The 57,671-nt window shown below is 33.5% G+C and carries 54 protein-coding genes and 4 tRNA genes (2 of these 58 cut by a window edge); 39 read left to right on the forward strand and 19 right to left on the reverse strand.

Features of this window, described 5'->3' with window-relative positions; all coding sequences use genetic code 11:
* On the forward strand, positions 1-2,332 hold the 3' portion of the coding sequence (locus JC605_RS11450; protein ID WP_198856316.1) for a putative LPS assembly protein LptD. It extends 371 nt beyond the left edge of the window; the window shows 2,332 of its 2,703 coding nt (coding positions 372-2,703); the start codon falls outside the window, past its left edge; it ends in the stop codon at positions 2,330-2,332.
* Between the two features lie 29 nt (positions 2,333-2,361).
* Positions 2,362-2,742, forward strand: a complete 381-nt coding sequence (locus tag JC605_RS11455; RefSeq protein WP_198856317.1) for a RidA family protein — start codon at positions 2,362-2,364, stop codon at positions 2,740-2,742.
* Here the strand turns inward: JC605_RS11455 and JC605_RS11460 are convergent.
* From JC605_RS11460 to JC605_RS11480, 5 genes are all read right to left on the reverse strand, one after another.
* Positions 2,723-3,097 (reverse strand): methylglyoxal synthase, encoded by a 375-nt coding sequence (locus tag JC605_RS11460; protein ID WP_044048067.1) that lies wholly within the window; start codon positions 3,095-3,097, stop codon positions 2,723-2,725. The genes JC605_RS11455 and JC605_RS11460 overlap by 20 nt on opposite strands.
* A 10-nt stretch (positions 3,098-3,107) precedes the next feature.
* On the reverse strand, positions 3,108-3,959 hold the full coding sequence (locus JC605_RS11465) for an N-acetylglucosamine kinase (RefSeq protein ID WP_198856318.1): 852 nt from the start codon (positions 3,957-3,959) through the stop codon (positions 3,108-3,110).
* Positions 3,960-4,088: 129 nt separating this feature from the next.
* Positions 4,089-5,093 carry a type I glyceraldehyde-3-phosphate dehydrogenase gene (gene gap / locus JC605_RS11470; protein WP_012026555.1) on the reverse strand — a complete coding sequence of 335 codons (1,005 nt, stop codon included), beginning with the start codon at positions 5,091-5,093 and terminating at the stop codon, positions 4,089-4,091.
* Between the two features lie 93 nt (positions 5,094-5,186).
* Positions 5,187-6,173 (reverse strand): 6-phosphofructokinase, encoded by a 987-nt coding sequence (gene pfkA / locus JC605_RS11475; protein ID WP_198856319.1) that lies wholly within the window; start codon positions 6,171-6,173, stop codon positions 5,187-5,189.
* 309 nt (positions 6,174-6,482) lie between these two features.
* Positions 6,483-11,018, reverse strand: coding sequence for a translocation/assembly module TamB domain-containing protein (locus JC605_RS11480; protein WP_198856320.1), 4,536 nt, complete (start codon positions 11,016-11,018; stop codon positions 6,483-6,485).
* Between the two features lie 194 nt (positions 11,019-11,212).
* On the opposite strand from JC605_RS11480, the gene tsaD reads away from it, so the two are divergent.
* The 8 genes from tsaD to JC605_RS11520 all read left to right on the forward strand — a co-directional run bounded on the left by tsaD (position 11,213) and on the right by JC605_RS11520 (position 18,371).
* Positions 11,213-12,235, forward strand: coding sequence for a tRNA (adenosine(37)-N6)-threonylcarbamoyltransferase complex transferase subunit TsaD (gene tsaD / locus JC605_RS11485; RefSeq protein WP_198856321.1), 1,023 nt, complete (start codon positions 11,213-11,215; stop codon positions 12,233-12,235).
* A gap of 2 nt (positions 12,236-12,237) precedes the next feature.
* A complete protein-coding gene (locus JC605_RS11490) occupies positions 12,238-12,951 on the forward strand; it encodes a 16S rRNA (uracil(1498)-N(3))-methyltransferase (protein WP_198856322.1) in 714 nt (237 codons plus the stop codon).
* A gap of 65 nt (positions 12,952-13,016) precedes the next feature.
* A complete protein-coding gene (locus JC605_RS11495) occupies positions 13,017-13,655 on the forward strand; it encodes a DUF4159 domain-containing protein (RefSeq protein ID WP_198856323.1) in 639 nt (212 codons plus the stop codon).
* A 10-nt stretch (positions 13,656-13,665) separates the two neighbouring features.
* Complete coding sequence (locus tag JC605_RS11500; protein ID WP_198856324.1) at positions 13,666-14,163, forward strand: TrmH family RNA methyltransferase; 498 nt, start codon at positions 13,666-13,668, stop codon at positions 14,161-14,163.
* 294 nt (positions 14,164-14,457) lie between these two features.
* Positions 14,458-15,417, forward strand: a complete 960-nt coding sequence (locus JC605_RS11505; protein ID WP_198856325.1) for a zinc metalloprotease — start codon at positions 14,458-14,460, stop codon at positions 15,415-15,417.
* A gap of 107 nt (positions 15,418-15,524) precedes the next feature.
* Positions 15,525-16,616 carry an AI-2E family transporter gene (locus JC605_RS11510; protein WP_198856326.1) on the forward strand — a complete coding sequence of 364 codons (1,092 nt, stop codon included), beginning with the start codon at positions 15,525-15,527 and terminating at the stop codon, positions 16,614-16,616.
* A gap of 2 nt (positions 16,617-16,618) precedes the next feature.
* On the forward strand, positions 16,619-17,800 hold the full coding sequence (locus tag JC605_RS11515) for an RsmD family RNA methyltransferase (protein WP_198856327.1): 1,182 nt from the start codon (positions 16,619-16,621) through the stop codon (positions 17,798-17,800).
* Between the two features lie 4 nt (positions 17,801-17,804).
* A complete protein-coding gene (locus JC605_RS11520) occupies positions 17,805-18,371 on the forward strand; it encodes a hypothetical protein (RefSeq protein WP_198856328.1) in 567 nt (188 codons plus the stop codon).
* On the opposite strand, the gene JC605_RS11525 is transcribed toward JC605_RS11520, so the two are convergent.
* The gene (locus tag JC605_RS11525; protein WP_198856329.1) at positions 18,372-19,019 is read right to left on the reverse strand and encodes a M15 family metallopeptidase; all 648 of its coding nucleotides are present in this window, start codon (positions 19,017-19,019) and stop codon (positions 18,372-18,374) included.
* A gap of 207 nt (positions 19,020-19,226) precedes the next feature.
* Here JC605_RS11525 and JC605_RS11530 point away from each other — a divergent pair, with 207 nt between their 5' ends.
* Positions 19,227-19,748, forward strand: a complete 522-nt coding sequence (locus JC605_RS11530; RefSeq protein WP_198856330.1) for a hypothetical protein — start codon at positions 19,227-19,229, stop codon at positions 19,746-19,748.
* 58 nt (positions 19,749-19,806) lie between these two features.
* Here the strand turns inward: JC605_RS11530 and JC605_RS11535 are convergent, their stop codons facing one another.
* Positions 19,807-20,910, reverse strand: a complete 1,104-nt coding sequence (locus tag JC605_RS11535; protein ID WP_198856331.1) for a fatty acid desaturase — start codon at positions 20,908-20,910, stop codon at positions 19,807-19,809.
* A 172-nt stretch (positions 20,911-21,082) separates the two neighbouring features.
* Entirely contained in the window at positions 21,083-21,409 is a 327-nt protein-coding gene (locus JC605_RS11540; protein WP_198856332.1) for a helix-turn-helix domain-containing protein, read from the reverse strand.
* Positions 21,410-21,530: 121 nt separating this feature from the next.
* On the opposite strand from JC605_RS11540, the gene JC605_RS11545 reads away from it, so the two are divergent.
* The 4 genes from JC605_RS11545 to JC605_RS11560 all read left to right on the forward strand — a co-directional run bounded on the left by JC605_RS11545 (position 21,531) and on the right by JC605_RS11560 (position 23,513).
* Positions 21,531-21,800, forward strand: coding sequence for a hypothetical protein (locus JC605_RS11545; protein ID WP_198856333.1), 270 nt, complete (start codon positions 21,531-21,533; stop codon positions 21,798-21,800).
* A gap of 48 nt (positions 21,801-21,848) precedes the next feature.
* On the forward strand, positions 21,849-22,052 hold the full coding sequence (locus JC605_RS11550) for a hypothetical protein (protein WP_198856334.1): 204 nt from the start codon (positions 21,849-21,851) through the stop codon (positions 22,050-22,052).
* A gap of 180 nt (positions 22,053-22,232) precedes the next feature.
* Entirely contained in the window at positions 22,233-23,006 is a 774-nt protein-coding gene (locus JC605_RS11555) for a ThuA domain-containing protein (protein WP_198856335.1), read from the forward strand.
* A gap of 63 nt (positions 23,007-23,069) precedes the next feature.
* Positions 23,070-23,513, forward strand: a complete 444-nt coding sequence (locus tag JC605_RS11560; RefSeq protein WP_198856336.1) for a GNAT family N-acetyltransferase — start codon at positions 23,070-23,072, stop codon at positions 23,511-23,513.
* A 32-nt stretch (positions 23,514-23,545) separates the two neighbouring features.
* Here the strand turns inward: JC605_RS11560 and JC605_RS11565 are convergent, their stop codons facing one another.
* Positions 23,546-24,064 carry an STM3941 family protein gene (locus JC605_RS11565; protein ID WP_198856337.1) on the reverse strand — a complete coding sequence of 173 codons (519 nt, stop codon included), beginning with the start codon at positions 24,062-24,064 and terminating at the stop codon, positions 23,546-23,548.
* A gap of 287 nt (positions 24,065-24,351) precedes the next feature.
* Here JC605_RS11565 and JC605_RS11570 point away from each other — a divergent pair, with 287 nt between their 5' ends.
* Both JC605_RS11570 and JC605_RS11575 read left to right on the forward strand, forming a co-directional pair.
* On the forward strand, positions 24,352-24,522 hold the full coding sequence (locus tag JC605_RS11570) for a hypothetical protein (RefSeq protein ID WP_198856338.1): 171 nt from the start codon (positions 24,352-24,354) through the stop codon (positions 24,520-24,522).
* A gap of 6 nt (positions 24,523-24,528) precedes the next feature.
* Positions 24,529-25,041 (forward strand): PRC-barrel domain-containing protein, encoded by a 513-nt coding sequence (locus JC605_RS11575; RefSeq protein ID WP_198856339.1) that lies wholly within the window; start codon positions 24,529-24,531, stop codon positions 25,039-25,041.
* A 100-nt stretch (positions 25,042-25,141) separates the two neighbouring features.
* Here JC605_RS11575 and JC605_RS11580 read toward each other — a convergent pair whose 3' ends face one another.
* The 5 genes from JC605_RS11580 to JC605_RS11600 all read right to left on the reverse strand — a co-directional run bounded on the left by JC605_RS11580 (position 25,142) and on the right by JC605_RS11600 (position 26,151).
* Positions 25,142-25,642 carry an ATP-binding protein gene (locus tag JC605_RS11580; RefSeq protein WP_198856340.1) on the reverse strand — a complete coding sequence of 167 codons (501 nt, stop codon included), beginning with the start codon at positions 25,640-25,642 and terminating at the stop codon, positions 25,142-25,144.
* Positions 25,643-25,733: 91 nt separating this feature from the next.
* A tRNA-Arg gene (locus tag JC605_RS11585) sits at positions 25,734-25,807 on the reverse strand.
* A gap of 81 nt (positions 25,808-25,888) precedes the next feature.
* A tRNA-Arg gene (locus JC605_RS11590) sits at positions 25,889-25,962 on the reverse strand.
* 16 nt (positions 25,963-25,978) lie between these two features.
* Positions 25,979-26,053 (reverse strand) — tRNA-Pro (locus tag JC605_RS11595).
* 14 nt (positions 26,054-26,067) lie between these two features.
* A tRNA-Ser gene (locus JC605_RS11600) sits at positions 26,068-26,151 on the reverse strand.
* 239 nt (positions 26,152-26,390) lie between these two features.
* Between JC605_RS11600 and JC605_RS11605 the strand changes: the two genes are divergently transcribed.
* The 3 genes from JC605_RS11605 (at position 26,391) to JC605_RS11615 (ending at position 29,469) form a co-directional block, all read left to right on the forward strand.
* Positions 26,391-27,569, forward strand: coding sequence for an acetyl-CoA C-acyltransferase (locus JC605_RS11605; RefSeq protein WP_198856341.1), 1,179 nt, complete (start codon positions 26,391-26,393; stop codon positions 27,567-27,569).
* A gap of 69 nt (positions 27,570-27,638) precedes the next feature.
* Positions 27,639-28,400 carry a C40 family peptidase gene (locus tag JC605_RS11610; protein ID WP_198856342.1) on the forward strand — a complete coding sequence of 254 codons (762 nt, stop codon included), beginning with the start codon at positions 27,639-27,641 and terminating at the stop codon, positions 28,398-28,400.
* A 16-nt stretch (positions 28,401-28,416) separates the two neighbouring features.
* Positions 28,417-29,469, forward strand: a complete 1,053-nt coding sequence (locus JC605_RS11615; RefSeq protein WP_198856343.1) for an SMI1/KNR4 family protein — start codon at positions 28,417-28,419, stop codon at positions 29,467-29,469.
* A gap of 250 nt (positions 29,470-29,719) precedes the next feature.
* On the opposite strand, the gene JC605_RS11620 is transcribed toward JC605_RS11615, so the two are convergent.
* Complete coding sequence (locus JC605_RS11620) at positions 29,720-30,565, reverse strand: AraC family transcriptional regulator (RefSeq protein ID WP_111285332.1); 846 nt, start codon at positions 30,563-30,565, stop codon at positions 29,720-29,722.
* Between the two features lie 117 nt (positions 30,566-30,682).
* Here JC605_RS11620 and JC605_RS11625 point away from each other — a divergent pair, with 117 nt between their 5' ends.
* The 4 genes from JC605_RS11625 to JC605_RS11640 all read left to right on the forward strand — a co-directional run bounded on the left by JC605_RS11625 (position 30,683) and on the right by JC605_RS11640 (position 33,385).
* A complete protein-coding gene (locus JC605_RS11625; protein ID WP_198856344.1) occupies positions 30,683-31,669 on the forward strand; it encodes an aldo/keto reductase in 987 nt (328 codons plus the stop codon).
* Positions 31,670-31,892: 223 nt separating this feature from the next.
* Positions 31,893-32,498, forward strand: a complete 606-nt coding sequence (locus JC605_RS11630) for an NAD(P)H-dependent oxidoreductase (RefSeq protein WP_198856345.1) — start codon at positions 31,893-31,895, stop codon at positions 32,496-32,498.
* A gap of 2 nt (positions 32,499-32,500) precedes the next feature.
* Positions 32,501-32,779, forward strand: coding sequence for a putative quinol monooxygenase (locus tag JC605_RS11635; protein WP_198856346.1), 279 nt, complete (start codon positions 32,501-32,503; stop codon positions 32,777-32,779).
* A gap of 126 nt (positions 32,780-32,905) precedes the next feature.
* Entirely contained in the window at positions 32,906-33,385 is a 480-nt protein-coding gene (locus tag JC605_RS11640) for a DUF3291 domain-containing protein (RefSeq protein ID WP_198856347.1), read from the forward strand.
* 47 nt (positions 33,386-33,432) lie between these two features.
* Here the strand turns inward: JC605_RS11640 and JC605_RS11645 are convergent, their stop codons facing one another.
* Both JC605_RS11645 and JC605_RS11650 read right to left on the reverse strand, forming a co-directional pair.
* Positions 33,433-34,653: a dipeptidase gene (locus JC605_RS11645; protein WP_198856348.1), complete on the reverse strand. Its 1,221-nt coding sequence runs from the start codon at positions 34,651-34,653 to the stop codon at positions 33,433-33,435.
* Positions 34,654-34,788: 135 nt separating this feature from the next.
* Positions 34,789-35,496, reverse strand: coding sequence for a class I SAM-dependent methyltransferase (locus JC605_RS11650; protein WP_198856349.1), 708 nt, complete (start codon positions 35,494-35,496; stop codon positions 34,789-34,791).
* Positions 35,497-35,723: 227 nt separating this feature from the next.
* Here JC605_RS11650 and JC605_RS11655 point away from each other — a divergent pair, with 227 nt between their 5' ends.
* Positions 35,724-36,605: a LysR family transcriptional regulator gene (locus JC605_RS11655; RefSeq protein WP_198856350.1), complete on the forward strand. Its 882-nt coding sequence runs from the start codon at positions 35,724-35,726 to the stop codon at positions 36,603-36,605.
* A gap of 380 nt (positions 36,606-36,985) precedes the next feature.
* Complete coding sequence (locus JC605_RS11660) at positions 36,986-38,272, forward strand: DUF2130 domain-containing protein (protein ID WP_198856351.1); 1,287 nt, start codon at positions 36,986-36,988, stop codon at positions 38,270-38,272.
* A gap of 85 nt (positions 38,273-38,357) precedes the next feature.
* Here JC605_RS11660 and JC605_RS11665 read toward each other — a convergent pair whose 3' ends face one another.
* Positions 38,358-39,131 (reverse strand): META domain-containing protein, encoded by a 774-nt coding sequence (locus JC605_RS11665; RefSeq protein ID WP_198856352.1) that lies wholly within the window; start codon positions 39,129-39,131, stop codon positions 38,358-38,360.
* A gap of 267 nt (positions 39,132-39,398) precedes the next feature.
* Between JC605_RS11665 and nirB the strand changes: the two genes are divergently transcribed.
* The 10 genes from nirB to JC605_RS11715 all read left to right on the forward strand — a co-directional run bounded on the left by nirB (position 39,399) and on the right by JC605_RS11715 (position 51,237).
* Positions 39,399-41,912, forward strand: a complete 2,514-nt coding sequence (nirB, locus tag JC605_RS11670) for a nitrite reductase large subunit NirB (protein WP_198856353.1) — start codon at positions 39,399-39,401, stop codon at positions 41,910-41,912.
* Between the two features lie 230 nt (positions 41,913-42,142).
* Positions 42,143-42,520: a nitrite reductase small subunit NirD gene (gene nirD / locus JC605_RS11675; RefSeq protein ID WP_198856354.1), complete on the forward strand. Its 378-nt coding sequence runs from the start codon at positions 42,143-42,145 to the stop codon at positions 42,518-42,520.
* 244 nt (positions 42,521-42,764) lie between these two features.
* Positions 42,765-43,349, forward strand: coding sequence for a DUF4202 domain-containing protein (locus tag JC605_RS11680; RefSeq protein WP_198856355.1), 585 nt, complete (start codon positions 42,765-42,767; stop codon positions 43,347-43,349).
* Between the two features lie 5 nt (positions 43,350-43,354).
* Positions 43,355-45,163 carry an ATP-binding protein gene (locus JC605_RS11685; RefSeq protein ID WP_198856356.1) on the forward strand — a complete coding sequence of 603 codons (1,809 nt, stop codon included), beginning with the start codon at positions 43,355-43,357 and terminating at the stop codon, positions 45,161-45,163.
* Between the two features lie 497 nt (positions 45,164-45,660).
* Positions 45,661-46,320: a response regulator transcription factor gene (locus tag JC605_RS11690; protein ID WP_198856357.1), complete on the forward strand. Its 660-nt coding sequence runs from the start codon at positions 45,661-45,663 to the stop codon at positions 46,318-46,320.
* Between the two features lie 96 nt (positions 46,321-46,416).
* A complete protein-coding gene (locus tag JC605_RS11695) occupies positions 46,417-47,901 on the forward strand; it encodes a nitrate/nitrite transporter (RefSeq protein ID WP_198856358.1) in 1,485 nt (494 codons plus the stop codon).
* Between the two features lie 95 nt (positions 47,902-47,996).
* Positions 47,997-49,265: an alginate export family protein gene (locus JC605_RS11700; RefSeq protein WP_198856359.1), complete on the forward strand. Its 1,269-nt coding sequence runs from the start codon at positions 47,997-47,999 to the stop codon at positions 49,263-49,265.
* A 138-nt stretch (positions 49,266-49,403) separates the two neighbouring features.
* Positions 49,404-49,769: a hypothetical protein gene (locus JC605_RS11705; protein WP_198856360.1), complete on the forward strand. Its 366-nt coding sequence runs from the start codon at positions 49,404-49,406 to the stop codon at positions 49,767-49,769.
* A gap of 130 nt (positions 49,770-49,899) precedes the next feature.
* Positions 49,900-50,613, forward strand: a complete 714-nt coding sequence (locus tag JC605_RS11710) for an endonuclease/exonuclease/phosphatase family protein (protein WP_198856361.1) — start codon at positions 49,900-49,902, stop codon at positions 50,611-50,613.
* A 3-nt stretch (positions 50,614-50,616) separates the two neighbouring features.
* Positions 50,617-51,237, forward strand: a complete 621-nt coding sequence (locus tag JC605_RS11715; protein ID WP_198856362.1) for a bifunctional 2-polyprenyl-6-hydroxyphenol methylase/3-demethylubiquinol 3-O-methyltransferase UbiG — start codon at positions 50,617-50,619, stop codon at positions 51,235-51,237.
* 111 nt (positions 51,238-51,348) lie between these two features.
* Here JC605_RS11715 and JC605_RS11720 read toward each other — a convergent pair whose 3' ends face one another.
* Positions 51,349-52,053: a Crp/Fnr family transcriptional regulator gene (locus tag JC605_RS11720; protein ID WP_198856363.1), complete on the reverse strand. Its 705-nt coding sequence runs from the start codon at positions 52,051-52,053 to the stop codon at positions 51,349-51,351.
* A gap of 155 nt (positions 52,054-52,208) precedes the next feature.
* Between JC605_RS11720 and JC605_RS11725 the strand changes: the two genes are divergently transcribed.
* The 3 genes from JC605_RS11725 to JC605_RS11735 form a co-directional block, all read left to right on the forward strand.
* Positions 52,209-55,724, forward strand: a complete 3,516-nt coding sequence (locus JC605_RS11725; protein ID WP_198856364.1) for a nitrate reductase — start codon at positions 52,209-52,211, stop codon at positions 55,722-55,724.
* Between the two features lie 286 nt (positions 55,725-56,010).
* Positions 56,011-57,441 (forward strand): rubredoxin, encoded by a 1,431-nt coding sequence (locus JC605_RS11730; protein ID WP_198856365.1) that lies wholly within the window; start codon positions 56,011-56,013, stop codon positions 57,439-57,441.
* A gap of 140 nt (positions 57,442-57,581) precedes the next feature.
* Positions 57,582-57,671: the start of a hypothetical protein gene (locus JC605_RS11735; protein WP_198856366.1), read on the forward strand. The gene runs 537 nt beyond the window's last position; only the first 90 of its 627 coding nucleotides appear in the window; its start codon is at positions 57,582-57,584; its stop codon lies beyond the right edge, outside the window.

A 57,671-nucleotide genomic window follows, 5' to 3' on the forward strand; every position in this document is an offset into this window, starting at 1 on the left:
TTACGAAAAAGATGAAGTTTATGCAGGAAGAATTAAGGATTCTGCAGGAGTACTAACACAATTTCCGAACTTCAAACAAGGATCAAGTGAGGTACAGCCAGATTCGATCCGTTTTAATTTTAAAACTAAAAAAGCTTTAATTTATAACTCAAGAACAAAACAAGGAGAATTAAACATTAAAGCTTCTGTTACCAAAAAAGAGAATGACTCCGTATACTTCTTAAAAGGAGCAATTATTACAACTGCTCAAGATATCGATAATCCTGAGTATTATTTCAAAACTAGCAGAATTAAATTTGTACCAGGCAAAAAAATTGTTGCCGGTTTAACACAAATGGTAATTGCTGATGTTCCTACACCACTTGCATTACCTTATGGTTTTTTCCCTTTAAGCAAAGAAAAAAGCGTCTCTGGTATTATTATTCCGAGTTATAACGATTCTAACACACGTGGATTTTCATTGCAGAATGGAGGTTACTACTTTGCGTTAAGCGACAATTATGACTTAACTGTACTTGGAGATTATTACACCAACGGAAGTTACGCCATGCGTTTTGAATCTGCATATGCTACTCGATATAAGTACCGAGGAAATGTCAATATCCGTTTTGAGAATTTAATTAGCAGTGAGCGCGGGTATCCTGATTATTCAAAACAAAGTATTTACAATATACAGTGGTCGCATTCTAAAGACACAAAATCAAATCCGAATTCTACTTTTTCTGCTTCTGTCAACATGGGTAGTAGTAAGTATTTCAAACAGTCGATCAACCAAGCAAATATTGGATCAAACTTAAATAACACATTAAGTTCATCTATTTCATATAACAAAACTTTCAACACCATTCCTGGCTCACGTATTTCGTTATCTGCAACACATAGCCAGAATACGCAAACAGAAGACATTATTATGACTCTTCCATCCTTACAAGGAAGTATCGATCGTGTCTATCCTTTTGTTGGAAAAGATGGTGTAAAGAAAGGATTAATCAAAAACATCAACTTACAATATAATGTAAGCGGTAAAAACTACTTTAAAACAAAAGATTCTTTGTTTTTTAAACCGCAGATGTTTGACGATGCGCAATTAGGATTACAACAGACTATTCCGTTGAGCACTAACTTTAAGATTTTCAAATATTTTAGTGCTGGAGCGTCTACAACCTATCAAGAAACATGGGTTAACAAAACAATCCAAAAAGAGTACGATCCTACTGCAGGACAAACAGTTAATAAATCTATAAACGGTTTTGACTCTTATAGAACTTATAATTTCAGCACCAATTTAGGAACAACTATCTACGGAACTTTTAACTTCGGAGACGACAAAAGAATTCAGTCAATTAGACACGTAATGCGTCCAAGTATAACTTATGCTTATACGCCAAGTTTTGAAAGATACTACGACACTTATGGAGTCGATGCTTCTGGAAGAATTACTTCTGAATATACTAGATTTGAAAACGGATTATTTGGAGCACCTGGAAAAGACAACTCTAATATTGTTGGTTTTGCCTTAAGCAATACTTTTGAAGCCAAAGTAAGAGACCGAGACAGCACAAAAACAGAGCCTAAAAAAATAATGTTGTTAAACAACTTAAACTTTAGCACAAGTTACAATTTTAATGCTGACGGCAAATCTACTTTTGGCTGGCAACCTGTTTTGGTTAGTGGTGGAACACAGTTTTTTGACAATAAAATGAATATGAACTTTGGAGCCACATTAGACCCATATGCAATTGATAATGGAGGAAACAAAATTGACAAATTCAATATTGACAATGGAGGAAGTTTATTTAGAATGACTAGTGCAAACGTAACTGTAAACTACTCATTCTCCAATAAAGGAACTGGAAAAGAGAAAGAAAAGAACACCCAGAGTCAGCGGAATGGAGGACGAAGCGATGACTTGTTTGGTACAAATACCGACTTAAATGACAGCCGTAACAGCCAATTTGCTAACGAGCCTGAAAAAGATGATGTAATTACAGAATTCTTCAATTCTAAAGTCCCTTGGGACATGACACTTGCCTATTCGTTAACGTATTCAAACGTAAAGCGAGAAAGCACTATTTCTGGTAATTCGATTATGATTTCTGTCAATACCGATCTTACTCCTAAATGGAAAGCCGGTGTTTCTACAGGTTATGACTTTGTACAAAAAGGAGTTACCTTTACACAATTCCGTTTTGAAAGAGATTTATTAAGTTGGAGAATGGCCTTTAACTGGCAACCATTAGGAACGAATTCTAACTGGAACTTCTTCATCGGAATTAAATCTGGTATGCTTAGCGATATCAAATGGAACAAACGAAGCGTTTCTAACAGATAAACTACTTTCGAATCAAAATAAATTTCATTATGAAAAAAATCATCTTTACCGAGAAAGCTCCGGCTCCAATCGGACCGTATAATCAAGCCGTATTGTCTGGAAACACACTTTATGCCTCTGGACAAATTGCAATCAATCCTGAGTCGGGAGAATTGATTACAGACAATATTAACGACGAGACCGATCAAGTGATGAAAAACATTGCTGCTATTCTTGAAGCTGCAAATATGACTTTTGAGAACGTTGTAAAGTCAACAATCTTCATTATGGACATGAACAACTTTGGAGCAATAAATACCGTTTACGGATCTTATTTTAACGAAAAAACCGCTCCAGCTCGTGAAACGGTTCAAGTGGCATGTTTGCCAAAAAATGTTAATGTAGAAATTTCTATAATTGCTGTGCAATAGCATCTAATAATAATTGTGCCGTTGCTTCATTGGTTGCCAGCGGCACATTATGCACATCGCAAACGCGAATTAGCATGTTAATATCTGCTTCATGCGGATGACTTGACAAGGGATCTTTAAAAAAGAAAACCATCTGCGTAATTCCTTCCGCAACTCTTCCTGCAATTTGCGCATCGCCTCCAAGAGGTCCAGAAAGCATTCTCTGAGTTTTAAATCCAGCAGCTTCTGCTTTTCCTCCAGTAGTACCAGTACCAATAAGCCTTATTTTTTCATTGTGCAAAACAGCTTCATTTTTGATTAAGAAATCAATTAAATCTGCTTTTTTTCCATCATGAGCAATAATGGCAATTTCCATAAAACCAGAACTATTGATTAGCGACATGGTAAGCAATTAATCCATCAATAGGTCTTCTTAAAACATTCCCTAATTGAAGTTCATATTTATTAAATGTCTCTTGCAATTCATCTTTCAAATAAAATGCAATAGAACCAACAAAATGTACTGGAACTTCTTTGCAGTTATCGAATTGTTTGATGTAATTTTTAACAAAAGACTTCATTCCTTTGAAAATGATTTTTCTGCAGAACTCAGTATCTTTATGCTTAATTAAGAATTTAGCATAAGTAGCTAAATAAGCATTAGGATTTGGCTCTTTATATAATTTGTTTTTAATAAAATCTGGATCAACGTCGTACTCTTTTTCAAGTTCAACAGCCAATTCTTTAGGCATTTTATTAAAATAGTATTTTCTAATTAATTCTTTTCCAAAAACGTTACCGCTACAATCATCCATTACGATGTAACCTAATGATTGTACTTTTTGATGCAACACTTTTCCATCAAAGTAACTGCAATTAGAACCTGTTCCTAAGATCGAAACTATAGCTTCTTGTCCTTTTGGAGTTGTTGCATATACTGCCGCATAAGTATCTTCTTGAACGTCTACAATTGCGTTAGAAAAATACTCTTGGAAAATTCTTTTTAACCACTCTTTCATTCTATCAGTACCACATCCGGCACCATAAAAGAATAAATGTGTAGCATTTTTTTTGTTTTGTAAGATATCAAAACGGTCATTTAATCTTTCAATGATTTCTGGCTCGTCTAGAATTTCAGGATTTAATCCTAAAGTTTGTGTTGTGAATAATACTTTTCCATTATCATCTATCGCAATCCAATCGGCTTTAGTAGATCCACTATCAACTATTAATTTCATTTGTTTAGTTTTTGGAATTAGGTTTTCTATTTTTAATTTAAAAGTGTGTTTTTTACATTAATTATAGAGGTAACAAAATAAGAAAATCCCGTTATTATAAGTAACGGGATTTTGCAAAAATATATATTATTATTTTAAACCTGCAATATGTACAGATAAATCAATTAATTTGCTTGAGTATCCGTACTCATTGTCATACCAAGATACTAATTTGAAGAAAGTTGAGTTCAAACCAATTCCTGCACCAGCATCAACGATTGAAGTTCTTTTATCAGAAATAAAGTCTTGAGAAACAACTGCATCTTCAGTATATCCTAAAATACCTTTCATTTCGTTTTCTGAAGCTTTTTTCAATACAGCTAAGATTTCTTCGTAAGTTGTTTCTTTAGCAACTTTTACAGTTAAATCTACTACAGAAACGTCAGCAGTAGGAACACGGAAAGACATTCCAGTTAATTTTCCATTCAAAGATGGGATAACTTTTCCAACCGCTTTTGCAGCACCTGTTGAAGAAGGAATGATGTTGATTGCAGCAGCACGTCCACCTCTCCAGTCTTTTCTAGAAGGTCCGTCAGCTGTCATTTGAGTTGAAGTAGTTGCGTGAACAGTAGTCATTAAACCTTCAACGATTTCGAAATTATCGTGGATAACTTTAGCTAAAGGAGCTAAACAGTTTGTAGTACAAGAAGCGTTAGAAACAACTAAATCAGAAGCTTTTGCAGTTTCGTGGTTAACTCCCATTACAAACATTGGAGCATCAGCAGAAGGAGCAGAAATGATAACTTTCTTAGCACCACCTTTTAAGTGCTCACTTGCAGTTTCGATAGTTGTGAAGATACCAGTACATTCAGCTACTACATCTACATCAACTTCGTTCCATTTTAAATCAGCAGGATTTCTTTCTGCAGTGATACGGATGTTTCTTCCGTTTACATATAATTTTCCTTCTTTAACTTCTACAGTTCCGTTGAAACGACCGTGAACTGAATCATATTTTAATAAATAAGCTAAGTGATCTACGTCTAACAAGTCATTGATTGCAACAACTTCTACATTATCTCTATTGAAAGACTCTCTAAAAACGATTCTTCCGATACGTCCAAATCCGTTTATTCCTAATTTTACTTTTGACATTTTACTAAATTTTTGCTTTTGTTTTTATTACACTAATTCAAAGTCTAATTTCCTCACAATAAACTTCTCTTTCTTTTTTAAACTTTATATTGGTTATGTCGACATGATGTCAGACACTCTTAACAATTCTCTATCAATTTCTGATTTACCTTTAATAGCTTGCTCAAGTGGTGTTAAGATTACTTTATCTTCACGAAGTCCAACCATATAGTTCGATTTTCCTTCAATTAAAGATTCTACAGCTTTAACTCCTAAACGGCTTGCTAAAACACGGTCAAAACAAGATGGAGAACCACCACGTTGCATGTGTCCTAACACCGAAACACGCACATCGTATTCTGGCAAATTAGCTTCAACATAATCTTTTAATTCGAATACGTTTTTACCAATTTTATCTCCTTCAGCAATTACAACAATACTAGATGATTTTCCTGACGCTTTACTTTTTTGAAGCGAATCTAAAAGACGATCTAAACCTAGATCTTCTTCAGGAATAAGAATTTCTTCTGCTCCTGCACCAATACCTGCATTAAGAGCAATATGACCTGCATCTCTACCCATAACCTCTACAAAGAAAAGACGGTTATGAGAACTTGCAGTGTCTCTAATTTTATCAATACAGTCTACAACAGTATTTAAAGCAGTATCATACCCTAAAGTAAAACTTGTACCATAAATATCATTATCGATTGTACCTGGAATTCCCATAACTGGGAAATCAAATTCTGAATTAAAAATTAATCCTCCAGTAAAACTACCATCACCACCAATAACAACCAAAGCATCAACACCTGCCTTAACAAGGTTGTCGTGTGCTTTTTTTCTACCTTCAGGGGTTCTAAACTCAACTGAACGAGCCGATTTCAAGATCGTTCCACCTTTGTTTACAATATTATTTACGCTACGTGGTCCCATCTCCTTGAAGTCTCCTTCAATCATTCCTTGATACCCTCTATAAATTCCGATGCATTCTATATTATGGTATGCGCAAGTTCGAACAACTGATCGTATTGCAGCATTCATTCCAGGTGAATCTCCTCCTGAGGTAAGAACACCTACTTTTTTTATTGTTTTTGGCATTATTTAAGTATTAAAGTGTAAAATTAGCAAACATTCAGCACTTTTCGGGTTACGATTATCATAAATTAATAAAATCTGTTAAATTCAAACGTTTTCGTTAATAAGTTTTTTCTAGGAAAAAATTTCATTAAAAATAATAAAACGCTATTTTTTTAATTAAATCGTCAAAATTAACAATACCCTGATGAAGTGTTATAAAAATCAGAATTTCCTGCTCACATGGAAAATTTTATTAGAGTGCCTAAATTTAGCACAAAAAAAACCATTATGAGAATAATGGTTTTATAAATGCCGATTTTTAACAAAGTGTTAATAATCGTTATCTGGAATCAATCCTTGATTATTAGTTGGTGCCTGCTGTTCTTTTTTCTTCTTTTCTTCTTCTTTCTTTCTTTTCTCCTCATCTTCTTTTGCTTTCTTCTTATTCTTTTCCGAATCTTTTTTACTTGTAAAATTCATGTAATCCGGATTTAGATAAGAATCCTGCATTTGATCGGCAGAAGAACCTTTTACAGCTTTTTCTATTTTATGGCTTTTAAATAACTTATTTACAAGCTCGCTAAAGGTATCAAAATCTACTTCATAAGAAATACCGACTCCTTGTGTATAACCAATTCCTTGTCCTATGTAATTAATATCATTTTCCTTATTGAATAAACGGAGATTCATTGTTCCATCTTCATTTACACGATATAAAATCTCAATATCTCCAACAATTGCAGATTCATTTACACCACCAACAGGAACTCCCAATTTACCATTAATCGTAATTCGTTCATTTACCTGAGACGATATATTGGCCACAAACTGACCATCAACCTCCTGCCCTGTCCTTCTATCTGCAGCGATATAATTTAAGTCAATATTTACTTTATCATTATCTGATTTGATAATCCCTCCTAATAAACTTGAAGCCGTTTCTGTTAATGTTCCAGAGAAATCTCCCTGACTAAATCCGTCAGTACTCATAAACGAACCTGTCGACAGCAGATAGAGTGCCTGCGTCTGGCGAATATCTTTGTCATCAAGCTTATATTGTATTTCCGATTTTAAAACATTACTCACAGAAGGGAATTGAATATCAAAATTTGGTTCTGGACTCGCCAAATCTCCTCTCAATCCGATAACGACCTCTACAGGAACTTTTTTATTAAATGAAGAAGTATTATCTAAAAGTACTGCCGGATTGGCTTGGGTTTTGTAAACTGCTTCCAAATTTAACTGAGCACGCATCGGGTTTCCTTCCCAAATAATCGAACCACCTTTTTTAACCGTAAACTTTTTATCGATAAGTCCGCCATATTTAAAGTTATAAGTTCCTTCATATGCCTGGAAATCTCCCCACATATTGAATTTACCCAATGTATTAATTTTAAACAAAAGCGATCCGTATCCTTTTCCTTTCATACCATGACCAGAATTTCGATCTAGAATAACTTCTACTTCGGCATCTGGTGTAATATCAAAATCAAATTCCAGTTCAAGTCCGTTATAATCTCTTGTTTTCTCAACAATTCCATTAGCTAGATTGTACTTCTCTTTTGGCGTCACAAAATGAATCCAGCTACTTTCTCCAACACTTTGCGTGTTATTGATTGGAATCTTAACCTCAGTACCTTTTTCAGATTTTGCATCTACTTTAATAAAAAGAGCTTCAACAGGACCTTTTATACTAGCAGATCCATTTATAAAGGCTGTTCCAAAATATGCAGCATCTTCACTGTCCTTTGTGTCCAATGCAACTAATCGTTTAGAAGTAACATTTAAATCTAATTTCCAATCACCAAAATTATTATGCTCGATACTTCCGTTCAGCAAACCCTTTGTCCCATATTTAGTATCAGTCAACTGATTATTTCTAAACAAGAATTTTTCGTTAGTTAAATCAATTACGGTTCGATCACTCAGTTCATAATCAGTATTTAGATACGGAATTGTCATTCCTGCTTTCTCAACATACAAACGTCCATTGATTTCAGGTTTTTTCAAATTTCCAATAACAGCCGCGTTTCCAGAAACAGAACCTCTAACATTAGAGATAACATCACCTCCTATAGTTCCTAATGTAGCCAAATTGAAACCTTCCAGCTTCAAGCTCATATCCATGATTGTTTCTTTATTCTCAATAGCAAAAGTTCCGTTGGCTCGAAACGATTCGGTAAAGCCATTTTGGATCGATGAATTAACTGTGAATTTCTTAAAATTCTCATCTCCCGAAATATCAAAATTAAGCGTACCCAATTCCGTCTTATTCATCACAAGATGGTCAATTTTAATGGATGCCGTGGGCTGATAAACATTTTTATTCTGCTTATAGTTCACATTTCCATTCAAATTACCATCAAATACAAATTTGGAATTTACCGGTGTAATTTTATTAATATCAACATCTTCAAAAGTGAGGACCAGATCTTTATAATCGGTGCCTTTTATAACTCCGTTTAGATCAATTTTTTGGTTTTCGTGAGATAAAACAATATTATCAAATGAGAAATTTTTAAAGTACTGATCAACTATAATCTGATTATCTTTTTCAGCATTTTCATTTAAGTACCACAGATAGTCTTTAAACTTCATTTCAGATTTCTTGATTCCGATAATATTATTTTTATTCTTATCAATGGTATGATACAAATCTAGATTAAAGTAATCCTCACCTTCATTTCCTCCTTTAAACTCCGAACGCACATAAAGAGTATCATTTGCGGTAACATTAATCAAATTAAAATCTCGTATTTTATAATAAGGTGTTTTTATACTGTCTAACTCAACATAAGCATTATAAAGCGGATTCTTATTGTCAATATTAATACGGATGTTATCAAATGTATTTTTATCAGCCGTGATTTTTTTAGATCTGAAACGGAATTTAAACTCTTGTAAATCAGAATCTATTTTCCCTCTAACAACTGTAGACGAATCAATATTAATTTCTGGATAAAGCATTTCGACCACTTTATCATAAACACGGAAATTGAAATTTAAAAACTGTCCTTTTTTAACTTTGTAAGGTTTATAATTGGTGTACAAACTACCAACTGAATTCATGATCAATTTATTCAATTGATCAAATCTAAATTTACCCACAATTTTTCCGTCAACAACATCATTTGAACTGATGGTAATCGTTCTCAAACGATCAGCATCAAAACTTGAATTCAGATTTACTTGATCAAAAACATAAGTCGATTTTGGATTTTGATATTCTGCATCATTAATAAAAATATCACCCTGCAGATTTTCAATAGAATTTCCAGATAGCTGAACGACAACATCCCCTTTAAAATGAGAAATCGAATCGCCAACAAATTTAAGTTTTCGCAAATCCGAATTTTCGACATTGATATGGAAATCATAACGATTTTCTTTTTTACTCAAATCTAGCAAACCATCAAAACTTAAATTCAAGTTAGGATCATTAATAGCAATTTGCCCTTTATAATAAGGAAGCTTAAAATTTCCGTTTACTACTATATTATTATAGGTGTATTTATTGTAATCTAATTTCGAAATGTCTCCTTTTATAACAGTATTCAAATATTTTTCAGTAAAACCAACTCCATCCACATCTAGATTCAAAGTAGTTCTGCCAATATCTTTTCGACTTAAAACAGCACCAACATCAAAGTTTGTCAAAATGATATTTCCAGAATAGGAAGCTTTATCAATAAAATCCATATTATTCATATGAAGATCGACTTGTCCATTTCCAAGATCGGTTGCCATTTTAAAATCTGTTTCTAAGGCTGTAGTCGAAACTTTTGCTTTTCCAACAATATTAAACTTACCGATTTTTTTCATTTCTTTCGGAAGCCTTTTTCCTAAAACCTCAGGAAGCAGCACCACGAGATCATCATAGCTAGAAAGCAACTTGTCAAATTTTCCATCCATAGAAAACTTCTGTTCTTTACTGCCTAAAAGATTTCTAAAATTAATTGTTCCGTTAATTTTTGATCCATTTGTATCACTTAATCTTAGCCTTGTTAGCAGCATGTTATTAAGCGGACCGTCTAGTTTTGTTTTTAGCTTAAAATGCTGGTTTTTGCCTAAACCATCGTAAAAATGACGAATATCGTTTGTTGCAATAGAAGAAGAATCTATCAACACATCAAATCGAACTTTATCTGTAAAATCCAGAAAATCTGAAGGCTTGTAATTTAGAATTGCCACGCCGTAAATTGAAGATCTTTTGGTTTTAATAGCCAGATTTTCGACTATAATCTGTTTTTTGGTATAACTAAATTTCCCCGCAAAATTAGAAACATACAAACCACGGTGATCCATAAACGAAAATCGGTGAATGTTTGTATTTACATCTGGCCCATACAATTTAAACTCGCTGATATAAGCGTTTAATTTTGTAAAATCTAGAAACTTTGGAGTCGTTTTATTTTCATCAATAACAGAAAATCTTCCTTTTTCTATATAACCATTTTTAGCCGTCAGCAAAAAATGTTTTGTTGATTTTTTCTTAGGCGTATCTTCAACTTCAAAAGCTTGTATAAACTTATTGATATTGTTTTCGTCTTCGCCTTTATAAGTTTTCAGATTAAAAATTAGGCCTGTCAAACGCAAATCTCCAAAAATCAAATCTCCATCTAACAGTCTGCTGAAACTCGCAATATCGGTAGTAATAATATCCGAATAAATCATCGTTTTTTTATGATGATCTAAAATCGTTACTTTTTTCAATTTTACTCCGCCAAAAATGTTGATTGCCGTTTTTTCGACATTAATATTAACCTTGTAATCTTCGTTTAATCGGTTGGTAACGTAATTGGCAATCTGAGTCTGAACGACAGGAAGAGATAGTATGATAGCAAGCGCTAACAAAAGTAAAATCAACCCAATTAGGGTTCGTGATATTATTTTCTTTACTTTTTTGATAGCTTCTTTAATTTTAGTTTCTTTTAAATTTATTTTGAACAGACAAAGAACGGCTGTTTTTGATAAAAATTCTTTAATTTTGGGGCACTGCTTAAATCAAAGAAATTTAATAATTTGATTTGTCAAATATAATTCAAAATTTGTGCCTTTATATGCAAAATCCAGAGGTTTTTATTCTAGCCATCGAAAGTTCATGCGATGATACTGCTGCCGCGGTTTTACATAACGACAAAGTATTGTCAAATGTTGTAGCCAATCAATTAATTCACAACCAATATGGAGGCGTAGTTCCAGAATTGGCCTCACGCGCGCATCAGCAGAATATTGTTCCAGTGATAGATGCCGCACTTCGCAAAGCAAATGTACAAAAAGAACAGCTAAGCGCAATCGCATTTACGCAAGGGCCAGGATTGATGGGCTCTCTATTGGTGGGAACTTCTTTCAGTAAATCATTATCGTTAGCCTTAAACGTGCCTCTAATTGCTGTAAATCACATGCATGCTCATATTCTAGCTCATTTTATTGATGAAGAAGGCTATGACAAACCAGAATTTCCATTTTTAGCCTTAACAATCAGTGGTGGACATACTCAAATTGTAAAAGTGAATAGCTTCTTTGATATGGAAATCATTGGAGAAACTACAGATGATGCTGTTGGTGAAGCATTCGATAAAAGCGCAAAAATTCTTGGACTTCCTTATCCTGGTGGACCTTTGATTGATAAATATGCGAAAGAAGGAAATCCGAAAGCCTTTCCTTTCACAAAACCTAAAGTTCCGGGATTAGATTTTAGTTTCTCAGGATTGAAAACAGCTATTTTGTATTTCATTCAAAAAAACAAACAGCAGAATCCAAATTTTATTGAAGAAAATCTAAATGATATTTGCGCTTCTATTCAACACACCATTATCGAAATTTTGATGGATAAAATAAAATTGGCTGTAAAAGAAACTGGAATTACTCAAATTGCTATTGGCGGAGGAGTTTCGGCAAATTCTGGAATCAGAGCAACTTTAAAAGAAACTGAAAGCAAATACGGTTGGAAAACTTTTATTCCAAAATTTGAATATACAACAGATAATGCTGCAATGATTGGAATTGTAGGATACCAAAAATACTTGTCTAATCGTTTTGAAACTTCTGCTGTAGTTTCTAAAGCAAGAATCGAATTTTAATCATGCAGTTATTTTTTAATCCGAATATAGACGAAACAACCGAAAGTTTTTCTTTTGATAAAGAAGAAAGCCGTCATATTATAAAAGTTCTTCGAAAAAAAGATTCAGATATTCTGCATGTTACCAATGGTTTTGGATTATTATTTGAAACTCAGATTACTCTGGCTTCAGATAATAAATGTACCGTTGAAGTACTTTCTATAAAAAATGCCGAAAAGCCAAAATTTCATTTGCATTTGGCTGTTGCGCCCACTAAAATGAATGATCGTTTTGAATGGTTTTTAGAAAAAGCAACTGAAATTGGCATTCAAGAAATTACACCTATTTTCTGTGATCGTTCGGAGCGAAAAGTAATTAATCGTGATCGTTTCGAAAAAATCATTTTATCAGCAATGAAACAATGCAACGAAACATTTCTTCCAAAATTAAATGAAGCTGTTTCTTATAAAGAGTTCATTAAACAAAAACAAAATGGCTTACAATTAATTGCGCATTGCGAAGAAACGGATAAAAAGTCACTAAAAGAGGTTTTAAAACCAAATGAAGATGTTACGATTTTAATTGGCCCAGAAGGCGATTTTTCTGAAAAGGAAATTGCATTGGCAATAGAAAACAATTACAAACCTGTAACTTTAGGAAATACGCGTTTAAGAACAGAAACAGCGGCGGTTGTGGCTTGTCATAGTGTTGTTTTCTTTAATGAAGTTTCTAATTAAACACAATTTTGTCATTTCGACGAAAGAGAAATAGTACGGTAAAGCCCTATAATTTAAAAAATCAAATGAAAAAAATATTTTACTTATTATTACTTTTTTCAATCTCTTCTTTTTCGCAAGAAATTGCTTTGCTTAAATATAGCGGCGGCGGCGATTGGTATGCAAATCCGACATCATTGCCAAATTTAATCAGTTTCTGCAATGCTAATATTAATACCCGTATTAAAAGCAAACCTTCTACTGTAGAACCAAGCAATCCAGATTTACTTTCGTATCCATTTGTACATATGACTGGTCACGGAAATGTCGTTTTTAGCGATGCTGACGTAACCAATTTAAGAAATTATCTAACGGCTGGAGGTTTTCTGCATATCGATGACAATTACGGAATGGATCAATTTATTAGAAAAGAAATCAAAAAAATATTTCCGAATAATAATTTAGTTGAACTTCCAGCAAATCATCCAATTTTTCAGAAACCATTTCCTTTTCCAAACGGATTACCAAAAATTCACGAACATGACGGAACTCGTCCGCAGGCATTCGGAATTTTTATTGATAACAAACTTGTTTTACTTTATACTTACGAATGCGATTTGGGTGATGGTTGGGAAGATCCTGAAGTTCATAACGATCCTGCAAACGTAAGAGACAAAGCGCTAAAAATGGGCGCCAACATTATCAATTATATTTTTACCAATTAAATTTTAGAAAGTGCAGCTAACTCACGAAGAAAATCAATTTGAAAGAAAAACATTTCCTATTACTTTAATATGTGATCATATTTACTTTCAACAGAATATTGGTTCTTTATTCAGAATATCTGAAGCTTTTGGAGTTGAAAATATTATATTTTTCGGAAAAGATATTCCGCTGACACCACGTAAAATCAATAAAACTTCACGCAGTACGCATCTTCATGTGGCTCATTCTGTTATTGAAGATTTTGGCGAACTTCAATCCTATTTACTTGATAATAATTTTGAAATTATTGCCTTAGAAATCACTTCGAATAGTAAACCCTTAAAAGAAGTTATGATTCCTTTCGACAAAAAAATCGCTCTTTTGATTGGAAGTGAAATTAATGGAATTTCTGAGGAACTTCTAAAACTTTCTCATCAAATTGTACATATCAATATGTTTGGCAAAAACAGCAGTATGAATGTGGTTCAGGCTGCAAGTATTGCACTTTATGAAATAACTTCTTTGTAAGACATACTTTAAAACCGTTTTTTTCTTCCCTCAAGTCAAAAATTTACTGATTCTGCAAATACAAAAAATCGTTAAACTGCAAATAATCAAGACGTAATGCATTAAAAAAATAAAAAAGAAAGAAATAACTTATTAATATTTTATATATATTTTTTGTAGGAATCAGTATTTGTAAGGGTTTGTAAAATTTCTCACAAAATAATCTTTGTAATATTTTTCTACAATATTTTTTTGTTATAAAATTGCTGCATTATTCAACTAATCAACATTTTTATAACAAAAACCCAAATTATTATGAAAAAAGTTATTATTACCACATTTGCAGCATTAATGCTGTTTGCTTGTCAAAATGAACAATCTGATTCTGCCAATGCAGATGCAACTGTTGCTTCTAGAAGAGGATGCGCAACACAAGAAGTTTTAGAAGCTCAATTGAAAGCTGATCCTTCATTAGCTATTAGAATGAACGAAATTGAAACTTTTACTACACAACATGCAGGTTCAAATTTTACAGGCCGTTTGGTAAATGGAAAAATCGAAATTCCAGTCGTGGTTAATGTTCTTTATAGAACTGCTGCACAAAACATTTCGGATGCACAAATTCAATCACAAATCGATGTTTTAAACAAAGATTTTAATGCTTTAAACTCAGATTATAATAATGTGCCTGCATTATTTGCTGGAGTTAAGGCAAACATCGGAATTACATTTGTTTTGGATCAAGTTATTAGAAAATCTACAACTAAGACTTCTTGGGGAACAAATGATGCAATGAAAAAAACTGCACAAGGCGGAATTGCTCCTACTTCTCCAACTACAAAATTAAACATGTGGTCTTGCAACATTGGCGGTGGAATTTTAGGTTATGCACAATTTCCTGGCGGTGCTTCATCTACTGATGGTGTGGTAATCGATTCTCGCTATTTCGGATTATCTGGCGCTGCAAACGCTCCATTCAACTTAGGAAGAACGGCTACACACGAAGTTGGCCACTGGATGAATTTACGTCACATTTGGGGAGACGCAACTTGCGGAAGCGATCTTGTTGCAGATACTCCTACTCATAATGATGCAAACTACGGAGTTCCTGCTTACCCACATTACAGTACTTGTTCTGGAACGCCAGTAGAAATGACAATGAACTATATGGACTATGTTGACGATGCTGCAATGTATATGTTTTCGGCAGGGCAAAAAAGCAGAATATCGGCTATTTTTACAACTGGAGGTGCTAGAGCAGCATTTGCGCAATAGTAGAATTAAAAAGTCAATCAAAGCGAGATGTTTTCATCTCGCTTTTTTTGTTTGATGTTAAATTTTAGAATGCTTTTTCCTATATTTATGCTCTAAAACTTGAATTAATGATAACATCAAAAATTATTGCAAATGGAATTTTACGAGCGCTCGCTGTAATCTTAATTATAGCAGTTGTGCTTTATTTTTTATATGAAATTCAGACGGTAATTGTCTATTTATGCATCTCATTAATTTTATGTTTAATTGCCAACCCATTAGTTTTATTTTTAAAAAACAAGCTAAAGTTTGGCAATTCATTGGCCGCAACAACAACTATTATCTTGTTCATTTTCCTGATTGTAGGCTTTATTTTATTGTTTGTTCCGTTAATTATTTCTCAAGCCAACAATTTATCTCTTCTAGACACAGCACATCTTCAGGCACAATTTATACAAACAGAACAAAGCATTGAACAATATTTTAATATTCAGCATGTTGACTTAAATAAAGTCATAAAAGATTCTAAACTAACCTCTATGTTAGATTTTAGCTATTTTACTGGATTTATCAATTCAATAATAAGTTTTATGGCCGATATGGGAATGGGATTGGTTTCTGTTTTCTTCATCACCTTTTTCTTTATAAAAGATCAGGAAATTTTTAAAGCTCAAGCCCGCAGAATACTTCCTGACACAAACGAAGACAAAATCTTAAATTCTATCACTAAAATAAATCATTTACTAACACGATATTTTATTGGACTTTTGCTGCAGCTTACTGTTGTTTTTATTTTGTATCTAATTGTTTTAATGATTTTTGGAAATAAAAACGCTTTTGTAATTGCTTTTTTATGTGCTATTCTGAATGTTATACCATATATAGGGCCAATTATTGGAACTATTTTAGCTGCACTTTTAACCATGATTAGCTTAATAGGTCAAGATTTTCAATCGCAAATTCTTCCGACAACAATTTATGTCGTAATTGGCTTTTTATTGGTTCAGGCAATTGATAATAATATCAGTCAACCGATAATTTCTTCAAAAAGCGTAAATTCGCATCCTCTGGAAATATTCTTAATTACTTTAATCAGCGGAATTACATTTGGAATCGTCGGAATGATCATTGCCGTTCCTTTGTTTACTATGATAAAAGTAATTTTAAAAGAATTTTTTCCTGAAAACAAAATTGTCTCCACATTAACCGAAAGAATATAGTTTTGAATATTTCTATTTTGCATCAAGATATACAGGAATTTATAACCCAAAATACTGGTGCAGATATAACAAAATTGGCACTGCAGAAAAATCCATTTCCAGAGGTGGATTGGATTTTAATTTTAAACCAAATTGAAGCCCGAACTAAAGCTAAAGAAAAACTTCCGTCTTGGTTTGCTGCTGAAAATATAATTTATCCAAGCAAAATATCTGTAGAACAGACCTCTTCAGAAAAAACAGCTGCTTACAAAGCTTCTTTAATTTCTGGCGAATCTTTAATTGATTTAACTGGAGGTTTTGGTGTCGATGATTATTATTTTTCGAAGAAATTTAAATCGATAACACATTGCGAAATCAATAAAGAATTATCTGCTATTGTTTCGCAAAATTTCAAAAAATTGCAAGTTGAAAATTGCACTTTTCATGCTGGAGATTCTATTCATTTATTGGAAGAAACGAATCAAAAATTTGACTGGATTTATATTGATCCTTCAAGGAGGAACGACAGCAAAGGCAAAGTTTTCATGCTGAAAGATTGTCTCCCAAATGTTCCTGAACTGCTTGATTTTTATTTTGAAAAATCAGATTCTATTTTAATTAAAACTGCGCCATTATTAGATATTTCGGCAGGATTATCAGAATTAAAAAATGTCAAGAACATTCATATTATAGCGCTCGAAAATGAAGTTAAAGAACTCCTTTTTGAAATTCACAAAAGTTATTCCGGTAGAATAACTTTAAAAACCGCTAATATTTTAAAAGAAAAAACAGAAACTTTTGAATTTGTTTTAGGCGAAGAAATCTCATTCCCATCTTTTGATTTTCCAAAAAAATATCTCTACGAACCAAATGCGGCTATTATGAAATCTGGTGGTTTTGATGAAGTAAGTATTGCTTTTAAAATTGACAAACTTCATAAACATTCTCATTTGTATACTTCTGATGAATTAATTGATTTTCCAGGAAGAAAATTTGAAGTTCAAAAAGCCATTTCGTACAACAAAAACGAGATGAAAAATGAACTTGCAAATAAGCAGGCAAATGTCACAACTCGCAATTTTCAGGAAACAGTAGAAAACATTAGAAAAAAATGGAAAATAAAAAGTGGAGGTAATTTGTATTGTTTTTTTACAACTGATGTAAAAGATAACAAAATAGTTTTAATTTGCACCAAAATAAACTAATACAATGAAACACCTAATTACACTAACCCTTTTTTTATTGACCATTACCGCATTTGCCCAAAAACCATGTGAATACAGCGTAAATGTAAATGACTCTATTGGAAGCTATAAAGTAACAAATGAGTATTTAATGAGTGAGAAATATTTTGGAGGAAACTTTGATTATATCTTCTTTTCATTAGCCCAAACAGACGGATTGCCTACTTTAAATTTACAATCTATTCAGAAAAGTAAATATTTTATTAAAGCCAACTGTTTTGATAAAAATTCAAAAATCTTTTTACAATTAGAAAACGGAAAAATTGTAACATTGATGCATATCAATCAAGAAAATTGCGGAACATTAGTTCGTGACGACAAAGGATTTGACAACCGCATAAACACTGGTATTTTTATGTTTATGAAAGACAATTACGAAGAACTAAAAAAATCTCCGATCTCAATTATGCGAGTGAAATATCTAACAAATGTTGAAGATTATATCGTAAAAAGAGAACTAACCTCTGAATTGACTGGAAAGGTTACACACCCAAATACCTATTTTATGGAAAACATAAGATGCGTTGAATAATTAATCGCATTTCCATTTCTGGTTGGACACTTTATCTTTTAAACCTGCTTTTAAATTATAATGCCACCATTCAGAATCAAAAGAATTGAAGCCGTTTTTAATCATTGTATTTTTTAGATACTTTCTATTTGAAAGAATATCTTTTGAAAGCTGTTTAAAATTATGACTGGCCATAATTCCGAAAAAATCAAAAGACGTTCCCATATCAACTTCCTTTCCTGTAACATCAACTAAAGAAATATCTACGGCTCCTCCTCTATTATGGATGGAGCCTTTTTTTGGATCTGCAACATAAATAGGATTCGAAACAATCTCCCACATTTTTTTCTGAATATCTAAAGGTCTGTAGCAGTCATACAATTTAATTTTATATCCTTTCTTCTGAAAATCTTTATTGGCTGCAATTAGTGCTTTTACAGTCTTTAAACGAAGCATACATTCAGCACAATCGTAAACCTTTGTTTTCAGAAAATTATCTTCGGTCGCATATTTCATATCGTATACAAAATCATTACTATAATCTCTTAGATTTACAAAAGTAGTATCTGAAATTTTAACTTCTGAAGGAGAAGTATAAACCTCGTTTTGCGCTTGTAGAGTGCTAATTCCTAAAAGAAAAAAAGCTATAATTTTTAATGTATGATTCATTATCAGATAATTTAAAAAACTGAAGTTAAACAAAAAATATCAAAAATCGATTTTTACGATTTCTCTTTAGAGCTAAAAATTTATTTTTTTGAATCTGAAATCCGTCATAAATTACTGTCAAAAGAAACAATATTTTTAATATCTTTATGAAAATTAGACCATTACGACTTTGTAAAATAAATTATTAATTCTAAAATCAGTTATATTATGAATTACAGAGCCAAATACATTTTAGCTGCCATTGTAAGCAGTTTAATCTTGTTATCCTGCAAAAAAGAAATTATTAAAGAAGTTCCTAAAACAGATTCTACTTCTATAAAAACTGAGGCTTTACAGGCAGATAGCACTGTTTTAAACCCAAATGATTCTTTATATGCTTTAGTAGATAAAAGTGTTATTGGGACTCAATTTTTAACTAAAAGCAGTTTAGCGCCAAGATTAAAAAAACTTTTAGGAGCTGACTACGATGCAATGATAAAAAACTGGAATACCGAAACTCCTTTTGAAAAACAAGATAATGTACTGCACGCTTGGGGTTGCAAACAGCATGACTGCAGCACTTATTCTTATGATTTGTATATTGATGTTAAAAACAATAAAATAAACGTCTACAAATTTTCTGAGTCAAAACTGACGATTTTTAAAGAAGATAATTTTGATGTTGAGATTACAGGCAACTTTTTAAAAGATTTAAATATTAAAAAGGAGAATACAGAAATTAAAAAATAATACATGCATAAAAAAAGCGGTTTTAAAAAAACCGCTTTTTTATTAAATATCTTGAAGACTATATTTCTCCTGTAATTAAAATGTTCTCTTTTACGCCTTTGTCTCTCAACATTCTAAAATGAGAACGAACAGCATGATGAAACGGATATGAAGTATAAGGAAGATTATATTCGGCTGCATAACGTTTTATAATTGGCGTAATATATGGATAGTATGTATGCCCAACCGCCGGAAAAAGATGGTGTGCTACATGATGAGTAAATCCGCCGTATAAAAAATTAGCCAATTTACTTTCTGTACTAAAATCTTTGGTAACAATCATCTGATGCATCACCCACGTATCAGAAAGATTTCCGTCTTCATCTGCATGAGGAAAATGAGCATCTTCGTCAACATGAGTAGAAACTAACGCCACAACACCAATTGCGCTACCGCATAAATGCATTGAAAGCCAAGCAAAAAGAACCGTATACCAAGGCTGGCTCAAAAGCACCATTGGAATGAAAAGCAAGTAAATTAAATTAATAATTTTAGCCACAAACAATCTGTAAACTTCTTGTCTTGGAATTTTATCTACTACTTTCTTTACATAATTATCCTTTTTACCAAAAAAGTCTTTAAAATCTCTAATATAAAGCCAATTTAGGCTATAAAAAGGATAGATAAACCACATGTAAATGTGTTGATACTTATGGTAATTAAATAGTGGACTGTTTGGGAATATTCTAATAATATCGCTCTGTTTGATATCAACATCCCAATCTGGCACATTTGGATATGCATGATGCAGACTTATATGACGTCTCATCCAAAGCCAATGATTACTCCCGAAGAGTTCTAAAACATATAAAAACCATTCATTATGCTTTGGCTTTTTAAACAAAGCTCCATGTGCAGCATCATGAAAAGCATTTATAAATAAAACGATCATTGTAATGCCAGACAAAATGTAAAAAAGAAACAATAAGGGAGTCTGATTCCCGAACATTAAAATACAGGCGTAGAATAAAAAAAATACTGCTAGAAGCCCTAATGACTTCACAACATTTAATACATACAAGGACGAGTTTTTTAAGACCGTTTCATTCACTTCTAAACGCATCTTTTTAAAAAAATCATCCGCTCCTGGTTTAACATAAACCGGTCGTTTTAATTTTTCCATATTGGTTACTGCTAGAAATTGTTAATCAAATTTAGTAAAAAAAAACTTAACTACTTGATATATACCTAACTAAAAATAAAGTATTTTATAACAAAAAACCACTCCAAATAGAGTGGTTTCATTAGTACTGTAAAGTTTAAATTTGCTAGATATTTTCTTGGGAAACGTGCAATTACTCCTCAAACTTTTTGTCTACTAGACGAAGTCTAATATTATGAATACGCCCTTCTATTTCTTCTAGGTCATTCAAAATTGTTTGTTTTTGATAAACTGCTCCCATTTCATTAACCATATTTTGCTCATCGGGAGCAAAAAGATCATTCAAATCCACATCTGGAAAATTTTTACTTAAGCTAATAATAAATTCAGAACCTATATTAGCCGTTCCATGTAAATACCTCCCAATCATTGCAGGGCTAAATCCTAGAATCGCCCCAACTTCCTTTTGTTTCAATCCTTTGTCCTTAAAGAATTTACTTAATTTTTCGTGATACATCATTTTTAAATTCATTCAAAATATAGCTAAAATATATTTTTTAACATTAAAAAGAATAATAAATATAATATTATTCCTACATTTACATAAGCCAATTACCATGTTATTAATACTTAGCAAATATATGTCAAAATTAATCAATAATAGCAATTTTAAAGAAGATAATTCTCACAATAAAAAAGCTTATGAATTTATAGATAAGCATTTACCTGTAACCTATGTTGATCTTACAATTGCTTGTATCATCAAAAAAGGACAGCCTGCTCCTAGCAAATCATTAGTTAGAAATGTTCGAAATAAAACAATATTTAGAAACGATATTTTACTGGCATTGGTAGAAGTAGCAAATGAAAATAAAGAAGCAATTGAGAAAATAAAACTTTTAACCTCTTGAGTTTATAAAGCATTTAGAAAAAACATCTTTTATCAAAGTTTTAATTTTATGACAAATCAGAATACCAATAAAAAAGAAAATATTCCAACAGATTCTATTAAAAATCAATTTGAGACCCCAGCATCAAGCAAAACTGATCTAAAAAGCAAATCATTTCTATATGGAATGAGTTTTGAACAATATAAAGAAGGACTTGAAATTCACTGCAAATGTTTTAAACAAATGGAAAAAGCAAAAAGAATGACGAATTAAATCACATCAAATACTCATCGTTTTTTTTTAGAATTTTACAACACAGACAATGACAGACTTGATTTGTGTTGTAAATTTCAGTTTTTAACGTAAAATATTAAACTTAAAAAAATTTTCATTTTTTTGTAATTTGCCACTAAAAGCTATTACCGTTAGCTTAACTGCAACTTTTACACAACAATGAAAAACATAACACTTTTTATTTTACTTATTTTAGGCTGTTTCCTTCAACAAGACTGTCTAGCTCAAAAACAAAAGAAGTCGCGTTTTAAAGCTTTAGTTTTGTACGAAAACGGCGGACATCATCTTCCTTTTACAAAAGCAGCCAAACCTTGGTTGAATAAACTCGCTATTGACAGCAGTTTTACAATCGATTATATAGAAAGTACAAAAACCATCAACGAAGCGCTTTTAAAGAAATATCAAGTCTTTATACAATTGGATTATCCTCCGTACACCTGGAGCGAAGAATCAATGCAGGCATTTCAGAAATATATGAACAGCAGGAAAGGCGGCTGGGTCGGACTGCATCACGCGACATTGCTTGGAGAGTTTGACGGATACCCCATGTGGAAGTGGTTTTCTGATTTTATGGGCGGAATCAGATTTGTTAATTATATTCCAGATTTTGCGAGTGGAAAAGTAACTATTGAAGACAAATCTCATCCTGTAACAAAAGGAATTCCGATAGATTTTCTAGTCAAAAAAGAAGAATGGTACATTTACGATAAAAGTCCGAGAACAAATGTTCATGTTCTAGCTTCTGTTGATGAATCTACTTACCAGCCAGATTCAAAAATAAAAATGGGAGATCATCCTGTGGTTTGGACAAACGATCACTTTGCTTCACGAAATGTTTACATTTTTATGGGACACGCACCAGAATTATTTCAAAACGAAGCATACACTACTCTATTGAGAAACTCAATTTTCTGGGCAGCCGCAAAAAGATAAAACCAATATTACACATAATTGCTATTTTTGCCGATTATCAAAAAAAACAAACATTTATCAATTGTGATTCAAAAAGTCAATAAATCAGAATATCAAGAATTAATTTCAGTGTGGGAATCTTCAGTAAAAGCAACGCACGATTTTTTAAAACCTGAAGATTTTATATTTTACAAAGAACTTATTCCAAACTTTTTTGACAATGTTTCTTTAAACTGTATAAAAAATGACCAACAACAAATTATTGGTTTTATCGGAACTCATGATGAGAACTTAGAAATGTTGTTTGTAACAGCGGACCAAATCGGAAAAGGAATCGGAAAAAAGTTATTATTATATGCAATTGAAGAACTTAAAATCTCAAAAGTTGATGTAAATAAAGATAACCAAACAGCCACTGCATTTTACAAGCATTTTGGATTTGAAGTAAAATCTACTTCTGATCTAGACGGCTGCGGAAAACCCTATCCGATTTTGCATTTAGAACTAACAAAAGAGCCACTTCATTAAAGTGGCTCTTTAAATTTTACAACAGACTATTTTTATTTTTTCCAATGTTCTAAAAACAGCTTATATAATTCATCTGCATTGATTTCAATTTCTGAAGCGGAGTACATTATATTCAATTTCGAATTTTGCTCGTCATAAGCCATTTTCCAAAGAAACTTAGAAGCGCGGCCGTCATACTTTGCTATATTATCAATTTTAACAGCAACCAAAGTATCACCTCCTACTTTATTTAGTTGCACATCGGTAACGTCTTGCCACTCTATTCTTCCGAAAGCTTTAGCTACTGGAGTTGTTCTTCCAGAAAAACCATTTGAATCTATTTGAATTAATGGAGATTTGTCCTTTATACTTGCAAGCATTTTAAATATCAAAACAAGCATTATTAAAAGAATAGCACCTGAAGCAACTGATAGTTTTATTTTAAATACTCCATCAAAAGTTCCTATTCCGTATAAAAATGCAATCGCTATTAAAATACTTAATGCGCTAGCATATAAAAGTAAGCTTCTTGTTTTCTTGGCATTTCGGTAAAAATTTATTCCTTCATTCATGAGGTGTAGTAAAAATTTTATTTGTTATTAGAATTAAAAATGAATAAGCAATTTACTGCAAAACAATTTAAGAACACAAGAAACTCCCATAAACATTGGTTTAACTAAAGAGACAAAAACATTTTCAATTAATACATTTCAAGCAACTAAGCTTACAAAACATTGCAAATCAATTTTCTATCCAACTGGAAATTCTATAACTTCTATATGAAATTAAATACTTTCGAACGTAATCTCCATTAGTACCTTTATTATAAAATTAAATATTCATAATAAAAATACAGGTTATGGCAGAAATTAAAATTGAGAAAAAGAAGCCAATTTGGCCATGGATTGTAGCAGTCCTATTAATCTCAGCACTTGTATACTATGTCTTTTTGAAAGATGACCAAGTGCAAAATGAAAACAGAATGGAAATCGAAAACAATTCTAGTGTAGACAGCACAGCAAATTATTAAGAAACTATGGAAAATAAAGATAGAAATTTATACAGATTAGACGAGCTTTCCAATTATAAAGTCGCTTCAAACTATTCTGATGTAAGAGGTTGGAAAATTGTAGACGCAGACAACCGCACAATAGGAAAAATTGATAACCTTTGGGTTAATAAAGATATGCAACGTGTTGTTTATCTAGACGTTAATCTTGATAAAGGATTAATAGAAGACAGTCGTAATGAAGTACATGATGCAATTGCAAATGAAAATGGAAAGGAATTTATCTATAAAGATGGAGACAGCCACATTATTATACCAATTGGTTCTGTCAGTATAAATAAAGATACTAAAATTGTCATGGCCAACAATATTGGATATGATACATTTAGAAAAACAAGCAGATATAACTGGCAAAATGATTTTGATAGGGAATACGAAAGAAGAGTATTGAATTCTTATTATCCTACTGAAGAATCGCGCCTTGCTTCTGAAAGTAATGACGATACTTTTTACAAACGAAGAGAATTTGACAATTATTGATAAATGTAATTTGCATTAAAAACAAATATTACAAACGAATAAAGACCAAGCGTTCAAGAATGTTTGGTCTTTATTTATTTTATCTCTTTAATGCTCTATTTTATTTTTGAACTTGATTTAACCTTTCAGATAAACTTCCTATTACTTCAATTACTTCCAAATCAAAATCATCAATTAATTCTCGGATTACATCATTTACTTCAGACCTCAGTTCAGGCAAATCTGAATCTGAGCACAAAATTCGATCTGGCTGTTCAATAGGAACAAATACAAAAACGTCAATTTCTTTAATTGCATTTTGAATTTTATTAAATATTGACGAAAAATTCAATTTATCATCAACCGCTAAAGCATATGCCAAAAGATCAATTGGACAGCGGTCAAAAATAGCGTTTTTGTTACTTCTTACAATTTGCTTTAAAGAATGTTCTAACTGGATTATATAATCATCTGCAGTAGGCGTTTCAGAAAAATCAAAACCCATTTCCTGCAATTCAAAATACGGTTCTGAATAAAACTCATAATCAGGAAGAGTTTCATGCAGTTTTTCTGCTAATGTGGTTTTACCAACCTTATGAGTTCCAAGAATTGCTATTCTCATACCATTAATATTTTTTAACCATAAACAACTAAAAATAAACAAAATAGGTACAAAACAAAAAAGGATGATCAAAAATGATCATCCTATAAAGTGATCCCAGAAGGATTCGAACCTTCGACCTACGCATTAGAAGTGCGTTGCTCTATCCAGCTGAGCTATGGAACCATTATTTCAAAATTTCTAAGAATAGAAATCAAAACTATTTACATAAAAACAAAAAAACCATTCGAGACGAATGGTTTTTTGTGATCGCAGAAGGATTCGAACCTTCGACCGCCTGCTTAGAAGGCAGGTGCTCTATCCAGCTGAGCTATGCGACCATTATTTCAATTGTAGTCGGGGTGGCAGGATTCGAACCTGCGGCCTCCTGCTCCCAAAGCAGGCGCGATAACCGGGCTACGCTACACCCCGAGGCAAAAATTAAGCGGAGAGACAGGGACTCGAACCCTGGCGACGGTTACCCGTCGACAGATTAGCAATCTGCTCCATTACCGCTCTGGCACCTCTCCTTGCTCAAGGAATTGCTTCCGTTTTGCGAGTGCAAATGTATAACAACATTCCATTTCTCACAAGCTTTTTTTTGAGTTTTTTTAGTTTTTTTTAATCTTTTTTTCAAAACACTTCACAATCAAACGAATAGAATTAACAAAAATTTCACCCTAAATTTAAATTCAGCTCGATTCAATACAAAATTTGAATTTATTCAAATAAACATTAAATTTGCTTACTAACTATTATTAAACAGAAAATGAACAAAAGAGTTGTTATCGTTTCTGCCGTTAGAACACCTATCGGAAGTTTCATGGGCGGGTTATCTACTGTACCTGCACCAAAATTAGGCGCTGCTGCCATAAAAGGAGCGCTTTCAAAAATTAACCTTGACCCAAAATTAGTCGATGAAGTTTTCATGGGGAATGTAATCCAGGCGGGTGTCGGACAAGCTCCAGCACGTCAAGCAGCGCTTTTTGCTGGTCTGTCTGAAGAAGTTGCTGCTACAACAGTAAACAAAGTATGTGCATCTGGAATGAAAGCCGTAATGTTTGCTGCCCAAGCAATCGCATGCGGCGACGCTGAAATTATTGTAGCGGGCGGAATGGAAAGCATGAGCTTGATTCCTCACTATGTACAAATGCGTACTGGAAATAAATTTGGTCCGGCAACTATGCTTGATGGAATGCAAAAAGATGGTTTGACAGATGCTTACGACAATAACGCAATGGGAGTTTGCGCTGACTTATGTGCATCTGAATACAAAATCAGCCGTGAAGAACAAGATGCATTTGCAATTCAATCTTATGAAAGAAGCGCAAAAGCTTGGGACGCTGGAAAATTTGACAATGAAGTTGTTCCTGTTGAAGTTCCTCAAAGACGCGGCGAACCAATTATATTCTCTAAAGACGAAGAATATACTAATGTGAAATTAGATAAAATTCCATCTTTAGCACCAGTTTTCACTAAAGACGGAACTGTAACTGCTGCAAACGCTTCAACAATTAATGACGGAGCTGCTGCTTTGGTTTTAATGTCTGAAGAAAAAGCAAATGCATTAGGCTTAAAACCTTTAGCATTCATAAAAGGCTACGCAGATGCTGCACAAGAACCAAAATGGTTTACAACAAGTCCAGCAAAAGCATTACCAAAAGCTTTAGACAAAGCAGGAATTTCAATTTCAGATGTTGATTATTTTGAATTCAACGAAGCTTTCTCTGTAGTTGGATTAGCCAATGCAAAAATATTAAATCTTGATAACGATAAAGTAAACGTAAACGGTGGTGCAGTTTCTTTAGGACATCCTCTTGGAGCTTCTGGAGCACGTATAATTGTAACTTTACTTAATGTTTTAGAACAAAACAATGCAAAAACTGGAGCTGCCGCAATTTGCAACGGTGGTGGTGGCGCATCAGCAATTGTTATCGAAAGAGCTTAAAACAATATCTCAAAAAAATCAGGAGTTATAAATGCAACTCCTGATTTTTCAACTTATAAATTTCCTTAAATGTTTGGAATTTGCAATTTAGCCATAGTACCCGTTCGCGCTGAAGCTAGCGACAGAAGTGAAATTGTCACACAACTTTTGTTTGGCGAGCATATCGAAATTTTAGAACGTAAAAATCAATGGGCGCGAATCAGGATTCAGTTTGATGACTATGAAGGCTGGGTAGATTCTAAGCAATATCAGGAAATTACAAAAGAGCAATTTGATCTTTTGAGTAAAGAGTCAATTATTTTAAATGCCGATTTAATTGATTATATCACTGCACCAAATAATCTATTACTTCCTATTCCGCTTGGAGCTTCATTATCTTTCTTAAACAATAGCGAAATCAATACTTCAAATTTTGATTTTGAAGGAACCAAAACCAGCGGTATCAAACCTAAAAGCGCTTTAATTAAAACCGCTTTTATGTATTTGAATGCTCCGTATTTATGGGGCGGAAAAACGCCTTTTGGAATTGACTGTTCTGGTTTTACCCAAATGGTTTACAAATTAAACGGCTATAAAATTCATCGTGATGCATCGCAACAAGCACTTGAAGGCGATCCCTTGAGTTTTATTGAAGAATGTGAACCAGGTGATTTGGCTTTCTTCGACAATGACGAAGGAAATATAACTCATGTTGGTATCATCATGGAAAACAACTACATAATTCACGCAAGTGGAAAAGTTCGTATTGACCGTTTGGACCATACTGGAATCTATAATCCCGAATTAAACAAACACACTCACAAACTTCGTGTGATTAAGAAGATTATCTAATTCCTAAAAAAGCGAAATGACAAAACTTGAATTATCCAAAACAGGCTTTCAGATTAACAATGTAAACATCGAATTCCCAATTGACATAACAGTTTTAAAACAAGCTTTAGGAGAATCTAGATATCTTAAAAAACAATACAATCATATTTACACTTGGGACGACCAAGGCATTATGGCTTTTTCTAAAGAAGGAAATAAGGTCGAAAGCCTTGCTGTTGAACTCGAACTTCGTGAATATGATTATTGCGCAAAAAGTATTTTTTCAGGAAAATTTATTTTTGAAGGGCAAGAATTATTTCATTACTACGAAAACAACAAAAATCAGCTTGTAAAACTCTTTAAAGGAGACAGAAGCGGCGCTTTTATCCTTAACGGAATCAGTGTTTGGTTTGATAAAGAAGATGGCAAAATTACAAGTTTGAGCATTTCGGCTGCTGAAGAAAAAGAAAAGAAAATCAGTGCTCCACTTGATCCTGCATTCCAATCATTTCAGCCTTTATGGCAAGAATGGATTTCGGAAATCAATAAAATCGTTTCTACAAACAACGATTATTACAATCTTGCAGAGGGAATTTCTATTGAAGATATTCAAGAACACACAGAACTAGAAGACGCTATTACAATTCCCCTGGCACTTATCAACTTTTACAAAGTTCAAAATGTCGATTATGATGCAGTTACTTCAGCTTTTCAGATTTTAATTAATAATTGGTCGTACGAACTTATTCCGTTTGAAGATATTAAAGAAGAATGGGATTCCATTCAAGATTTACAATTTGATGAAGACGATTTGCCTGAACAGGAAATAGATTTCGAAAAAATCAACACAAACAATTACACCAACCCTAAATGGATTCCGTTTGCTACAGGTAGAAATGGCGATTACTTATTATACGATACAGATCCAGCATTAAAAGGAAAATTTGGACAAATCATAGAACTTCAAAACGAATCTTGGTCACGCCTAATAGTTGCAGATTCATTAGAAGAATTAATCCAAAATGAAATAAACAATTTAAAAGCTGGTAAAACCGAGCATTTTGATTTTATAGTAAGTAAAGAAAATTAAAGTACACGAATAAAACAGATTCGCTTTGCGAAAACGCGGATTTACACCAATTCTTCTTTTATTCTCTCGCAGATTTAGCAGATTTAAACAGATTAAAAAAATAAATCCGCATAATCTGCTCAATCTGCGAGAGAAAATTAATAAGCAAAAAAAATCATTTTTAATCCAATTAATCTGTGGCAAAATAAATTAGTGCAAATTCGGGAATTGCTTCGCCTGTTCGCTATCGCTCGGGTCGTGGCTAAAAAAACTAAGCGCTCAATCGAATTGTCTTTCTAAACTCAGACGGACTATAGCCTTTTTGTTTTCTGAAAAACTTATTAAAATGGCTTTCATCCGTAAAGCCAAATTCATACGCAATTTCATTAATACGTTTCTCACTAAATTGCAAACGGTGCTCTATCAGTTTCGTTTTATAATTACTGATATATTGTTGCATGGTTTCACTAGCATGTTTCTTAAAATAACGACCTAAATAGGTATTCGAGATTCCGAAATAATCACTAATTGATTCCGCTTTGATTTTTTCAGGATAATAGATATTGTTCTGAATATATTGTAGAATATCCATCGCTTTAGCCTCAGTATTTATGGTTACTTGTTCAGGCAAGTATTTCGCGATATTTCTCGCCACAATAATGATTAGCGTATTCACTAACTGCTGAATCAATTCCTGATTGTAAACATCTTTATCCTGATGTTCTCGGCAAATTGCTTCAATCATTACTTTTACCAAACATTTATCAGGATCATTTTTAAGAATACAGCCCGGCTGATGATTGGCATTTTGAAGTATATATTCTAATCGCTGAATATTTTCATTTTGCAGGCTCGAGTTTTTCAAATAAATGTCATTAAACCTTAAAAAGAAAAATTTCGTTTTGGTTTCAATCGTAAAATTATGACAATCTTCTGGTGTCAATAAAAACAAATGCCCAGGATCATATTCAAAAATATTCTTATTAATACACTGCCTTCCCGTTCCTTCCAGAATATAAACCAATTCGAAAAAATTATGACGATCTCCAACGTCTGGATATTCATTCAGCGTTTCAAAAGAAACCGTAAAAGGTTCATATAAGTTTTCTTTTTTCATAATTCCATTTTATTTGAAGATGCAAATATACCTAAAAAAGACAAATATATACCAAATAAGAATCATAAAAACAGTATAATTTTGCCTCATCAATTTTAAACATAAAAAATCACAATCATGGAATATAGAAAACTAGGCAACTCAGAACTTGAATTATCAGCTATTACATACGGCGCTTTTGCTATTGGCGGAACTATGTGGGGCGGAACAGAAAAGAAAAATTCAATAGCATCTGTCCAAGCTTCAATCGATCACGGCGTTACCACAATCGACACCGCTCCTTTTTACGGATTTGGTTTAAGTGAAGAAATGATCGGTGAAGCTATAAAATCTTACGACCGCTCTAAAATTCAACTACTTACCAAATTCGGTTTAGTTTGGGACGGAAGCAACAACGGAAAAGGTGATTTCTTCTTTGACGCTGACGACAACGGAAAAAAAGTTCCAGTATATAAATACTCATCAAAAGCAAACGTAATTAAAGAAGTTGAGGAAAGCTTAAAACGTCTTCAAACCGATTATATCGATTTACTGCAAATTCACTGGCCAGATTCAACAACTCCAATTTCTGAAACAATGGAAGCTGCAGAAAGCCTAATCAAACAAGGAAAAATTAAAGCTTTTGGAGTAAGCAATTACAACGTTTCACAAATTCAAGAAGCACAAAAAACAATTCAAGTCGCTTCAAATCAAGTCGCTTACAGTATGTTGAACCATAAAATTGAAGAAGAACTAATTCCGTTTACAGTTGCAGAAAACATAGGAATCATTGCTTACAGTCCAATGGAAAGAGGTTTGTTGACTGGGAAATATTTCACAGACAGTAAATTAAAAGAAAACGATCACAGAAACGGATATTTCAATCAGTTTGATCTTCAAAAAGTAAAAACTTTAGTTGAAGAATTGAGTTCTTTGGCACATTCAAAAGAAGCAAGCTTATCACAATTAGTTTTACGCTGGACATCATTACAAAAAGGAATTTCAATTGTTTTAGCAGGAGCCAGAAACGCAGACCAAGCCATTTCAAATGCTAAAACAATGGATTTCGATTTATCAGCTTCAGAATTAGAATTCATCAATCAGGCAATTGCTAAAATAAAATAATTCTACTTTTAAACACATAGAGACATAGTTCCACGCAATAACAATCTATGCCTCTATGTGTTTAAAAAAATCTCAAAAATTAAATACTTAGAATTTGGGCGTGTCCCAATCCCGATAACTATCGGGAGGGCTATCCGTTACAATCTTTTGTGCCGAACCCAGGCACAAAAGGATTTCCACTCCTATCCCTCACGCACACATTTTCAAAAGAAACAACAGTAAAATGAAAAAGATATTTATAATTAACGGTGGACAAAAATTTGCCCATTCAGGAGGAAAATTCAACAAAACAGTACAAGACTGGACAACCGAATTTCTTTCAAAAAGCAACGAATACGAAATAAAAACAACTCACGTAGAAGACAATATCGATCTTGACCAAGAAGTAGAAAAATTTGTTTGGGCAGATGTAATCATTTACCATACACCTGTTTGGTGGTTTCAACTTCCAAACCTTTTCAAAAAATACATAGACGATGTTTTCACAGCAGGTCACAACAAAGGAATTTACAAGAGCGATGGAAGAAGCCGTGTAAATCCAGACATCAATTACGGAACCGGCGGGCTTTTACACGGACGTAAATACATGCTTACCACAAGCTGGAATGCTCCAGCAACGGCTTTTACACTTCCGGGAGAATTCTTCGATCAAACTTCGGTTGATGACGGCGCAATGTTTGGTTTCCATAAAATGAACAAATTTACAGGAATGGAACGTATAGACGGATTCCATTTCCATGATGTTGAAAAAGGCGCTACACCAGAAAATATCGTTATCTTTAAGGAGAATTATACGAAACATCTTGAAGAAACCTTTAAAAACCTATAATTATGATTTCGATTACCGCAATTTTAAAAAGTAAACCAGAACATTTACTTGAAATTCAAAACCTTCTGACACATCTAGTAACAGAAACTAGAAAAGAAGCTGCATGTATTCGTTACGATTTACACACTTCAGAAAATGTTTTTATTCTTTGGGAAGAATGGAAAGACCAAATTGGTTTAGACTTACATAACAACCAATCTTACTTAAAGGATTTTATCCAAAAAACCGAAAATCTTGTTTCAAGCCCAATTCAGGTTTACAAAACTGCACAGATTTTATAAGTTGTTTGCCACGAATTACACAAAATTTCACAAATTCTTTTTTATTTAGAATATAAAATTAGTGCAATTCGTGTAATTTGTGGCGAAAAAATAATCCTACATAATTATTCAGAAACATAAAAACTTATGAGTCATTATCATCTTGCCGAAATTAATATTGCCAAAATGAAAGGAGTCGACATTAACGACCCAATTATGAAAGAATTTGTAGATAATTTAGATGCAGTAAACACTTTAGCCGAAGAAAGCGAAGGTTTTGTTTGGAGATTAAAAGATGAAACTGACAGTTACAATGCCACAAGTCTAAATCCGTACAATGATGAGCAAATTATCATCAATGTATCAGTTTGGGAAAGCATTGAAACTTTGGAGCATTATATGTACAAAACTTTTCACAGTGAATTTTTGAGACGCCGAAAAGAATGGTTTCAGAAATTCGGAAAAGCGCATACAGCCATGTGGTGGATTCCAAAAGGAGAAATTCCAAGCATGGTAGAAGCTGTAGAAAAATTAGATTACCTACAGAAAAATGGCCCTTCAGAATTAGTTTTTGACCTTAGAAACAAATATCCTGCACCAAATAAAGACAAAACAAAAGCAAAATAAAATTCTTTATTTCGCTTTTGTTTTGTTTACAAATACTCTTTGACAGATTAAGATCTTTTCGTCGCAATATCAAATATTCGGCAATAATTTCCACCTCCAATTTTAGCAATCTCTTCTTCTTTAAAACCCGCCTTTAGTAAAGATTCAACAACGGTATAATAAAATCCCTGTTTCTCAATTCCCCAAGATTGGTTAGTTCCTTGTGGCCCTTGCTTTTTATTAGTATTTTGCCCTTTTTGATCGTTTTGTTTTTGGGGCTCTTCCTTTTTATCTTCTGGTTTTTTATTATCTCCTTGTCCCCATCCTTTATCATTTGGAGAACGATAAGCTGGAGTCAGTTTAGTATCAGTTCCAATGCAAACATGATCGACACCAACTACGTCAACCATAGCTTTTATATTATCTGCAAATTCAGTTGGTGAATCAGCGAGATGTGTCCAAACCCCAATTACACTGCCGTGATCTGCTACAATTTTTGCCTGTTCTTTACTTATAAGTCTTGGCATCATCATTTTAGACATAAATTCATTTGTTCCAAGACGGGTATTTAAACCTGTATGCGAAACTAAAACAGGTTTCTTAGCAACTTTTAAAGCTCCGTTTACCGTATTATCATCACAATGCGACAAATCGACCAAAATACCTAGTCTTTCACATTCTGTAATTGTTTCAGCTCCAAAAGAAGTAAGGCCACCCCATTGAGGCGTTTTTGTAAAAATATCACCTAACGGAACAGAAGCATCATTGTCATGAAGCAAACCTAAATGCCTTAAACCTCTATCGTAAGCAACCTGCAAACGCTCAATTTTGCCTTCTAAAAAATGTCCGCCCTCGACAGATTGAATTACTATAGGCTTTTTATTTTTATGAGCGCCTTCCAAATCAGCGTAATTGAGAGCGCGTTTCATATTATTAGCAATTAATATTTCATCCATTGCAGTTAACCCATTTAGAAATCTTTCGTAAGCATCTCCCGGATTAACTAATTTCTGATAGTCAACGGCAAAAGTCATACAAATTGCAGATAAGCCCGATTTCTGCATTTCACCAAACAAATCAACTTTTGGGCCTGGCAGCTCCGATTTTATCAAAGGAACATCAATGTGATTGTGTGTATCGATTCCAAATGTTCTTGCAACAATAGCAGCAACTCTAGGATCTTGCTCAGTTGTAGCCCAAGACAAAAGCGGATTTAACATTAAAGCTGCTCCCGCTCCACTCATTGTAAACAGAAAACTTCTGCGATTCCATTGTTGATTATTGCTCATTTTAAATGTTTAAGTTGTGAAAGAAAAAATAGAACTTGATTATACAAAACAACACTTTTTTTCACTTCATCAATCAATTATTATACAGACAGAAACATAAAACCGACCAAAAACAAAAATCAAACGATTAAACTTTTATTTTATTCCTCCAAAAGCGCCAAAGCACATGTTTTTATGTAAAATTTCAACTTTTGAAAAACCTACTTTTTTCATTAAATCCAATTGATAATTCATCGATCTTGGAGAATCTTCTTTTTCGATATAATTCAAAACTTTCTGGCGGTACTCTGCCCCTCCAATTCCTTCTAAATATTCGCCATAACGCTGCCAAGTATATTCATTTAATAATTCTGTGTCTTGTGTAATTAAATCCGAAATCATGAAACAACCGCCAGGTTTCAATAATTTAAACAATTTAGTAAAAGTCGTTTCCCAATCCTGATCGTCTCGCAAATGATGCAAAACTGCACCTGCCAAAATGATGTCAAAACTATTTTCTTCTAAATCTATTTCGCGAATATCGCCTTGTTTTGTTACTACTTTTCCGTTGGTTTCAGCTGAAACCCTTTGAAAAGCACGATCTAGCATTGGCAAACTCAAATCGACCAAAGTGCAATTTAAATTTGGCACTTTAGATAACATTTTTAAAGTATAATTTCCGGCTCCGCAGCCAACATCTAACACATTTTTAGCCTTCGGAACAATACGTTTTGAAGCTTCGGTTATTAATTCTAAAGAAATAGTAGCATCTATTGTTGCTACTTGTCCCGTTTCTAAATTTGAAAATCGTTCGACATCATTGTCAAATCGTTCTTTGATTTCTTTAATAGTTGATTTTTTCATGGTCTTTTGTTTTTTTGAATCTCTCGCAGATCAAGCAGATTGAGCGAATCTTTTTGCTATTATATGATTGGATATTATTATGATTAAGAATGATTTATCTAAAAATTAATAATCTGCTTTATCTGCTCAATCTGCGAGAGAATTATTTTTTGATTTTTCAAAATTATTCTTTTAATAAATACTTTAAAAATACTATTTTTATCAATTAACAATACTTTAAAAGTATCATGGAATTACGTCATCTAAAATATTTTTTGGCTGTAGCCGAAGGACTAAACTTTACCAAGGCCTCAGAAAAACTCTTTATTTCTCAACCTCCCTTAAGCCGACAAATAGCTGAATTGGAAGAAGAGCTTCAAGCAAAACTTTTCATTCGAAACAACAAAAAAGTAGAACTCACAGAAGCAGGAAAATATTTTGAAAAAGAAACAAAAGACCTCTTCCTGAATCTTGAACGCATTTCACTCAAAACAAAAAAGATCGCAGAAAACGTTTCGGGCGAATTCAGAATTGCTTATATCAGTTCGATTTATTCAGCAGTAATTTCAGATTTAATAAAACATCTTAAAGCACAATTTCCTTATGTCAATTTTAAACTTTTTGAAATCTCAACCACAAAACAAATCGATGCTTTAGAACAAGGAAAAATCGAAATGGGAATTATTCGATCACCTATTCAGTCACCTAAAATTAAATCAGATTTATGGTTTAAAGACGGATTTTCATTGGTTTACAATAAAAAATCTGTTCAGATAAAATCAGAAAATGAGATTTTAAAACTGAAAAATGAAACATTTGTGTTTTTTAATAAAGATTACGCACCACATTATCATGAAGTTTTATTAGAACTTTGTGCTTTTTATGGCTTCACACCGAAAATCATTCACGAAGCCAATAACATCAACTCCATCGTACAATTAGTTAAAAATGGATTAGGAATCTCGATTGTTCCTTCCAACATTGCAAAAAACAATCAAGATTCAGAGATTGGTTTTATTGAACTGAAAAAGGTTAATTTAAAAACAGATGTTTCGATTATTACATCAAAAGAAGATGATTCTGAGATTACTCGATCTGCTGTTGCTTTTTTACTGCTACAAAGACGTTAAGGCAGGAAGTTTTTTTTTGCCACAGATTAAAAGGATTTTCTCTCATTTTTGTCATTTCGAGGAACGAGAAATCTCCGCAAGTAGCTCCGTTCCTATAAGCCAATCTTTGTAGAGCTTCGTGCGGAGATTTCTCGTTCCTCGAAATGACAAACTGTATGAAAAACATCTTTGTAATCTGCCTAAATCTTATAAAATCTGCGTGAAATAAAAAAAATCCTTTTCAATCCTTTTAATCTGTGGCAAAAAAAAACTTTGCGTCCTAGCGCCTTAGTGGCCATAACAAAAATTCGTTACAAATTAGTACAGAAATCCATATTATAAAAAGAGAACTTTTAAATATCTTAGCAAATTCAAATTCTACAATAAAATTTCAATATAAAATGGCTGAGCAATCTTCTATTCAGTGTCCAAACTGCGGAACTCCTATCGACGTAAATGATGTTTTAAAACATCAATTAGAAGACAGTATCCGTAAAGAATTTCAACAAAAAGCGACTATTCAAAATAAAGAATTAGAGCTTAAAAACGAACAATTGGATAAAGCCAAAGCCGAATTTGAAGCCAAAAAGAAACAAGAAAACGAACTTTTTGCCGAGCGTTTGGAACGTGAAAGAAAAATTGCGGAAAAAGAAATTTCTGAAAAACTAAAAACCAAACTTGAAGAAGAAAACAAGGACCGTTTGCTTTTAATGGAAAAAGAACTCTCTGAAAAATCGGAAAAAATCAGGGAATTAAATAAAATGGAAGGTGAAATCGCCAAGTTACAGCGCGAAAAACTGGAAATGAAAGATGCCATTCAAGCCGAAGCCGAAAAGCAATTAAACGCTCAATTGACTTTGGAACGCGAAAAAATCAGAAAACAAGAAGACGATAAAAACGAATTGAAATTCAAAGAACTTCAGAAACAGCTAGAAGAACAAAAAAAGCTAACTGAAGAAATGAAACGCAAGCAAGAACAAGGTTCAATGCAATTGCAAGGTGAAGTAATGGAATTAGCTATCGAAGAATGGCTGGCAAACAACTTTCCTCTTGACAGTATTGACGAAATTAAAAAAGGCGCAAACGGCGCCGATTGTCTTCAAGTTGTAAACACAAGAGAACACCAAAATTGCGGTTCTATTTATTACGAAAGTAAAAGAACAAAAGCTTTTCAGCCTTCTTGGATCGAGAAATTCAAAAACGATATTAGAACTAAAAGAGCCAATATTGGTGTTTTGGTTACCGAAGTTATGCCTTCTGGAATGGATAGAATGGGAATGCGCGACGGAATCTGGATTTGTACGTATGAAGAATTTAAAGGTTTAAGTGCCGTCTTGCGTCAATCGTTGATTCAGATTAATCAAGCCGTTCAAGCACAGGAAAACAAAGGCGATAAAATGTCGATGTTATATGATTTCTTAACGAGCAACGAATTCCGTTTACAAATTGAAGGAATTGTAGAAGGATTCACTACGATGCAAAATGACCTTGATTCTGAAAAAAGAGCCATGCAGAGAATCTGGAAACAGCGTGAAAAACAAATCGAAAAAGTAGTTCACAATACTTTAGGAATGTACGGTTCGATTCGCGGTATTGCCGGAAATGCAGTTCAGAGTGTGAAAGCTTTGGAATTGGATTTTATTGAAGGCGATGATGAAGAGGAAGAAACTAAGGAATTGTTTGAGTAAAATCACTGGTGAGAGCAACGAATTCAACACAAAAAATGCGATAAAAATCTGCTCAATCTGCAAAATCTGCGGGAACAAATAATAATCAATCAACCTTTTTAAAAACAGCCAATTTCCCAGAAGGATTAGATAAAATCAATTGATTATTCTCAATCGAATAAGTTGTTGTGCTTTGCAACGCCTTACTAAATTCTACTTCTTTATTTCCTTGCGGGCAGGCCATTAAAGTCGAAATTACCTTTGTAAATCTTAGCAAATCCTTTTCATAAAAAATAGAACCGCTAATCGCATTACAACCTCCGTAACCAGAAAATCTATTTTCAGATGAATTAATTTCAATTCGAGGCATTTCTTTTTGAAAATCAGTTGCAAAAACCTTATAACCATTTAGTTCTTCCAAAACCCAAATATCATGAAGACGATAATCGGTTAAATATTTTCCGCAGCCGTTTACTTTTTTCGTTTCTAATTCTGAATTATTTTTTATTTCGACTTTTACACTATAAGGAGAAATCGAACCAGACATTGAATCTTGGCAATCTAACTGCTGAATTGTTATAGTTGCAGAAGCTGTTTCGTTACTTACTTTATACATTTTCACATTCGCATCCATTGCTCTAATAGCTTCCACAGCGGGAAAAATGACTTTTTCTTTCCCAGGTATTAATGATGTAAAAACGATTTCCTCATTCCCTATTTTGATTCCCCAAAACGGTTCGTTTCCTGTTCCTTTAAAATAATATTTTAAATCTTCTTCTGTAGAACTTGTCGAACCCGCTTGTGCAGTTTCTTTATTTGCTGTCGTTTTACAGCCTATCATTAAAAATGATAACAACAATAATGAGAGTACTTTTTTCATGAGATCTAAATTAAAAATGTTCTTCTTCGTAAAACATCTATAAAATTCTTATGAATTTACGACATTTTTTTGAAACGCTTATTTAGAATCCTTTCAAATTTAAAAAAACTAAGTACGACAAAATCATTCGTAATCCGCACTACGTAAAAGATCAAAGTAAAATACGTAGTAAAAAAATTTCTATATACTTAAAAAAAACAAATTTATTACGTATTTTTATAAGTATAAATACTTATATTTGCATAATAATACTTAATTAAAGAAATCATGATTAGAGTAATAGTAGTTGGAAACGGCATGGTTGGTTATAAATTTTGCGAAAAGTTTGTTGCAAAATCAGGACAGGAAAAGTATCAAATCACTGTATTTGGTGAAGAACCAAGACGCGCTTATGATCGCGTTCACTTAAGCGAGTACTTTGGAGGAAAAACGGCAGACGACCTATCTCTTTCAACAACCCAATGGTACGCAGAAAACAATATTATTCTAAACACTTCTGAATTAATTACAGATATTAACCGTACAGAAAAAACAATACATACTCATTTAGAAAAAACGCATACGTACGACTACTTAGTTTTGGCAACCGGTTCTTCGGCTTTTGTTCCACCAATTGAAGGTGTCGAAAAAGAAGGTGTTTTTGTATACAGAACCATCGAAGATCTTGATGCGATAATGGCTTACGCCAAAAAAATAAAACAAAAAGGTGCAACTGAAGCTGCTGTTTTAGGTGGAGGTTTATTAGGTCTTGAAGCGGCAAAAGCCGTTAGAGATTTAGGATTGAATCCGCATGTGGTGGAGTTTGCCCCACGTTTGATGCCGAGACAATTGGATCAAGGCGCGAGTGATATGCTACAAGCTAAAATTGAAGAATTAAACATCGGAATTCATCTCAACAAAGCAACACAATATATCGACGGAAAAGAAAGTATAACAGGAATGATGTTTGCAAACGACGAATTGTTAAAAGTAGACATGTTGGTTATTTCTGCCGGAATCAAACCTCGCGACGAACTGGCTAGAGTTTCAGGCCTTGAAGTTGGTGTACGAGGCGGAATTGTGGTAAACAATGAAATGCGAACATCAGATCCTTCTATTTTTGCGATTGGCGAAGCAGCGCTTTACAACCAAAACATTTACGGATTGGTTGCTCCAGGTTACGAAATGGCCGATGTTGCTGCAGAGCAAATTTTAAATGGTGATAAAACCATGAGAGAAACCATCGATATGTCGACTCAATTGAAATTAATTGGTGTTGAAGTGGCAAGTTTTGGCGATCCTTTTATTGAAAACAATGACGTTACCGCTATTATTTATGAAAATAAATTAAGCGGCGTTTATAAAAGAATCAACGTTACCAAAGATTCTAAAAAACTTTTAGGCGGAATTTTAGTTGGAGATTCTAGCGATTACAATTCCCTTTTCCAGATTTATATCAATGAAATGGCATTGCCTAAAAATCCGGAAGATTTGATTTTAGGCTCTCGCGATGGTTCTGAAGGTTCAAGTTTAGGAAGCGTTATGGATTTGCCAGACACCGCCGTAATTTGTTCTTGCGAAAATGTGACCAAAGGTGCAATCTGCTGTAAAGTTCTAGACGAAAGCTGTTCTTCCCTTTCAGATGTTGTAAAAGCAACTAAAGCAACTTCGGGTTGCGGAGGCTGTAAACCAATGGTTTCAGATTTGGTAAAAGCGACTCAAAAATCTTTAGGAAAAGAAGTAAAAGAAGTTATCTGTGAGCATTTCAATTATAATCGTCAGGAATTATTCGATTTGGTAAAAATCAATAAATACGAGAATTTCTATGATGTTCTGGATCATCACGGAAAAGGCGATGGTTGCGAAATCTGTAAACCAGTTGTCGCTTCTATTTTCTCTAGTATTTATAACGATACGGCAAATAAACACGTTACAACGCAAGATACAAACGATAGATTTTTAGCCAATATTCAACGAAACGGAACGTATTCTGTAGTTCCGAGAGTTGCCGGAGGAGAAATCACTGCTGAGAAATTAATTGTAATTGGTGAAGTTGCCAAACAATTCGATTTGTACACTAAAATTACAGGAGCGCAAAGAGTCGATTTATTCGGAGCACATTTGAGTGATTTACCAAAAATCTGGAAAATTTTAATCGACAATGGTTTTGAAAGCGGTCACGCTTACGGAAAATCACTTCGTGCCGTAAAAAGCTGTGTCGGAAATGCTTGGTGCCGTTACGGAATGGACGACAGCGCCGGATTTGCCATCGAACTAGAAAATAGATATAAAGGAATCCGTTCTCCGCATAAACTAAAAGGCGGTGTTTCGGCCTGCATTCGCGAATGCGCTGAAGCACGCGGAAAAGATTTCGGTTTAATCGCCGTTGAAGGCGGATGGAATTTATACATCGCAGGAAATGGCGGTGCAAATCCAAAACATGCCGTTTTATTAGCTGAAAAAATCGACAAGGAAACGGTTATTAAATACATGGACAGATTTTTAATGTATTACATCCGCACCGCTGGCCCGCTAATCCGAACTTCAACTTGGTTAGAAAAACTAGACGGAGGTTTAGAATATTTAAAAGAAGTTATTATCGAAGACAGCCTAGGAATCTGCGAAACTCTCGAAGCCGAAATGCAGACTTTAGTAAACACTTTCGAATGCGAATGGAAACAAGTGCTGGAAAAACCAAGATTATTAAAACGTTTCAATCACTTTATAAACTCAGAAGAAAAAGACGATAATGCTGTTTTTGTTCCGCTAAGAGATCAAAAAATGCCAAAAGCTTGGACTTAAAAAAATATCTTGCCACAAAGACACAAAGTCGCAAAGTCAAAATAAAAAAAACTTAAAGAAAAAAACTTAGCGTCTTTGCGCCTTCGTGGCAAAACACCATAAAGCTCCAAAAAAAGAAAAAAAATCATTAAACGTTTGCTGTCCTTCTTACCCTCTTTTTTACTGCGCCATCAAATCTCTCTTGATTGTAAAAAGAGGGCTAAGAAACAGGAAATCAAAACTCAATCAAAATGGAAGAAATCTTAAATCAATACGAAACAGTTCATGCGAGCGATGCTACAATTTGGTTCAAAGCAGGTAAAGTAGAAGATTTTCCAACCAACCGAGGCGGATGCATCAAATACAAAAACAAGCAAATTGCCATTTTCAATTTCACCCGTCGCAACGAATGGTACGCTTGCCAAAACGCCTGCCCGCACAAAATGGAAATGGTTTTGTCAAGAGGAATGACAGGTTCCGCCGATGATATCCCGAAAATCGCCTGCCCAATGCATAAAAAGACTTTTTCTTTAGTTGATGGTTCTAACTTAAACGACGAAGAATACAGCATTGCAACTTATCCCATAAAGATTGTTGAAGATGAAGTTTTTGTTGGTTTCATAGACTGATTTATAGGCCACAGATTACACAGATTAAAAGGATTTTTTTTCGCCACGAATTTCACAAATTACACTAATTTAATTCGTGGAGATTCGTGAAATTCATGGCGAAAAAAATTTACACAAGATTAAATCCAAAAAATCCTTTAATCTGTGGCAAAAAACAAAAACAATAATTCGTGCTAATTCGTGAAATTCGTGGCGAAAAAAAACTTAATTCCGTATCTTTGAAATTCTATTATCAAACCAAAAAATGACTACACCTTTTCAAAAAGCAAGCGAATGGATTGATGCCGAAAACGCACAAGACCCAAACATCGAAACCGACCAAAACAAAGAATATCCAAAAGAATTATTGTATTCCAACAGGATGTACGAAAGACTGATGCAGTTTGAACCCAATGCATCCGAAGAAATCCAAATCGCATCAAAAGCACAACACATCTGTAGATGGAAAGTAGCTCGAGAATCCTACCCAATGGATCGTGTTGGTTATTTGAAATGGAGAGAAGAATTAAAAAAATTCCACGCAAAAACTACTGCCGAAATACTAGAAAAAGCAGGTTACGATCAGACTTTTATCGATCGTGTATCGTTTTTAATAGAGAAAAAATTACTTAAAAAAGATCACGAAACACAATTATTAGAAGATGTAATTTGCCTTGTTTTCCTTGAATATTATTTAGAACCTTTCGTTCACAAACACGACGACGAAAAACTAAAAAACATCATCAAAAAAACCTGGGATAAAATGTCGGACAAAGGACATCAAGAAGCCTTAAAAATCAACTATTCTGAAGAAAATCTAAATCTTATAAAAGCTTCTTTAGGACTATAATTCATATGAAGAAAAGCAATCAGGAAGAAGACAAAATCACGTTCAAAAATTTACGCCGTCTGTATTTTTTTGCGCTTCTTACTATTGCCTTAACTATAATTGTGAGTCAGATTTTAGTGCAATACAATCTGAATCAGCAGTTAAGCGACTCTAAAATCATTAATTTCTCGGGAAAACAACGAATGCTGAGCCAGAAAATCGTCAAAGAAGTTCTGATTCTGCATTACGTTTCTGATACCGCTTCCATCAAACAAATTTCGCATTTAAATGAAGTTTTAGCGCTTTGGAAGAAAAACCAAAATGCGCTCGAAAATGGCAGTGACAGCTTGGCTTTTCCAAAAGAAAAATCAGAAACACTTTCTAAATTATATCTCGAAATCAATCCGATTTTCAATAAAATTGCACAAACAACTGATTCCTTTTTACTGAATGTAAAGCAGAAAAAAACAACTGTTGAAAACCAAAAATTCGTAAACATTATTTTAGAAACCGAAGGCGTTTTCCTTTCTAAAATGAATCAAATCGTAACCCAATACGATCTCGAAGCACACGAAAAAGTAACCGAACAACGCCGAATAGAATATTGGATTTTCGGGTTCACGCTTTTGGTCTTACTTTTAGAATTCCTTTTCATTTTCAGACCTACAAATAAAAAAATCGAAAGATTAATTACAAGACTTTTATCTTCAGAAAAGAAAGCTTTAAAGCTCGCTTACGACACAGAAATTCTAAGCGAGATCAAGGAAAATTCGGTTAAAGAATTAAAATCGCTCAATTACGCAATGGAAAATACTTTATTGTATTGCCGAATTGCGCCCGACGGTTCGATCATTCACATCGGAGAAAAATTTGCCAAATTGCTGAATTATACCAAGTTTTCATCCAACAAAAAATTCTCCGAAGTTTTAACCGTCGACGAAAAAGAACAAACCAATTTCGACCGCCTAGTTTTCGAAAAACAAAGAAGTGGCTGGCAAGGCGAAATGAGTATTTTAAATAAAGAAAATGAAACCATTTGGCTAGATTTATCGATGGTTCCGGTAATGATCAAAAAAGACGAACTAGAACTTTTAATCGTTTGCTTCAACATCACCGAACGCAAAAAAGCACAGCGCGAAGTGGAACGTTTGAACCTTGAAAACACAACCGAAAAAATCAATCAGCAAAAGATTATTTCAAGCAAAATTGTTGAAAATCAGGAAAACGAGCAAAACCGAATCGCAAAAGAAATTCACGACGGAATCGGGCAAATGCTTACGGGTTTAAAATTCAGTTTAGAAAGCATCAATCTCGATGACAGAGAAAAATCAGAACAAAAAATTGAATATTTAAAGAAGCTTTCGCTTGACATTATTAAAGGTGTTCGCACAGCTACTTTCAACCTAATGCCACCAGAATTAAGCGATCACGGAATCGTTTCTTCATTGGCAAAACTCACACAAGAACTCTCAAAACTAACCGGAAAAGAAATCCTTTTCTACAACAAAACCGATTTCGACCGACGACTAGATTCCCTAATTGAAATCAACATTTATCGTCTCACACAAGAAGCCATCAACAACGCCATAAAATACGCCGAATCGTCCCATATAATCGTCCAGCTATCCCACAGCGAAACACTTTTAAGCATCATCATCGACGACAACGGAAAAGGTTTCGACATCAATTCTGTCCACAAAAAACGCAACAGCGAATCCGGAATGGGACTTTTATTCATGAAAGAAAGAATCCAATACATCAACGGACGCGTTTTCATGAACTCCATTCCAGGCGAAGGAACGAGAATTACATTCAACATTCCGATTCTCAAATGAGATAATGCGTCAATTAGATAATTAAAGTAATTTTAAACATTATCTAATTGCCACATTGACTAATTATCTAATTATTTTGGGAGAGCCAGTATTAGAAAAAGTGGGCAAACAAACTTTGTCTATATTCGCCCACTTTCCCCAATACTGTCGGGCTATCCGCTCCGCCGGGGCGGATAGCTCCTATCCCACTCGCAAACAATCGTTTTCAGTATATCATCAAGTACTATTTGTCATTTCGAGGAACGAGAAATCTCCACAAGTAGCTCTACAAAGATTGGCGATTTAGATTGTGGAGTTTCTTGTGGAGATTTCTCGTTCCTCGAAATGACAAACTTGATATAAAACTTTCTCAAAATTTAGAGTTTTATCCTTGAAATTTAAAATTCGCAACATTAGAATTTTTAATGTTGGAATTTAAAATCTAAAAAATTACGTATATTAGCGTCTTCTTTATAGATGAATATACGTAAAAATCTAGAATTTAAATTAAGTAAATTATGAGTAATATCATTCGTGTAGTATTAGCAGATGACCATGTTTTTGTTAGAGACGGAATCAAATCTTTACTGGAAAACGAAGCAAACATTGAGGTTGTAGGCGAAGCTATTGATGGTGCAGATGCGCTTGAAGTCGTTGCGTCAACTAAACCTGACTTACTTATAGTAGATATTCGTATGCCTAATCTAACTGGTATAGAGGTAGTAGAAAAACTTAGAAACGAGAAAAATAACGTAAAAATCATAATGCTTTCGATGCACGAATCGGAAGAATATGTATTGAAATCTATAAAAGCTGGAGCTGATGGTTATTTACTCAAAGGTTCAAGCAAAGAAGAATTTTTAAAAGCGCTTCATAGTGTTTCTGCTGGAGGAAAATATTTCAGTGGCGATATCTCTTCTATTTTAATCGGACAATTGACAAATCCGTCTGCATCATTAGAACCAAAACAAACTTTGGGTGAAGAAATGATGATTACAAAAAGAGAAAAAGAAATACTTACGCTTTTATTATCAGGAAAAGGAAACAAAGAAATCGCTGAAGCTTTAGATATTAGTAAACGAACTGCCGAAGTACACCGTTTCAACTTGATGAAAAAGCTGAAAGTGAAAAACTTAATGGAACTTTCTAATAAAGCGACTGAATATTCCTTAATTTAAAATTACGTATAAATACGTAATTATTTTTCAAAAACTGCGTTTTAGCAGTTTTAAACTAAGTTATAGTACTTATTTTTACATAAAAATATAAGTGCTATGAAAACTACAAACTCACTATCGCAATCACACAAGATTTTATTTTTGAACACATTGGCTTTTACAGTGTGTTTTGCCTGTTGGACATTAAATGGAGTTCTGGTAACCTTTTTAGTCGATAACGGAATTTTCCATTGGGATGTTATTCAAGTTGGATGGCTTTTAGGAATTCCAATTTTAACCGGATCAATCATGCGTCTTCCAATCGGAATTCTGACAGATAAATTTGGAGGAAAATATGTTTTTTCACTATTACTACTTCTAAGTTCAATTCCTTTGTTCCTCCTTCCCTACGCCGACAGTTTTTTCATGTTTGCCGTACTTAGTTTTTTCTTCGGAATGGTTGGAACCAGTTTTGCGGTCGGAATTGGATATACTTCAATCTGGTATCCAAAAGAATGGCAAGGGCGAGCGCTCGGAATATTCGGAATGGGAAATGCTGGTGCAGCCATTACAACATTCTTAGCACCATCATTATTAAACCATTTTTCAATAGACGATCCGCAAAACGGCTGGAAAGTATTGCCTGTTATATATGCTATTTCATTGGTAATAATTGGCATTGCCTTTTTAATTTTCGCTCGAAATAAAAAAATAGAAAGCAACGGGAAATCTGTTTCACAAATGCTTACGCCTTTAAAATCACAAAGAGTATGGCGTTTTGGAGCATATTACTTCTTAGTATTTGGATGTTTTGTGGCTTATTCACAATGGCTATTGCCAAACTTCATGAATGTATATCAAACAAGTTTAGTTATGGGAGGTTTATTTGCAACAATGTTCAGTTTGCCTTCAGGAGTAATTCGTGCATTCGGCGGATATTTATCAGATAAATTCGGAGCTAGAAAAGTAATGTATTGGGTTTTGGGTTCTTCAGTAATTTTGAGTGCATTGTTATCAATTCCAAAAATGGAAATCACCACTTCTGGTCCGGGAATTCTAGCTGCTAAAAAAGGCGTTGTAAACGAAATTAGTGATAAAACCGTAAAAGTTGGTGATAAGGAATATCCGATTGCCCAAAAAACAACCAACACTAATGAAAGCACTATTTTTCCAACCACATCAAGTTGGCAAGATGTTGTAGTCGCGCACAATCAAAGCGTGGCTAAAAAAGAACTAATTGCAAGAGGTGTTACTGTGATTAAGTTTGATGCAAATATGTGGGTATTTCTGATTTTAGTAATTCTAATCGGGATTTCTTGGGGAATCGGAAAAGCTGCAGTTTACAAGCACATTCCAGAATATTTTCCAAAAGAAGTTGGTGTTGTTGGCGGAATGGTTGGAATGATTGGCGGTTTAGGCGGATTTTTCGGCCCAATTATCTTCGGATATTTACTAACGGCAACCGGAATCTGGTCTAGTTCATGGATCTTTATTCTAATCTTTTCAACTGTTTGCCTGGTTTGGATGCATTACACTATAACACAACTATCTAAAAAGAAACAAATCAAAGTAAGTAAAGCAAAATTAGAACCTGCATATTAGACTTAGATTAAAAAAAAATTAGAAATATGATTCCAGTCATAGCAAAACATGGCTTTTTCTTCTAAATTTACCTTCGATAAAAATCTCACAATTTTATGAAAAAACTTAAACTAATTTTAATACTTATCGTAGGATTAAGTTTCGAAATTCAAGCACAAGAATTAGATGTAAACCTTCAACTCAGACCACGTTTTGAATATAGAAACGGATACAAACAACCAATATCTTATGGTCAAGAAGGAACATCACAAATTTCACAGCGTTCTCGCTTAGGCATTAATTACAAACAAGACGATTTAATTGTAAAATTAACTTTTCAAAATACCAGAACATGGGGAGATGTCCCTCCGGCAACGGTTGCAGATAAAAATGGAGTGGCAGTTTTTGAGGCTTGGGCACAATATAATTTTACCGAGAAATGGAGTGCTAGAATGGGACGTCAGGTTCTTTCTTATGATAATCAGCGTATCTTGGGTGAAATGGATTGGGCACAACAAGGTCAAAGCCATGACGCACTTATTGTAACTTATCAAACTGAAAAACAAAAATTAGATTTTGGTGGGGCTTATAATTCAACAGCAGAAAATGTCGTTCAAACTCCTTATACAGTTGCAAATTATAAAGCTATGCAATATGCTTGGTATCATAATCAATTCAACGAAAATCTAGGTGCTAGCTTTTTATTATTGAATACAGGTTATGAATATGCTCCTAATCCTGCTCCTTCTACTAAGCTACTAGTAGATTACATGCAAACTTTCGGACCTTATTTAACTTATAAAAAAGGTAAAATCGATACCAGCTTTTGGCTGTATGGACAAACTGGAAAAAACACCGATCAACAAGTAAGTGCATGGAATGCCGCAGCTAATTTTGGATATAATATTACTAATGCCTTCAAAGTTGGTTTAGGTTACGAATTTTTATCAGGAAAAGATTCAAATGACGGAAGCACGGTAATCAAATCATTCAATCCGATTTTTGGAACTAATCACGGACTTAACGGTTACATGGATTATTTTTATGTTGGAAATCATCTGAAAAGCGTTGGTCTGCAAGATGCTTTTATCAAATTGAATTATAATGTCAATAAGTGGCAATTTGCTTTAATTCCGCATGTATTCTTATCTGCTGCTGATGTAGTTACACCAGTAAACGAAAAATTAGATTCGTATTTAGGAACTGAGGTTGACGCAACTTTTGGATATAATTTCAGAAAAAATATAACGGTAACCGGAGGTTATTCTCAAATGTTTGGCTCTAAAACAATGGAATTTGTTAAAGGCGGAGATACTAGCCATACCAATAACTGGGCTTGGTTAATGATTTCTGTTGATCCGAAAATTTTTAGCTGGAAAAAATAATTTTTCTTGAAAATTAACTTAAAAATTTTACCCTTTTCTCATTTCGAAAAAAGGGTATTTTTTTTGATCTAATAAAAACTCATTATATACTTTAATTATTTATATTTGAATCGATTATGAACCCCCAATTCTATCCTAATGAAACCATTTCTAAAATTGTCTTTGCTGACTTTTATTGTCACGCAAACAGGCATCGCTCAAAAGTACAACGACGCCTTAATTTCTAAAAACTCAGAAATAAATTTTGCAAAAACGCAAAAAAGAGGCATTAAGAAAAACAACATTATTTACTATGTTGAAAATGATTTACAAACAATATCTGCCTACAAAAGGAAGAAATTGAAATGGCAAACCAATGTTATTTCTGTTTGTGGAAAACCAAAAAAAGGTGACCCAGAAATTAGATATGTTGGTTACAACTCAAACAAACTGCTTATTGTTATCGGAAAACATAATTTTGCTGAAATAGACATTAACAGCGGTGAAACAAAATTTGTTGGTTAAGATTAAAGAAATCTAAATATATAAACTGCCCTTTTTCCATTTTGAGAAAGGGTATTTTTTTTTTGATTTACCAGAAATTTATTTCTCTCTTTAATCATTATATTTGAGTTAGAAATAATTTATTTTTCAAATGAAACTAATTGCTTGGAATTGCAACATGGCATTCAGAAAAAAAGCAGAATTCCTTCTCGCTCACAATCCTGACATTGCTGTAATTTCTGAGTGTGAAAGTCCTGAAAAACTCAAATTTCCAGATCACATAAAATTACCTTCGGATATTCTTTGGTACGGCGAAAATCCTAATAAAGGAATTGGTATTTTTTCGTTTGGAGATTATAGATTTCAATTGTTAGAATGCCATAATCCAACTTTCAAAAACATCCTTCCAATTGCCGTAACAGGCGGGAAAATTGACTTTACTTTATTTGCTATTTGGGCTAATAATCCTGCTGATAAAGATGGTGCTTACGTAACTCAGATCTGGAAAGCGATTCATTTTTATGAAGATTTAATCAAAGGAACTAAAACCATTTTAATTGGAGATTTTAACAGCAATACTATTTGGGACAAACCACGTCGAGAAGGAAATCACACAACAGTTGTAAACAAATTAGCCGAAAAGAATATTTTCAGCACTTATCATAAATACTTTAATCAAATTCAAGGTAAAGAAGAACATCCGACTTGGTATTTGTATCGTCATGAAAACAAACCCTATCATCTTGATTATTGCTTTGCTTCAAATGATTTTATGGAAGTTTTAGAAAGCGTCGAAGTTGGTGCTTACAAATATTGGACGTTGTATAGCGACCACAAACCTTTAATAATTAAATTCAATATATAAACCATGAACAACTGGACTCAACGTTGGGACGACCGTTATAAAAGCGAAGAATTCGCATACGGCGAAGAACCCAACAATTATTTAAAACAACAAATTGAAAAGCTTAATCCTAGTTCTATACTTTTCCCAGCTGAAGGCGAAGGAAGAAATGCCATTTTTGCAGCTAAATTAGGATGGAAAGTTTCGGCTTTCGATATAAGTGAAGAAGGAAGAAACAAAGCGCTTCGTTTAGCAGAAAACAATAATGTTTCACTTGATTATCAAGTTGGCGAATTAGAAACTTTAGATTTTCAGGAAGAACAATTTGATGTGATAGCTTTAATTTATGCTCATTTTCCAGCTGAAATTAAATCAGAAATTCATCAACAGCTTGATAAATTATTAAGCAAAAACGGTATTATTATTTTTGAAGCTTTCAGTAAAAAGCATTTAGAATATGTTACCAAAAATGAAAAAGTTGGCGGGCCAAAAGACATCGAATCTCTATTTTCAATTGAAGAAATCAAAGCTGATTTTCCTAATTATGAAATCATCCAATTAGAAGAAAAAGAAATTGAACTCAACGAAGGTTTATTTCACAATGGAACTGGTTCTGTAATTCGATTTATTGGCAGAAAAAAATAAATTATATTCGACGTAGAGACGCACTTCTTTGCGTCTCTACAAAAAAATCAAATTTTTTACATCAACATAAAACCTTAGCATCTTAGAATCTTAGCAACTTAGAATCTTAGATTAAAAATACTTATGCTCCATAATTTCAGATCTCAACTCTGAAACTCCTAAAATCCCTACACGCTTTCCTTCCGTTTTAATTAGAGATTCTTTTTTAAGACTTGATAGAATTCGAATTGCTTGTTCTTCTGTTGTTCCTGCAAAATCTGCAATTTCCTTTCGCGAAAGCTCAATATCAATCAAACCATTCTTTTGTCCGAACTTACGATGAATATAAAGCAACAAATCAATTACACGTTCGCGAACATTCATATGAGCGATCTTGCGAATATTGTTTTCACTTTTGTTTAATTCTTCGGCATAAAATAACATTAAAGCATATGTGAATTCTGGAATGTGCTGTAAAATTTCCATCATGGTTTCATTGCTAAAATTACACAAAACAGTATCTTCAAGAGCATAGGCGCCAATCAAATAGCGTTTGCTCGTTCCAAATCCACGGAAACCAATAATATCTCCGTTTGTGGTTAAACGAACGATTTGTTCACGACCGTTAATTCCTGTTTTTACCGTTTTGGCTTTTCCTTTACATATAAAGTAAAGTCCTTGCAATGGTGCACCTTCGGTAATAAAACGATTAGATTTTTTACAGATTATATTCTGTTTTTTAGAAATATAAGTTGCCATCTGATGTAAATGCAAATGTTTCTTTATAAAACAATTCTCATTTGTACAGGAATAACATACTGCTTGCTCTTCTTTCATGAGTTCTAATTTTTAGCACATTCAAAACTAATTTGTTGTTCCTCATTTCTTTTTATCAAAAGTAAAAAAATAAATCAAAAATTAAGTATTAATACTTAAAAAATACTTATTTTTGTTTCAACTTAAGTAAGTGATTTATTTAAAACCGAGAAACGATGCAAAGTACTAAGATCAAAACTACCTGTTCCTACTGTGGCGTTGGCTGCGGTATAATCGTGACTAACGATGCTAAAAATGGTGTAATGGTCGAAGGCGATAAAAATCATCCTGTAAACAAAGGAATGTTGTGTTCTAAAGGAATGAATCTACACTACGTAGTTAACGATACTTCCGACAGAATTTTATATCCAGAAATGCGAGGCAGTAAAAATTATCCGCTCGAACGCGTGAGTTGGGATACAGCTCTTGATCGCGCTGCTGCAGTTTTTACTTCTATTATAAAAAAACACGGACCCGACAGCGTTGGTTTTTATATTTCTGGACAATGTTTAACCGAAGAATATTACTTAGTCAATAAACTAGTTAAAGGTTATTTCAAAACCAATAACATTGATACCAATTCCAGACTTTGCATGAGTTCTGCAGTTGTGGGCTACAAAAAAACTTTCGGAGAAGATTCTGTACCCATTGCTTACGATGATATCGAATTGGCAGATACTTTTTTAATTACAGGCGCAAATCCAGCTTGGTGTCACCCTATTCTTTTCAGAAGATTGGAAAAACACAAAGAGAAAAATCCGAAAACTAAAATAATCTGCATAGATCCAAGACGAACAGATACTGCCGTATTCTCCGATTTACATTTGCAGATTATTCCGGGTTCAGATATTATTTTATATCATGCTATTGCCAGACGAATTATCGAAAAAGGTTACGTAGATCATGATTTTGTAAAAAATAATGCTGAAAATTTCAAACAATACAAAGACTTAGTTTTAGGAACTTCTCTTGAAAAAGCCTCAAAACTTTGTGGAATTTCTGTAAACGACATCAAACTTGCCGCTGATCTTATCGGAAAAGCAAAAGGATTTATTTCGCTTTGGGCAATGGGATTAAATCAAAGCGCCGTTGGAGTTGATAAAAATACGGCTTTGCTAAATTTATCTTTATTAACAGGACAAGTTGGAAAACCAGGTTCTGGGCCATTTTCATTAACAGGTCAACCCAATGCAATGGGCGGACGCGAAGTTGGTGGAATGGCAACACTTTTGGCAGCACATAAAGACATTGCAAACCCTACACATCGCAAAGAAGTGGCAGATTTTTGGGGTGTTGATGAGATTTCAGATAAACCAGGTTTAACAGCGACGGAAATGTTTGAAGCTTTAGAATCAGGAAAAATGAAAGCGGTTTGGATTATCTGCACGAATCCGCTAGTGAGTTTACCCGATTCTAGAAGAGCCGAAAAAGCGCTTCAAAATGCTAAATTTGTAGTCGTTCAAGATATTTCGCATAATGCAGATACAGCCAAATTTGCCGACTTATTATTGCCTGCTGCGGGTTGGTTAGAAAAAGAAGGAACGATGACCAATTCGGAACGTCGTATTTCCTATCTTCCAAAAGGAATCAATGCACCTGGAGAAGCACTTCCTGATATTGAAATCTTGATTCGTTTTGCTAAAAAAATGAATTTCAACGGATTCAATTTCAACAATGCCGAAGAAGTTTACAAAGAACATTGTGCACTTACAAAAAATACTAATATTGATATTTCATTCTTAAATTATAATCGTTTAAAAACTGAAGGCACTTTTCAATGGCCAGTTCCAGATTATAATCATCCAGGAACTCCAAGATTGTTTACAGATAAAAAATTCTATACGCCATCTGGAAAAGCAATTTTTAATCTGCCAGTTTCTATCGAAAATACATCCGTTCAGCCAAATGATGAATTCCCTTTTATTTTAACAACAGGAAGAATTCGAGATCAATGGCATACGATGACAAAAACTGGAAAAGTATCTAGATTACTAACACATATTCCAAGTCCTGTTTTAGAAATAAATCCTATTGATGCTTTTAAAAACAATATTAAAAATGGTGATATTGTCGTAGTTTCAAGTAAAAATGGAGAAGTTCGCGTAAAAGCGAAAGTCACCGATACAATCAAAGAAAAAGTTCTTTTTCTGCCGATGCACTGGGGAAAACAACTCGAAAATGATTTAAACCGAACCAACAATTTAACGAATACGGTTGTTGATCCAATTTCAAAAGAACCCGACTTTAAGTTCACAACGGTTTCAATTAAAAAATACGTAAAACCATTTCAGAAAATTGCGATCGTTGGTGCTGGAGCGGCTTCTTTCCGATTCATTCAAAACTATCGTGAATTCAATTCAACCGATGAAATTATTGTTTTTTCGAATGAAGTAAATCCGTTTTACAATCGTGTTTTGTTGCCTGAATACATGACGGGAGAATTCACTTGGGAACAGCTTTTAAAAGTTAAAGATGGTGAAACTTTCAATAAACTAAAAATCACCATGAAAGCAGGGGTTTCTATTGATAAAATAGATCCAAAACAAAAAACAATTATAGATAGTCAAGGCGAAATTCACACTTTCGATTCGTTGATTATGGCAACTGGAAGCCGTCCTTTTGTTCCCGAAAATGCACAGCTTCATCTTCCTGGACGTTTCACCGTTAGACGAAAAGAAGATGCTGATCGTTTGAAAAAACATTTAGACAGTACCAATCTTCCGCCAGAAGAACAGCACGTTGTCATTATCGGCGGCGGATTATTAGGATTAGAATTGGCAGCGGCTTTAAAACATAAAAAAGTAAAAACAACAATTATTCAGCGTGCTTCGCGTTTGATGGAGCGTCAGTTAGACCGAATTTCAAGTAAATTATTGGCTGAAGAAGTACAACTTAGAGACATTCAGATTTATTTTGATAATGAAGTCAGCACTGTTTTTGAAACTGATAATCCAAACGAAATCGAAATTGCTTTAAAAAGCGGAAAAATCATTACTGCAAATGCAATTGTATATACAATTGGAACAATTCCGAATATTGAAATTGCACGCGAAAGCGGATTAGCTTGCGGACGTGGCGTGAAAGTAAATCAGTATTTACAAACTTCAAATCCAGATATTTTTGCCATTGGAGAAATAGCAGAATTCGAAAACAAACTTTTCGGAATCACTTCTGCTGCCGAAGAACAAGCTAATATTCTTGCAAATTTCCTTGCTGGTGATATTAGCAGTTATTACAAAGGTTCGATTTTAATGAATATTTTGAAATTAGAAGACATTAATCTTTGCAGTATTGGCGATCTTACCATCCCAGAAAATGACGATTCGTACGAAGAAATTGTTTTTACCGATTTAAAGAAACGCTATTACAAAAAATGCATCGTAAAAGACGATCTTTTGGTTGGTGCCATTTTAATGGGAGATAAAAATGAGTTTGCCGAATTCAAAACGATGATTGAAAGCAAAATCGAATTATCAGACAAACGAAATACACTTTTGCGAGGAAGCTCAAATGCAAAACCAGTTTTAGGAAAATTAGTTTGTTCATGCAGTCAAGTTGGAGCTGGAAACATTGAAGAAACCATTAAAAGCGGCGTGAACGATTTCACCGAATTATGCAAAAATACGGGCGCAGGTTTAGGATGCGGAAGTTGTAAAACAGAAGTTAAGGAGATATTGGCAAAATGTAAATAGTTTTCAGCTTATGTTGCTTGTTGTATTACTTTAAACATAAATTTTAACGCAAAGAGCGCAAAGTTTTTTTGCAAAGTATATTTAGTTTATCCTTAACTAAGGAGGCAAAATTCGCAAAGCTTTGAAAAAAAAAATAAAGTATTGCTTTGCGAACTTTTTTCGATAGAAAACAATTTTACGCACAGCATATAAACCTTAAAAAACTTTGCGAAAAAACTTTGCGCTCTTTGCGTTTAAATCAACACAATCCGCAGCTTAAAACCTGAAACTTGAAACAAAAACAAAAATGGAACTAACAAGATTAATAGTAAAAGGAGGCGTTATTTCGCCAGGGGAATTACAAGAAGTTGTAAATATCGCTTTGGAAGAAGGTTTGGATTCGATTTCGTTTGGCTCTAGACAAGATATTATTTTTCCGAAAGGATTTAAATCTTTGGACAAAACCACTTTAGGAAAACATCATTTTGTTTATCCAGATCAAAAAAGCGGTAACAATATTGTTTCTTCTTATGTTTCGACTGATATTTTTAGAAACACCAATTGGCTTACCGGAAATAGGTTTTTATATATTTTGGAAGAATTTAAAGAACAGCCAAAACTTAAAGTCAACATAACCGATCCGAAACAGCAATTGGTTCCTTTGTTTACAGGACATTTAAATTTTATTGCGTCAGAACACGAAGATTATTGGTATTTATATGTTCGTCTTCCAAAATGGGAAAAAATGGAAATCTATCCAGTTTTACTTTACAGCTGGGATTTGGCCAAGATTTATTACGAAATTGAGAAAATCTCCGAAGAAGAATTTATTGATATAGAAATGCTTTTCGCTTTAGTGAGCGAAGCTTTAGATACCAACAATAGAACAATCGACAAACCATTGAATATTCCGTTTTACCCATTTCCGTATTATGAAGGAATGAACAGAATGGGAATTGATCAATATTGGTTAGGATTATATTGGAGAAATAATTTATACGATTTAGATTTCTTGAAAGAAATGTGCGATTTATGTTTTGAATGCAAAATCGGGAAAATCTGCATCACTCCTTGGAAATCTTTCATTATAAAAGGAATTCCGAAAGATCGAAAACTAGAATGGGAAAAATTCTTAGGGAAACGCGGTATCAACGTTCGTCATTCTTTATTGGAATTAAATTGGCATTTGCCTGTAGCAACAGAATGGGCTTTGAATCTAAAAACTTTCTTAGTTCGAACATTAGATCAATTCGATATCAGTACTTATGGATTGAATTTCGGAATTTCAGAATACAATCGTGATGGGCATTATTTCACTTCCATTATTATCGAAAAAAACGAACTTCCAACAGCTTTAGAATCCATCAAAATCAGGGATACCTATAATGTTTTGTTTGCAAAGAATTTTGACCCAAATACACGAGAATATATTGTGCATTCTCAAGATATAGATAAACTGGAACTTCCAACAATTTTAATTGAGCTAAGCCGAAAATACTTTGAAGAACTTGGAAATTCGACCTCAGAAACAACTGAAAAACTGCAGAAAAAAGAAAAACCGCAATTAGATATCTATCAATGTCAGGAATGTTTAACACTTTATAATTCTGAATACGGAGACGAAACTCAAGGAATTCCTAAAGGCCTTTTATTTGAAAATTTGCCAGAAACCTATTGCTGTTCTCTTTGCGAAGCGCCAAAAAGCAATTTTAAAATCCTAGAAGTAATTGAAAATTAATGAGTTCTAAAAAAGCATCGCATTTTGTATTCAAAAATTGCGTATATTTAGCTTAACTAAGAATTTCGGTTAAAGCGTTATACTTCAAAAGCTTTAGAACCACTTGGTTAAGATCTATTTACTCAATAAAAAATACAATTATGATAAAAAGAAATCCATCGGTTTCTGCTGAAAAAACCACAGATGCTCCAGCAGAAACAGCTGTAGAAACCACTACAGAAGTACAACCA

Origin of the sequence: Flavobacterium sp. IB48 (genome assembly GCF_016405855.1) — a bacterium.
Classification (GTDB): Bacteria; Bacteroidota; Bacteroidia; order Flavobacteriales; family Flavobacteriaceae; genus Flavobacterium; species Flavobacterium ginsengisoli.

Excerpts from the sequence above, each read along its gene's own strand:
- JC605_RS11505 (WP_198856325.1), top strand. The coding sequence starts at position 14,458 with ATGAAAAAAGTTATTATTACCACATTTGCAGCATTAATGCTGTTTGCT.
- JC605_RS11650 (WP_198856349.1), bottom strand. The coding sequence starts at position 35,496 with ATGAAAAAATCAACTATTAAAGAAATCAAAGAACGATTTGACAATGAT.
- JC605_RS11465 (WP_198856318.1), bottom strand. The coding sequence starts at position 3,959 with ATGAAATTAATAGTTGATAGTGGATCTACTAAAGCCGATTGGATTGCG.
- pfkA (WP_198856319.1), bottom strand. The coding sequence starts at position 6,173 with ATGCCAAAAACAATAAAAAAAGTAGGTGTTCTTACCTCAGGAGGAGAT.
- JC605_RS11665 (WP_198856352.1), bottom strand. The coding sequence starts at position 39,131 with ATGAAAAAAGTACTCTCATTATTGTTGTTATCATTTTTAATGATAGGC.
- tsaD (WP_198856321.1), top strand. The coding sequence starts at position 11,213 with ATGCAAAATCCAGAGGTTTTTATTCTAGCCATCGAAAGTTCATGCGAT.
- JC605_RS11700 (WP_198856359.1), top strand. The coding sequence starts at position 47,997 with ATGAAAAAACTTAAACTAATTTTAATACTTATCGTAGGATTAAGTTTC.
- JC605_RS11540 (WP_198856332.1), bottom strand. The coding sequence starts at position 21,409 with ATGATGTATCACGAAAAATTAAGTAAATTCTTTAAGGACAAAGGATTG.
- JC605_RS11520 (WP_198856328.1), top strand. The coding sequence starts at position 17,805 with ATGAAACACCTAATTACACTAACCCTTTTTTTATTGACCATTACCGCA.
- JC605_RS11490 (WP_198856322.1), top strand. The coding sequence starts at position 12,238 with ATGCAGTTATTTTTTAATCCGAATATAGACGAAACAACCGAAAGTTTT.
- JC605_RS11660 (WP_198856351.1), top strand. The coding sequence starts at position 36,986 with ATGGCTGAGCAATCTTCTATTCAGTGTCCAAACTGCGGAACTCCTATC.
- nirD (WP_198856354.1), top strand. The coding sequence starts at position 42,143 with ATGGAAGAAATCTTAAATCAATACGAAACAGTTCATGCGAGCGATGCT.
- JC605_RS11645 (WP_198856348.1), bottom strand. The coding sequence starts at position 34,653 with ATGAGCAATAATCAACAATGGAATCGCAGAAGTTTTCTGTTTACAATG.
- JC605_RS11725 (WP_198856364.1), top strand. The coding sequence starts at position 52,209 with ATGCAAAGTACTAAGATCAAAACTACCTGTTCCTACTGTGGCGTTGGC.
- JC605_RS11460 (WP_044048067.1), bottom strand. The coding sequence starts at position 3,097 with ATGGAAATTGCCATTATTGCTCATGATGGAAAAAAAGCAGATTTAATT.
- JC605_RS11715 (WP_198856362.1), top strand. The coding sequence starts at position 50,617 with ATGAACAACTGGACTCAACGTTGGGACGACCGTTATAAAAGCGAAGAA.
- JC605_RS11620 (WP_111285332.1), bottom strand. The coding sequence starts at position 30,565 with ATGAAAAAAGAAAACTTATATGAACCTTTTACGGTTTCTTTTGAAACG.
- JC605_RS11705 (WP_198856360.1), top strand. The coding sequence starts at position 49,404 with ATGAAACCATTTCTAAAATTGTCTTTGCTGACTTTTATTGTCACGCAA.
- JC605_RS11635 (WP_198856346.1), top strand. The coding sequence starts at position 32,501 with ATGATTTCGATTACCGCAATTTTAAAAAGTAAACCAGAACATTTACTT.
- JC605_RS11690 (WP_198856357.1), top strand. The coding sequence starts at position 45,661 with ATGAGTAATATCATTCGTGTAGTATTAGCAGATGACCATGTTTTTGTT.
- JC605_RS11640 (WP_198856347.1), top strand. The coding sequence starts at position 32,906 with ATGAGTCATTATCATCTTGCCGAAATTAATATTGCCAAAATGAAAGGA.
- JC605_RS11710 (WP_198856361.1), top strand. The coding sequence starts at position 49,900 with ATGAAACTAATTGCTTGGAATTGCAACATGGCATTCAGAAAAAAAGCA.
- JC605_RS11525 (WP_198856329.1), bottom strand. The coding sequence starts at position 19,019 with ATGAATCATACATTAAAAATTATAGCTTTTTTTCTTTTAGGAATTAGC.
- JC605_RS11555 (WP_198856335.1), top strand. The coding sequence starts at position 22,233 with ATGAAAAACATAACACTTTTTATTTTACTTATTTTAGGCTGTTTCCTT.
- JC605_RS11680 (WP_198856355.1), top strand. The coding sequence starts at position 42,765 with ATGACTACACCTTTTCAAAAAGCAAGCGAATGGATTGATGCCGAAAAC.
- JC605_RS11535 (WP_198856331.1), bottom strand. The coding sequence starts at position 20,910 with ATGGAAAAATTAAAACGACCGGTTTATGTTAAACCAGGAGCGGATGAT.
- JC605_RS11625 (WP_198856344.1), top strand. The coding sequence starts at position 30,683 with ATGGAATATAGAAAACTAGGCAACTCAGAACTTGAATTATCAGCTATT.
- JC605_RS11455 (WP_198856317.1), top strand. The coding sequence starts at position 2,362 with ATGAAAAAAATCATCTTTACCGAGAAAGCTCCGGCTCCAATCGGACCG.
- JC605_RS11530 (WP_198856330.1), top strand. The coding sequence starts at position 19,227 with ATGAATTACAGAGCCAAATACATTTTAGCTGCCATTGTAAGCAGTTTA.
- JC605_RS11630 (WP_198856345.1), top strand. The coding sequence starts at position 31,893 with ATGAAAAAGATATTTATAATTAACGGTGGACAAAAATTTGCCCATTCA.
- JC605_RS11720 (WP_198856363.1), bottom strand. The coding sequence starts at position 52,053 with ATGAAAGAAGAGCAAGCAGTATGTTATTCCTGTACAAATGAGAATTGT.
- JC605_RS11730 (WP_198856365.1), top strand. The coding sequence starts at position 56,011 with ATGGAACTAACAAGATTAATAGTAAAAGGAGGCGTTATTTCGCCAGGG.
- JC605_RS11495 (WP_198856323.1), top strand. The coding sequence starts at position 13,017 with ATGAAAAAAATATTTTACTTATTATTACTTTTTTCAATCTCTTCTTTT.
- JC605_RS11570 (WP_198856338.1), top strand. The coding sequence starts at position 24,352 with ATGGCAGAAATTAAAATTGAGAAAAAGAAGCCAATTTGGCCATGGATT.
- JC605_RS11655 (WP_198856350.1), top strand. The coding sequence starts at position 35,724 with ATGGAATTACGTCATCTAAAATATTTTTTGGCTGTAGCCGAAGGACTA.
- gap (WP_012026555.1), bottom strand. The coding sequence starts at position 5,093 with ATGTCAAAAGTAAAATTAGGAATAAACGGATTTGGACGTATCGGAAGA.
- nirB (WP_198856353.1), top strand. The coding sequence starts at position 39,399 with ATGATTAGAGTAATAGTAGTTGGAAACGGCATGGTTGGTTATAAATTT.
- JC605_RS11545 (WP_198856333.1), top strand. The coding sequence starts at position 21,531 with ATGTCAAAATTAATCAATAATAGCAATTTTAAAGAAGATAATTCTCAC.
- JC605_RS11510 (WP_198856326.1), top strand. The coding sequence starts at position 15,525 with ATGATAACATCAAAAATTATTGCAAATGGAATTTTACGAGCGCTCGCT.
- JC605_RS11580 (WP_198856340.1), bottom strand. The coding sequence starts at position 25,642 with ATGAGAATAGCAATTCTTGGAACTCATAAGGTTGGTAAAACCACATTA.
- JC605_RS11695 (WP_198856358.1), top strand. The coding sequence starts at position 46,417 with ATGAAAACTACAAACTCACTATCGCAATCACACAAGATTTTATTTTTG.
- JC605_RS11565 (WP_198856337.1), bottom strand. The coding sequence starts at position 24,064 with ATGAATGAAGGAATAAATTTTTACCGAAATGCCAAGAAAACAAGAAGC.
- JC605_RS11550 (WP_198856334.1), top strand. The coding sequence starts at position 21,849 with ATGACAAATCAGAATACCAATAAAAAAGAAAATATTCCAACAGATTCT.
- JC605_RS11615 (WP_198856343.1), top strand. The coding sequence starts at position 28,417 with ATGACAAAACTTGAATTATCCAAAACAGGCTTTCAGATTAACAATGTA.
- JC605_RS11605 (WP_198856341.1), top strand. The coding sequence starts at position 26,391 with ATGAACAAAAGAGTTGTTATCGTTTCTGCCGTTAGAACACCTATCGGA.
- JC605_RS11575 (WP_198856339.1), top strand. The coding sequence starts at position 24,529 with ATGGAAAATAAAGATAGAAATTTATACAGATTAGACGAGCTTTCCAAT.
- JC605_RS11610 (WP_198856342.1), top strand. The coding sequence starts at position 27,639 with ATGTTTGGAATTTGCAATTTAGCCATAGTACCCGTTCGCGCTGAAGCT.
- JC605_RS11685 (WP_198856356.1), top strand. The coding sequence starts at position 43,355 with ATGAAGAAAAGCAATCAGGAAGAAGACAAAATCACGTTCAAAAATTTA.